Here is a 41728-nt window from a genome sequence, read left to right as displayed (position 1 = left end):
TGAAGGTGCGCATGGAAAAAAGTCACTGTCTGGGTGAACGAAAAGCAGTGGTCATTTTACTGCTTCAGGCCGTATGATTACAGCTCTGCAGGGGTGTGAGAGGGGTTTTAAGTCACGGAATCAGGTATTAATCAATGTAATCGTCAATTTTGTAATCTATTAGCGCATAAACCTTTAAATATATTACTCAGATACTTGAGCGTTTAGCGTATTAAATTGGTCTTGCAATTCAGCGTATTTATCAAGATATACTGCTTCTTTTTGCTTTAGCGTGTTCGCACCATTTAAATCAACACTTGTATCCACTGTTGCGCCCATATTTTCTAATGTATTGGATAATGCACTCACACCCGCCTTTGTGGTTTGAAGCTTTTCAAATGCTGTGTCGTTATCGGCTAAGGCAGAAGTACTGACTGCGGCTGTTGCTAAAATGGCCAGAGTGGTTGCCGTTAATTTTTTCATAATGTGCTCCTAAATTTTTTAAGTAATATTTAATATGTTTGAATTTCAATCTTGCTTTAAAACGTTAAAACGTTAAAGCGTTTTGCGTTTCGATGGAGTTATAATAACGTCTGATAAAAAATAAAAAAGGGCGAAAGCAGTGCTTCCATTTTTGTTCCAAATACGAACCAATAAGGTGTATTTTTGACAAAAATCACACTTATCAGGTACAGAAGCATCAGAATGAGGCATAAAAGATGATAAAAAAGGAATAACCGCATCATTCTCTACACGGACTGATCCAGTCTGGATTTTGGTGAGTAAGCACGGCTTGCAGATAAAAAGCAGTCGTGACAGCATCAAAATTTTGCTAATCTAAGGCCTTCACAAAGATGCAACAGACTATGACACCACTGGCTTTAATCGATAATTTAGACAATCTTCCTAACCCGTTCACGCAATTTGACCTAATTGCGGCAGAGCTTGCTCAGCACACCCCTAAGCTAAAAGACCCCGAGTATCGCCGTGATTTACAACTCGCTTTGTGCTTTATCTATAGCTATAACGGCTCGCAAGCAACGTTCAATTCCTATCGACGTGAAGTGGAGCGCTTATTGCTCTGGTCTTGGAATGTGGCGAAATGCCCTACTCTGCAGTTAAGGCGTGACCAAATTGAAGAATTCATCCATTTCTGCATCACACCACCAGACGATTGGATCGGCGTTAAAAACGTCGCTCGATTTAAATTACATATGGGTAAAAGAGTCGCTAATAAAGAATGGCGACCTTTTGTTGCACACGTCAGCAAGTTAGAGTTCAGGAACGGGGATCAACCCGAAACCAAACAACACTCATTATCACAAGCGGCAATTCGTGCAACCTTTTCAATCCTGTCATCGTATTACGGTTTTTTAATGCAAGAAGACGCGGCGGGACAAAACCCTGTTGCCTTGATACGCCAAAAAAGTAAATTCGTTAAAAAAGAAGTAACGCGCAAACAAGTAAGGCGCATTTCAAATTTGCAATGGGACTATGTGATTGAAACCGCCGAGCACCTTGCCGAAGAAGATCCCGCTGTACACGAACGCACCCTGTTTATTATGAATGCCTTGCTGGGCATGTACTTACGAATTTCTGAGCTGGTGGCGGATGAACGTTCTGCACCGGTAATGGGTGACTTTATTAAAGACGCCGACGGCCATTGGTGGTTTAAAGTCTTATCAAAGGGCAATAAAGAACGTCTCGTGGCGCTGTCCGATGACATGCTCAATGCTCTGATGCGCTACCGTCGTTTTCGTGATTTGCCCTTATTGCCTACCATTGCAGAGAACACCCCCGTCATCCCTAAAACCCGTGGCCAAGGCGCCATGACCAGCTCCCGTCAGGTTCGTAACATTGTACAGTTCTGTTTTGATCAGGCGTACGAGCGAATGTGCGAAGATGGTATGAAAGCCGATGCAGAAGATCTTCGTGTGGCGACGGTGCATTGGCTTCGCCATACCGGCATCTCGGAAGATGTGAAAACACGCCCCAAAGAGCACGTCAGAGAAGATGCGGGGCACGCGAGCATGGCGACCACGGACAAGTATATTGACACCGAATACCGTGAACGTCATGCCAGTGGGCGTAAAAAAACACTGCGCCCTCACTGACACACGCTCGGCTTATTGAGACCAGCGCTCTAAGCTCAATGCATCGCCCTGTTTGGCGTCGACCCACTGGCTGCATTCGCCCTGTGTTTCTTTTTTCCAAAAGGCAGCGCGGCTTTTCAAGTAATCCATGATGAAATCACACGCCTGAAAAGCTTCTGCTCGATGGCTGGCGCTGACACCGACAAACACGATTTGATCATCCACCGACAAACGGCCGACTCTGTGCACAACACACACGTCAAGGAGCGGCCAACGGCGCTGGGCATCGTCAACAATTTCTTGCAAATTGTGCTCTGTCATACCGGGGTAATGTTCAAGCTCAAAAGAACAAGTCTCATTAGGTTGGTCCGCAAATTGTCGGACTAAACCAACAAACATCGCCACCGCGCCCGTGTCATTTTTTTTGAGCAGTTGTTTGTAAAGCGCCTGCACATCAAAGTCATCCTGTTGAACACGTATCATCTAACCCCCTGTCACCGGTGGAAAAAAAGCCACTTCGCGAGTGTTGATGGCAATGATGTCAGTATCTCGGGTAAACTCGAAGTCGACAGAAGATTGCACCCCTGGGCCTAATAAGGCGCCCCCCTTGTCCAGATGATCAACAAGATACTGTCTTAACTCGCCAACGCTGATGGGTAAATCAAGCTCGACAAGGTACTCACTCAAGCCGACGGCTTCTTTCAACGAAGCAAAAAACACCACTTTAACCTTGGACATGTTGACTGCTCCAATCACCGCTTTTACCGCCTTTTTTCCCTAAAAGTGCAAGGTGACGTATGACTATGCCTTTATCAACGGCCTTGCACATATCGTATAAGGTCAACGCGGCCACACTGGCCCCTGTTAACGCCTCCATTTCCACCCCTGTTTTGCCTGTTAAGGCACAGGTGCAAAGCACTTCTAATTCACAATCGTTGATAACATTAATGTCTACCGACACTTTGGTCAGCATTAAAGGATGACATAAAGGAATCAGCTCAGGCGTTTTTTTTGCCCCTTGAATCCCCGCAATACGGGCTGTTGCTAAGACATCGCCCTTGGGTAGACCGCCTTCAATCACTTTTTTTAATGTGGCGGGTTGCATAGTGAGTATGGCCTGAGCCGTTGCGGTGCGCTTGGTGATGTTCTTATCTGACACGTCCACCATGTGGGCATGACCTTGCTGATCTAGGTGAGTGAGTTGCTCGCTCATAAACGTTTACGCCTTTTAAAAATAGAAACCTTCGTTATGTTTTAAGAAACGCAGAATGATTGCAAGTCATTGGAGCCTTGTCACCCTGATTAAATGAGGCATAATGCGTTATTGCTTGTATTTTTTCCTGTCCATCATGGTACCTAATCAACATCGCATGAGCTTACTAGACGATTATCAACTGTTAGAGATTCCTACCAACGCTACGGAACAGGAAGCAAAAGTCGCTTTTAGAAAATTGGCGCGGCGCTATCACCCTGATAAAAACCCCAATCATGACACCACGGAAGTGTTTCAACGCCTTCAGGCCGCCTATGAAAATGTACAGGGCGCCATCCGGTTGGGCGATCAGGTGGTCGATTGGCAACCTTTCACTTTTACACAAGAAAACACCCATAGCTCAGGCGCTAAAAATCGTTACCAACACTTCTCCAGCGCCTCTGACAAGCAGCAAGCCGCCTTTGTGAAAGAGCGCCAGCGTGCCTATGAAGAAATGAAGCGCAACAACGCACAGCATGAAAAAACACGTGAAGAAGCCATTAAGTCAGCACGCAATGCGCTCAATGAGAAACGCGTGAAGGCCTTGTATGAAAAAGCGTTTAAGGCCTCTGCTGGATCTCAACAAGATTCTTCGTTCGACTCTCAAAGACACACCGAGCCCTTTGAGCCTGATCACGCTACGGCAACGACGTCTTCCATTCCACCTTATCAAACGTTTGTTGACCAAAGCGATCAAAACCAACGCACGCCGTTTCGGTTAAACGCCGCAAAAGCCGCTTTTCGTGTCACCACCTACTTGGCGTGCTTCGCTGCTGGTGTCTACGCCACACTGCATTGGCAATCCTCAACGAACAGCGCTCAAACCCAGCCCCTATCATCCATACCCTATATCAGTGGTCTCTACCCTCAATATCGTGTTGGCGCCGCCTACACCTTAAACATTACCAACCTGTATGCCGAACCCGATACTCAAAGTACCTCACTGCAGACCATGCCAGCCTTGTCAGAGCTAGAAAGTATTCAGTTACAAGGAGATTGGCTCACGGTGCGCTATCAAGGCATAAATGGTTGGGTGCAGGCAAAATACATTGGCTATGGCACTGCAAACCAAGCGCAGAAAACAGGCTGCATCGGACAACCAGGACTGGCACCGAAACATGGCGCTTTACTTGGGGATGCACAAGGTAACAGCCGTTTGCGCATTCTTAATCAGCTCCCCCAACACAGCAAGCTAACCTTTGAGTCCTATGATGGCCGAGCCCCCTTTTCTATTTACCTCTATGCCAAACAAGCTTACGCGGCCAATTATATTCCACGAGGCAATTACCGGTTGGTGTTGGAAACAGGTTCCCTGTATCATCAAGCTTGTAATCAATTCCTCTTTAATGACACAACCCAAGTTATCCTAGATCCGGTCGATTTTGCCAGCACAGAGCAAACGCTCACGTTAACGCCTTAATCGCTCATCAGAATCACGGATAACCATTAACTCCGAGTGCTTCACAACCCATGTTAAGTAATATCCGAATCGTTTTAATCAATACCTTCCACCCTGGTAACGTCGGCGCCATTGCCCGCGCCATGAAAAATATGGGGCTCACCAACCTGTATTTAGTTGACCCGAATGACTACCCTTCTGAAGAAGCCACCAGCCGTGCGGCAGGTGCAGTGGATTTGCTGGAAAATGCCACCATAGTGCCGACCTTTGAAGAGGCGATCGCAGACTGCAGTTTAGTTATTGGGACCAGTGCGCGTCACCGAACCTTTCAGTTGCCGATCATGAATGCCCGAGAATGCGCGGAAAGCGTCATCCCTGAGGCCATCAACCATAACGTGGCGATCGTGTTTGGACGTGAAACAACGGGGTTGCTTAATGAAGAAATTGCGCAATGCCATCGCCAAGTCTATATTGATGCAAACGACGAGTATCCTGTGTTGAATATTTCCCAAGCGGTGCAAATCATTGCCTATGAGATCTGGATGGCCAATCAACACAAAGCATTGCCTAAAAAAGACTCGCTGGAATACCCTCATAAAAAAGACATGGACCTCTTCTACGACCATTTAGAAGACACCTTATATGGCATCAATTTTATTGTGCGCAATCATCCGGGTAAGGTTTTAGATAAGTTGCATCGTTTCTTTAATCGTTCTCGACCTGAAAAGCAGGAACTAGGCATTTTGCGCGGCGTGTTAGCGGCAGTACAGCGAGAAGCAGGCCTTACTGAAGCCAACAATCATTCAGAAAAAAAGAAAAAAGACTGAGCGATTCCAACACTCAAACAAAAACGCCGCGGTTTAGCGGCGTTTTACATCACTAGCGCAACGCAGAATTATTTTTCAGCGCGCCCAGCAAATTTACGTTCTTCCACATTGACCTTAATGCGATCCCCCGTAGAAATGTGCTCGGGGACTTGAATCACCGCACCGGTCGACAGTTTGGCCGGTTTGTTACGAGATGTCGCCGACGCACCTTTAATAGAAGGGTCGGTTTCAACGACTTCAAGTTCCACGTTGGTCGGCAGTTCAATGCCAACAGGCGCATCATCAACCAAAATTACCTGAATACCTTGTGTGTCTTCGTTGACAAAAAGAATCTCTTCCTCAATGGCACTCTTGTTTAAGTTGTAAGGGGAATAGTCTTCGTTATCCATGAACACATACTCTTCCCCATCCATATAAGAAAATGTCACCTGACGACGCACTAAATCGGCTAAATCAATCATGTCGGAATCTTTGAATGTTTCATCCAACTTGCGACCGCTCACAACATCGTACATACGCATACGATATAAACTGCCTCCAGCACGACCCTGAGGTACAGAACGTTCAATATCTCTCACTATATACGTTTTGTTATCGTAACTAATTGCGATGTTTCTTTTAATTTCACTGGCCTTCGGCATGTTTACGTCCTAACACTCGGGTCTATACAGGGTTTTAAAATGACTATGACACTTTTTGTCATAGTATAACATCGAGATCCTAATCCAGATTAGGAAATGACACCAGATATCTATGCCATTATTCTCTGACGAACGCGCAAATATCGCGTATTAATCACCCGATTTCATATGTAGGCTCATAATCACTTGGTAAACAGGGTATAAAATGTCTGCCCCTAAGATTTTAGAACGCTCTGGCGACCACCCAACCACGTCATCAGGCAAATTCTGATTGTCTTTAAATGGCATTTCTAAGGTAAAAGATAAGCATTTGTACATCTCCCCGACCCACTTGGTTGCCACGGTCAGATTGGCCTCGCCGAATTGATCAGGGGTGTAACCCATTTCCGTTTGAAAGTCTGGACTAACGGAAACAAACATGTCTTTAAACAAGCTTTCCATGGCTTCCATTCTGGCATCAAAAGAAGGTACGCCCTGACAGCCATCGACAAAATTAACGGGCAACGCCTCATCGCCATGAATGTCTAAAAACATGTCCACGCCGGTTTCCGCCATTTTCTTTTGCACAGCCAATACTTCTGGGCTGAACTCTGGGGTAGGGTTTTTCCATTCCCGATTCAAGTTCACGCCTTTGGAATTAACACGCAAATTGCCATGCACAGCACCATCTGGGTTCATATTGGGGACCACGTAGAAACGGCATTGGTTTAACAAAGCGCGCGCAATCGGATGGGACTCATCAAATAAACGCTCCAATAGACCTTCCACAAACCATTCCGCCATGGTTTCGCCCGGGTGTTGGCGTGCGATGACCCAAATATTTTTTGCCAACCCTTGCGTTTTACTGATTTCCAACAGGGTAATATCACGGCCTTCAGCCGTTTCACCTAAATGATCGGTAATACAATCTTCATGACTTGCCGCCCAAGCAATCATATCGAGATGTCGCTCATAGCTGTAGGGCGCAAAATAGGCATAATAAACACTGTCTTGCTCTGGCTGATGATGAATCACCAGTTTCCCATCAACATATTCTGTCGGCACCCGAAACCAGTCTTCCCGATCGTAGGAGGCAACGGCTTGGTAATCGACCCATCCTTCTGGGTAAGCGGCGTCACTGGCGTTTTCAAACTGAATGACACATTGCTCACCCATACCGCCTTGAAGACGAAAATAAAACCACTGCAAAAATTTAGAGTTTGTATCATTAGGGATCTTTACTCTAATATTGTCCGGCTCCGAGGCATCGATAACGGAAATGTTACCGCCATCAAATGCACTGCTGATTTTGATTCGGCTGGTCATTTACTCTTCCTTAACAATCAAACATGGGTTCTAAAATATGGCAAGTTTACCTATATTCATCACGGCTGTCGCCAATTCTTCCGATGAGCCAGCTTTCCCTCTGCTATTTACTTGGTCTACACACGAAGCGCAAGTCAAAGAAGTGCTCGTTATCCCCGATGACGAATGGTTAGCGTCTCATACGATTGAACCAAATGTGCCCAATCTCGATGAACAGCAACTGTATGAGTTTGGCTACGAGGCCAGTGATATTCTCGCCGAATGGACAAATGAGTTTGACACTGACGTGATCTACGGTCTTGACCCTGAGCTTATTCATCAGTTAGTTGAAGCAACCTATGATATAAAAGGTTTAGAGCCTGCGTTCGAAGTACACAGCATACACAGCTGGTTTGAAGAGCGTGATGTCAACTTGAATGATGCGATTGCAGAACAAGGCCACAGTACGCCGCTTCACTTACTGGCGCCTGATGAACTCATTATCCAACTGCTTCACATTGCCGTAGAGCACGGATTAATTGACCCAAGTGATATTCCAGCGGTCGAAGAGTAATCACATCACTGAATACCGACTATCGAGTGTGACCTATAGCTATTTGTAAGCCCTCAATTTAAAGTCGAAGCCATTCTCATTCACTTTATACTTTCACTTTAAAGAGGCGTTTTATATGAAGGACATCCTTCCAGACTTATGTGACATCTACCCAGAGCAATTACAAATCGCTGAGCCCATTTTTTCATCCTATGGTCAGCGTCAATGCTTTTATGGGGAAGTGGTCACAGTTTCTTGTTTTGAAGACAATAGCCGCGTACGTGAGCTAGTCAGTGAAGACGGCAAAGGCAAAGTCATGGTCGTTGATGGCGGTGGTAGCAAACGTCGGGCATTGCTTGGTGATATGCTGGCGGAAAAAGCCGCTGCGAACGGCTGGGAAGGCTTTGTTATCTACGGTGCGGTACGCGATGTCGCCGCTCAATCTGGTATGAATGTTGGTATCCATGCGTTGTGCGCGCAACCAATGGCCACTGAAAAACGTGGACTGGGTGACGTTGGTAAGACCGTTCACTTTGCGGGTATGACCATTGCACCAGGTGATTATGTATATTGTGACTTAAATGGTATTGCAGTATCCAAACAACCATTAGCCCTTCCATAGACGCTGTCTAAACAATAGCTTGTTTCATAAAAATGCTCATCCCTATCTGTAGAAACAATGGATGAGCATTTTTCGTCTATACTGAATCGCTTTAGGGCCGTCTACTCCGACAACCTCAACCCCATTGGAAGACTTTCACCGACTAACGCATTCAGTTCATCGGTATTAATTTCTACTTTACTCTCTAGACGCTCCAACCATTGCGGCGGGCACTTGTCTTTTTTGAGTTTCTTCGCGACTTTTTTACGGTAGCCACTCAGTGTGTCCGATTCGCCAACACTCATCTGAGTCATTAACACGGCGGCAAGACCAGCTTGCTTACGTTTTTTCCAATCTTCTTTGATGACCTTATCAAGAATTGGAAACAACACCTCCTCGTCAATACGACGGTCTTGTTGCCCGGATAATAAATGACGCGATGCAATACGCCCGATTGTCCACCATGCCGTATCGGGCTCGGAAGTTTTTTGTAAGCGCTTTAATAACCAATCAATGGTAATCACTTTATCGTCGTTTTCCAGTTGCTCTAAGGCGCCCACCAAACGAATGAGATCATCACTGGATTTAGTCGTTAACGCCTTCATTTTATCGCGGGAGCGCTGACCACTCGGTGAATAATATTGACTAAATTGTTTAAAGAAATATTGTTGTTGCTCAACAGACAAACCACCGGCAATACGACGAAACAACGTCCAATACTGCCCCCAGACAGGCGCGGTATCGGATTGCGCCCCCGCCTTGACCGCATTAAAGACTTGCTGAACACGTGCCAGATCATCAGCCGCACCGTACCCTGGGCGTAAACAATAGCCTAGTAGCTGTAACCATTGTCGCTCATGTTGTGGGCTTTTCATCCGCCCCGATTTTACCATCAGCAACTTGTCGACTAAGCGTCGTGATGTGGCAAGATTCCAGTGCTCACGGTTACCTAACAACTGATCAATGTCTTGTTTTAGCGATTTCACCAGATCCGGATACTGTTTCTGACCCGCACTGGAAAAACATTTAGCCAGGTGTTCTTCCGCTTGCCCCATATTGCTATGCAGTAAGCCACCTTGGTCATCGCTCTCTTGTTGGGAAGAGCCTATGTCTGTCTTGGCGTGAGTCGAAAAATCTAACCGCCAAGTATCACGTTGATTTTCTGCTTGCAACGTGACCTGCAACACGCCAACTTCTGTCATTTGCACCGACAATCTGACGGCAACATCCTGAGCATCAACAGAAGCATCCAATTCGGTCATCAAATTAGAAATGTAATGCAAGCCGGCTTCACCTCGCACCTCCGCCACATGACAATCAATATGGTCATCTGAGCGATACAGAGGAAACTGGACCTGTTGCCCTAAGGTAACCGAAAACGTTTGGTCTAGCGTAATCTCATCGCCTTTAAGCGTGCCCTTGGGCAAAACACCAACAAACTGATCGTCGCCCACCTTTAAATACAGACTGTGAGCCACACCACTTTCAATTCGTGCACTTTGGCCAGCCAAGGCATTCAAATACATGACCGCCCCTTTGGCCACTGCATCGTTTGGCTCGTCGGCAACGCACGCGAGAAGTGGCGCAGAAGACCATTGGTTCAATTGCTCTAAGAGCCGCTCTTTCAATACCGGACTGTTAAAAAAGCCACCATTGAACAAAACCGCATCAGGCATAGTTGAGCCTGTCGCCGCGACAATGTCCGCTTGATGCTGGCGCAAAAACGCTGCTAAATGTCGTGTAAAAGCCGGATCGGACTCATAGGGCAACCCCAAGGTATGCATGGCGTAGTCATTTTTCAGCAAGGCCGCATCAAGTGAAACATGAGGACAAAAGCCGCTGTCTATTTGTTCTAACAAGGCCAACCTTGACACAGTAAACTTCTGTGACCCACCAATTAAACGACTGCCGCCGCCTAAAACGGTAATCGTTAATTCCTCTGGTGCCTCTTCGCCCAATAAGGTTTCTTTTGCCTGACGCGTTTGTTGTACTAATGCGGCTAGTCGAGACGCAGACAATGCTGAAATCTGTTTTGGATCAAGCTGAAACGCCAACGCTTGATCTACGTTGTCGCCCCCGAGCAGAAGGTGCTCGCCCACCGCGATACGCTTTAAGGAAACAGCCGATGTGTTGCGAGAGGCAGGCTGTATGGCCACCAAACTGAAGTCACTGGTACCACCACCAATATCGACCACCAACAGCATTTTTTTGTCCGCTAACGCTGTCAACTTGGTATCGTCACTGATGTAGTGATAACAAGCCGCCTGTGGCTCTTCTAGAAGATATAAATGAGCTAGACCGGCTCGCTGCGCCGCTTCCAACGTCAACGCACGCGCTTCTTCGTCAAAAGAGGCCGGTAACGTCAGAGCAATGGCTTGCTGTGCAAGAGGTGACTCAGGAAAACGATGATCCCAACTTTGTTTGATGTGCAATAACAGTAATTGACTGGCATCGAGCGGGCTGATTTTTTGACTAAATTCACTGCCCCAGGGCAAGACAGCTGAACGGCGATCTATTTGACGATGACTCAACCAACTTTTCGCACTTTGTATCAACTGACCAGCACGACGCTGGCCGAGTGCCAACGCCCCCATACCCACCACCTTCTCTTTATCGTGGTGGCGCCAAGGCAAAACAGGGTCTAGCTTACCCTTTTCATCTGATGCTAAAACATAAATGACACTTGGCAAATGGGTAAACTCTTGTACCGAACCATCTGCCATCACTTGTGGAATAGGCAACAGCAAAGGCTCACCGTGTGCCGAGCCATCACGGTTAACAGACACATAAGAGACAACACAATTTGTTGTCCCTAGATCAATACCGACACGAAAAGTCGGAGATGCCATCTTTATGCCTCCCTTACTTGAAACTCAATGGTCCAACTTAGATCAGACTGAGTATCATGCGCTTGCAGCAATAAAAGACCCAATTCCGTAACACGGGAAGTTAGGTACACACGCACCATATCACCCGCATTGTAATGACCCGCGTCTAAGCGAATACTAAGGGGGTTAAGTTCGTTGAGTGTGCCAACGGAGAAGGAAGCCACCACTTTGCCCACCGCTTCAGCATCGCTGGTTTGCGATTGAAAGAAACGGAACGTGACCGTTTCACCCACCACCAAAGAAAATTCATTGGGCAACATCTGTTCTTGCGAGCCCTCTTCCAAACCAAATGGCGCCACACAAATCGCGTCAACAGGCGGAGCCATACCCGGAATCGCAGGCATAGGACTGGCCACACCAATATAATAATTGGCTGACAAACCACTTTTAACTTTTACGCCGCCTTCTGCTTGAACTTGTGCGTAATAAGTGGCTCCTTTAGCAACCGCATGATCCAAATGAGACGGCGTCAACATGGTTAGTGGCTGTTGGTCTAGCATTTCTCTCAGGCGTGATTCCAGCGTGTTGCGAATCACAGTCGCATTGAAAACCCCACCGTTAAGAAGAATTTTTGTGGGCTTCACACCGTGTTGAGCCAAAAATTCACTGATGTGTCGGGTGATAGCAGGATCACCTTCATAGTCCAAATTGATCGCACTAAACCCGCTTCGCGCTGTTTGCTGAGCAGACTCACCAAACTGTACCGCAGGGAAAAAGCCGTCAATCAAAAGGCGTTGTACATCAAGTTGAGTTAGCGTGGTTTTGATGCTGTTGTTAAACAGGCTACGACCACGACTTGGCACGACAACACTGACATCTTGTAGGTCCGCATTCGATAACAATCGCTCTTTTGCTTCTCGACACGCTTGCGTTAACCCACTGATTTGCCACGGCTCAAGTTGCGTCCCTTCTTGTGCTAATTGTGCAGCTAAATGGTAGGTCAATGTTAGATCCATATTGTCACCGCCAAGCAATATATGACGACCTACCGCCACTCGCTCAAGACCCAATGCACCTTCTTTATCAACCGTTTGAATAAGAGACAAGTCCGTTGTACCGCCACCCACATCGACCACTAAGATATGCTCATTGACGTCTAAGTTATCTGTCCACTTATGTTGATCGGCCAACCAAGCATAAAAAGCCGCCAGCGGCTCTTCAATCAGTCGCGCACGCAATCCAACCCGCTCAGCACTTTGCTCAGTAATGGCTCGTGCCGCAGGGTCAAACGACGCCGGTACGGTAATAACAACCTCTTGCTCAGCAATAGGCGCATCAGGGAACGCCTGAGTCCAAGCGCTAACAAGATGGGCCAAAAGGCTTTCAGTCACCTGAGCCGGTGATATTTTCGCCACTTCTTCCAGCGCATCTACTGGTAACACTGCTTCATCGGCTTTGACGCGGCTGTGGCATAACCAGCTTTTTGCACTTTGTATTAAACGTCCAGAGGATTTTGCCCCCAATTCACGCGCCAATTGACCCACAACCGCGGTTGCTTTGCCCCAGGGTAACTGTAAATCACTTTCTAGAAATTCGCTTTGATGAGGGAAATACACAAAAGAAGGCAGCAAGGGTCGTGCATCTACCTGACCTGCGGCAATAAACTGTGGAATCGCCAGCTGTTGGATACGACCCACTTCATCGGCAGGCGTTTGTGGCTCTGCTGACTGCTCAGATAAGGAATAATAGACGGCAGAATGGGTGGTACCCAAATCGATACCAATAAAATACTTGCCCATGATTTATACCTCGATTTCGGCGGGAGCTAATACCGTTAAATTGTCTGTATTGGTGACTTTCGGCAGTCGGGTTTCCGTGACTTTCCAACCTGGATGAACCAGAGTGCCAGAATAAGGCCCTGTTCCTTCCACACGACCTTCTAACTTGAGCTGCTTAGCGTCATAGTCAGAAGGTACCTCTACTCGACTGCTTTCTGACGCAGAATGCACCGTATCAATGGTGAAATGCTGTTTCATCACTTTAGCGCAACCAGAGTGAATTTGGCGAGACGCCGCACCCACATCTGCATCGCTGTAATCGTCAATACTTTCTTGAATAAAGTCGATAAAGCGAGCTTCCTGCTGCAACAGCTGCAGGAGTTGATGAGCCCCATCGGCGTTTACCGTATCCAGTGTTGGCGCAGCCACCTCGACTTCTCGAATGACTTCTACCGTTTCGGTGATGACCTTAGGCTCAGCTTCAAAAGAAAATAACTGACCCTGTCCAGCCGCTTTACAGCGTGCAGCATAATCGCCACTCGCCATAAATTTAAAAAACTGCCCAAACGCGCCAAAAAAGCGCGGTATAAAAGACATTGGTTTGATTTTATCGGTCATAATTTACCCATTTTGCATTTCTTCAAGCTCAAGCCAGCGCTCCATTGTGCTCTCTAGCTCTGCTTCTTTGTGTGTCAGTTTGGCTAATGTTTTTTGCACCTTGTCTGCGTCGCCGGCATAAAAATTCGCATCGCTGGTTGTCACATGAAGCGCGGCGATGTCTTCTTCTAATTTGGCAATCTTAGCGGGCATATCATCAAATTCACGTTGCACTTTATAACTGAGCTTGCTCTTTGGCTTACTAGAAACTTTAGTGTCCTCTGAGGCAGCTTCAATAGCAGGCTTCGCTTTGGCTTTCGGTGTGTCCGTTTGAGACGTCGATTCTGTGGGGAATTTCCCGCCTTGACGTATCCAATCCTTATAGCCACCTACGTACTCTTTGACACGCCCCTCACCTTCAAAGGCAATAACACTGGTCACGACGTTGTCTAGAAAAGCTCGATCATGGCTTACAAGCAACAAGGTGCCGTCGTAGTTCATCAGCAGCTCTTCTAACAGCTCTAATGTTTCAACGTCTAGGTCGTTGGTAGGCTCATCCATGATGAGTAAGTTGGCAGGACGAGTGAACAATTTCGCCAATAAAACGCGGTTACGCTCTCCCCCTGATAATGCCTTGACGGGGGTACGAGCACGCTCTGGTGGGAATAAAAAATCACCAAGATAACCAATAACATGCTTATTCTGACCATTGATTTCAATGACGTCTTTGCCTTCACCCACGTTTTCCGCGACCGTTTGCTCAGGGTCGAGCTGTTCACGGAGTTGGTCGAAATAGGCCACATTAAGCTTTGTGCCTTGGCGAACAGAGCCTGATTCTGGCGTTAAATCACCTAACAAGATTTTTAAGAAGGTACTTTTACCACAGCCATTTGGCCCAATCAGACCGATTCGATCGCCACGATTAACAATAAAGTCCATGGGTTGAAGAATCACTTTATCTTCAAAAGAATGGCCTACTTGCGTAAATTCCGCCACTAATTTACCCGATTTATCTTTGGTTTCGATCGCCATCTTCGCGTTGCCTTGACGGTTGATACGCTCAGAACGCTCTTCCCTCAATGCTTTTAACGCACGCACTCGTCCCTCATTACGGGTACGACGTGCCTTGATCCCTTGACGAATCCAGACCTCTTCTTCGGCCAAACGCTTATCAAATAACGCATTGGCACGCTCTTCTTCTTCCAGCATTTTTTCCTTGAACACAAGGAAGTCATTAATGTTTCCGCTAAATGAAATAAGGTTGCCGCGATCTAACTCGATAATACGGTTTGCCAATTTCTCAAGAAAGCGACGATCGTGGGTAATGAATAAGATTAAACCGCGAAACTGCTGTAACTGTTGCTCCATCCACTCAATGGTGGGTACGTCCAAATGGTTAGTTGGCTCGTCTAGCAGCAAAACATCTGGATTAGAAATCAATGCTTGCGCCAAAATAACACGACGACGCCAACCACCTGACAACTCTGACATCAGCTTATCAGCCGGCAAAGCCAAACGTTGTACCATGTGATTAACACGTTGTTCTAAATCCCAACCTTGAATACGATCCAGTTCCGTTTGAATATCACTCAATTCGTTGGCGTGGTCATTTTCAAAATCTTCAAGCAATTTGAAATAACGTGTCATGAGGTCATGGGCTTCACCCGCTCCCTCACTGACCACTTCTCGGACGGTCTTTTCATTGGCATCGGGCAGCTCCTGTGGAAGCTGACTGATACGCATACCACCTTCCAGTCGCACAACACCTTCGTCTGGCACTTGCTCACCCGAAATGACTTTTAATAACGTGGATTTACCTGCACCATTTCGACCGATAATAGCGACGCGCTCACCGGCTTCAGCCGAGAAACTAATTTTTGACAGCAGTGGATTATGCCCAAAAGCAACACTGATCTGTTCTAACGACAATAGACTCATATCTACCCATTTTTAGTAAAGATTTTGTGACGATATAGTAGCATCCTTCTTTACGAAGGTTCATCAAATAGCCACCAGCAGGCACCAAAAAAATCTAAGCATTTTCATTTTATGACGCTAAAAAGCGATATTTCGTCATAATATGTTGAAATAGATCCGCTTTTCTCAAAAAGGTTGAACTTAAACATCTTTAACCACGTTCTTTACCGATATACTCAGCACCCTACTGAGTCATCAAGATTTTTTTGGAGTAAGCAATGGCGTTAAAAAATAAGGTAGGCCCAATCACAGCAATCGTTGTCACCGTGAGCGCAGTCGCTTGGATAGTTTTAGGTGGCAATGGCATCACGGTCAGCCCAGATATATCTCAACCAAACAACGTAGAGCAAGCCTCGCCTTCTGTCACACCAGAACAAAAAGCCGCTTACCCTGTTCAAGCCAAAACACTGATCGCTCAGTCAATTGAAATACATTTACCACTAAGCGGCACCACGCTCGCAAATGAGGTGTTAGATGTCATTAACACCTACCCGGGGCGCGTGATGAGCCGACCTGTTGAACAGGGTCAATTTGTGACATCCGGCACCGTTCTTACCCAGATTGATACTCGAATCTTAGATCTGGAAATGCAGCAAGCTGAATTATTGATTAAACAAAGACAACTTGAGCTAGATGGTATTAAGCGACTCAATTCAAACAACTTAGCCTCCAAAGTGAACCTTGCGCAGGCAGAAACCGATCTCGCAACAGCAAAAGCTCATAAACAAACACTGCTAGTAGACCGTGAAAACGCCACCGTCACTGCCCCCTTTTCTGGCATTGTTAACGCATTGCACATTCAAAAAGGAGAGGTACTTAGCGCCGGCAGCCTTGTAGGCACACTTATTTCACTAGACCCATTAAAAATCAGCGTCCATGTTCCCCAGAATAAAATCCACCACATATCATTGGGCACGCAGAGCACAATCAGACTCGAGTCAGGGGATGAGATTGAGAGTTTTGTCTCGTTTATCAGCGCCACAGCGAATGAGACTAGTCGGACAATTCGTGTTGAAATGGAAATACCCAACCCCAACAACGCGATACCTGCTGGCCTGACCGCCTCGGTCGACTTCCTGCTCGATCACCAACGGGCGCACGCCGTGTCTCCGGCTCTACTCACTCTTAACGATGCCGGTAACACGTCCATAAAAACCATTAACATGGACAATCGAGTGGTCGTCACCCCTGTTGAGATCGTGAAATCGGAGCGATCACAAGTGTGGGTACGAGGACTACCAGACAATGTCGATATTATTACGGTTGGACAAGGTTTCGTCTCCGCCGGCGATACCGTTCAAGCACGCTACCAAGATTAAGGAGATAGAGCATGCAAACTCTTATTGAAGCCGCTCTCGCTCGCTCACGCACTGTGATGATGTTTTTTGTGCTGATCTTGATTATGGGCACCGTGTCTTATATTGAAATAGCCAAGGAAAACGATCCTGACATTACCATCCCAATGGCGTATGTCTCTGTTTCTTTAGAAGGAATCTCTCCTGAAGACGCAGACAGCTTATTGGTGCACCCCCTTGAAAAAGAACTCCAAGGACTTGATGGCTTAAAGGAACTTAAATCAACCGCCTCAGAAGGCCACGCCTCGATCATATTGGAATTTTTGTCGAGCGTTGACATTGACCAAGCGATTAGCGACACCAAGGACAAGGTTGACCGTGCAAAAAGTGAATTACCCGATGATGCTGACGAGCCGACTGTCACGGAAATAAATCTGTCTACCTTCCCTGTTCTGCGTGTCAACTTATCAGGCAATGTTGACTTTGCCACGCTCAGTCGCACCGCTAAAAATCTTCAAGACGCGATTGAAGCGGTTGATGGTGTACTGGAAGCCAAAATCAGCGGCGATCGTGACCAACAAGCACAGATCGTTATTCGTCCTGAAAAACTCGAAACCTACAATCTGTCCCTCGCCGACGTATCAAATTTTGTCTCAGGCAATAATCGCCTTGTGGCCGCTGGTAATTTGGACACCGGGGCGGGACGCTTTTCGTTAAAAGTTCCAGGACTCTTAAAAACAAAAGAAGACATTCTTAACCTTCCAATCAAAGCCGATGGTGATCAGGTGGTCTTGCTAAAAGACATTGCTACGGGTGAACTTACTTTTGAGGACCCAGACAGTTATGCCCGCGTTGCGGGAAAACGCAGCATCACATTGGCGGTTTCAAAACGTGTCGGCTCGAACATCATCAACACCATCAATGCTGTAAAAATGGTCGTTGAAGAGGAAAGTCAACAATGGCAAAACGGCGTTAGCTACAACTTAACGGGCGACAAATCGACCAACATAGAAACCTCTTTAAACGATCTTTTTAACAATGTCTTGACCGCTACCTTGCTGGTTATGATCGTCATTGTGTGGGCATTAGGAATACGCAGCGCCTTTTTGGTTGGCTTGGCAATACCTGGGGCATTTCTTGCTGGCATCCTTATTCTAAACCTGCAGGGTTATACCATTAATATGGTGGTGTTGTTTGCGCTCATACTCAGCGTTGGCATGCTGGTGGACGGTGCCATCGTGGTCACCGAATACGCCGATCGAAAACTGGCTGAAGGCGCTCCTAAAAAGCAAGCCTACCGTGAAGCGGCTCAACGCATGGCATGGCCAATCATAGCGTCTACAGCCACCACGCTTGCTGTTTTCATGCCCCTACTGTTCTGGCCAGACATTGTGGGGGAATTTATGCAATACATGCCGATTACAATTATTGCAACATTGTCCTCTTCTTTGGTGATGGCGTTAATCGTCTTACCCACTATTGGCTCTATTATTGGTAAAAGAGGCGCTTACAGCACTAAAACGATGCAAGCACTGAAGCTCACAGAAAGCGGTGACCTTCAACAACTTACAGGTATAACCGGCGCCTATGGTCGAATGCTAACACGGCTGGTAGAACGACCTGTATGGGTACTGCTGTTTACTATTGGCTTGCTTGTTGCGGTTTTTGTCAGCTATGGCCAATTTGGTAAAGGGGTTGAGTTTTTCCCTAATATCGAGCCTGAATCCGCCAATCTAGACATTCGTGCTCGTGGCGACTTATCTTTAGAAGAGAAAGATGCCCTCGTTCGTCAAGTCGAACAACAAGTCATTGGTTTACGTGAGTTAAAGAGTGTCGTAACAACGTCCTATGCCACACCAGGAGACAGTGAAGCGCCTGACAGCATCGGCTCAATCAGTATGGAATTTATTGACTGGTATAAAAGAGACTCAGCCAGTGTAATTCTAGATAGAATTCGAGCGCATACTCAGGACATTCCCGGCATAGAAGTCAGTGCGGAAAAAGAGCAAGGCGGACCACAATCCGGCGCTGACATTCAACTTCAACTTAGCTCGAACTATTCACAAGCCTTAAATCTAGCAGCGGATGACATAATCAAACAACTCTCTTTGAGAGAGGAAATTATTACGGTTAGTGATGATCGCTCGCTTGCCGGTATTGAATGGCGTATTGATATTAATCGCGAAGAAGCCAGTCGCTATGGTGTTGATGTCAACAGTTTGGGTAATGTCATTAAATTGGTCACGACAGGGATTCAACTTAGTGACTTTTTACCGGAAGGCGCTGACGATAAAATAGACATCATGTTGCGATACCCTGTTAACCAGCGCACGTTAGATCAGCTGGATCAGCTTCAAATCCCAACCAATCAAGGAAGCATTCCTGCTAGTAACTTTATTCATCGTTATGCCGCGCCTAAACAAGGCACCGTCAACCGGACGGATGGCAAGAAGACCGTCAAAATTGAAGCCGATGTTCAAGACGGACTGGTTGTTGATGAAGTGATTAAAGCCATCAGAGTAAAACTGGATGCAGCCAATCTTGATAAAAGTGTTCGCTATGAATTTAGAGGCAATACAGAAGAGCAACAAAAATCCATGCTCTTTTTGGTGAAAGCTTTTGGTGTCGCTTTCTTTATTATGGCGATCATCCTGGTGACGCAATTTAATAACTTTTTCCAGTGCGTGTTGATCTTAAGCGCGGTCATTTTCTCCACCATGGGCGTATTAATCGGCTTAATGGCCAAAGGTCAGCCTTTTGGCATCGTGATGAGTGGTGTGGGGGTGATTGCCCTGGCCGGAATTGTCGTAAACAACAATATTGTCTTAATCGATACCTTTAATGGCCTACGCAAGCAAGGCATGCTGGTAAAGGAAGCAGCGATACGAACCGGCGTTCAACGTTTGCGCCCAGTTATGTTGACGACCATCACGACCATATTAGGGCTTATTCCTATGGTGTTTCAGCTCAATATCGATTTAATCCATCAAACCTTCAATATCGGCGCGCCATCCGCTCAATGGTGGACGCAATTGTCAACAGCGATTGCAGGGGGATTAACGTTTGCCACACCGCTTACTCTAATCCTGACACCTTGCCTGCTAGTGTTAGGCTACCGTAAAAAGGAACGCATCACACTCAGCCAATCGGAGCAAAAATAAACTCCGCCACCTTGTCTGATTAACATTAAAAAATGCCGCTCAAAAAAAACCCTAGCTCAATCAAGCTAGGGTTTTTTAGTTGCTATTCTTGCCTACCGAATATTACAAAGATAAGCGTCGAACGTCACTCAACAGAGCATTCAAGTACGTCATGAAACGACCCGCATCGCCACCATTAACCGCTCTGTGATCATAGGATAAACACAAAGGCAACATGGTGCGAGGCTCAAACTCTTTTCCATTCCAACGTGGCTCGACGTCAGCTTTAGACACACCGAGAATGCCCACTTCAGGACAGTTAACAATGGGAGTAAAGCCTGTTCCACCAATGGCACCTAAGCTTGAAATCGTGAAACAACCACCCTGCATGTCTGCAGGTTTAAGCTGTTTGTCCATCGCCTTCTTGATCAAGACATTAATTTCTTGAGCAATTTGAACAATCGATTTCTGATCGGCATCACGTAACACCGGAACAACAAGACCTACAGGAGAATCCACCGCCACGCCAATGTGTACATAGCCTTTTTGCACATAGCTTTCGCCATCCGCCATTAGGGAGACATTAAAGCTAGGATTGGCTCGCATTGCCTGAGCAACCGCTTTGATGAGGAATGGCAATGGTGTCAATTTAACCCCCTGCTTCTCCATCTCACCTTTAAGGCCTTTGCGGAAATCTTCCAAATCGGTAATATCCGCTTTATCAAATTGTGTCACATGAGGAACAACCAAAGCATTACGCGCCATATTCTGAGCGGTCATGCGTTGGATTTTACTCATTTTCACAACTTCAATATCACCAAACTTACTGAAGTCTTGATCAGGTACGGTCGGCAACCCTGCGCCAGACGACACAGCCGGACTTGCTGAAGACGTCGTGGCTTTTTGCACTGCCGCCTTAACGTAAGCATGCAAATCTTCTTTGAGGATACGACCACGAGGGCCCGTTGCACGCACCAAAGAAAGATCGACACCCAATTCACGTGCCAACATACGAACTGCAGGGCCCGCATGTACCTTTTTAGAAGGCTCAGACAACACTGCCGACTGATCAGCAACCGGCGCTGTCACAGGGGCTGAAACAGCTTTTTCTGGTACAGGGTCTTGTTTTGCTTCAGGCGCTTTCTGTTCTACTGGTTTTGTGACGTCAGCCGCCCCTTCAACCTCAAGCTCTAAAACAGGGTGACCTTCTGAAACCTTATCGCCCACACTGATGGAAACCGATTTTACTGTTCCAGATTTCGGTGCAGGAATTTCCATTGATGCCTTGTCCGTTTCAAGTACGATGATTGAATCACCTTCTTGTACGGTATCACCAGCTGCCACAGCAACTTCAATCACTTCAACGCCTTCAGCGCCGCCAATGTCTGGCACGTTCACTGTTTCAACACCAACGGAAGCACTTTCTGTCTCAGAATCAGCGCGTTCAGTCACAGCAGAAGTCTCTGCCTTCGCACTATCAACTGACGCAGGCTCTGCCGTCGTCACCTCTGAAGAGAGAGCGTCAAGCGATAAGATATCAGCCCCTTCAGAGACAGTATCACCGACACTGATGGCAATTTTGCCAATTTTGCCTGTAAAGGGAGAAGGAATATCCATGGACGCCTTGTCTGTTTCCAAGACAATCAGGGAATCACCCTCTTCGACCATGTCACCCTCTGCGACACAGACCTCGATAACTTCAACGTCTGTCGCACCACCGATATCTGGCACTGATACTTGTTCAACCTTTGTCGCGGCTTCCGCAGCAGGCTTGGAATCGGCCACCTTTGGCGCAGCCTCTGCTTTTGTGTCCGCTGGAGCAGCAGAAGATGTTTGTTCGCCTTCTACTTCTACAATCAGAACTTCATCACCTTCAGAAACCTTGTCACCTTCTTTTACAGAAATGCTGGTTACTTTGCCGGCCATCGAAGAAGGCACATCCATGGAGGCTTTATCCGTTTCTAATACAATAATCGATTGGTCAACTTCTACCATGTCACCAACCTGAATGCTGATCTCGATAACTTCGACATCAGTCGCACCACCAATATCCGGTACTCGAATGATTTCAGTACTCACAGAAATCTCCTTTGTCGTATAGACGCATCAAACTTAAAAACGTGTTTGATCTAGGATCTTCTAAATCAAACACCTAGCCTATTCATTGATTAGCAAGTAACAGGATTCGGTTTTTCTGGGTCTAAACCAAACTTAGCAATCGCTCCACTAACAACAGATGCATCAATCACACCGTCTTTTACCAGCGCGGTTAAAGCAGAAACAACAACCCAGTAACGGTTTATTTCAAAGAAATGACGCAACTGAGCACGCGTATCACTGCGGCCAAAACCATCTGTACCCAATACATGGTAAGTCGTATTGATAAATGGGCGAATTTGATCTGCAAACAACTTGATATGGTCTGTTGACGCAATAACAGGCCCTTTACCGTCTAAGCAAGTTTCAACATATGGCTTGCGCGCTTCTTCTTCTGGGTGCAACATGCTCCAACGAGTGGCATCCAAACCTTCACGACGCAATTCATTGAAAGACGTGACACTCCAAATATCAGAGTTCACACCGTAGTCGTTGAACAGAATTTCGGCAGCCGCTTCCACTTCGCGCAGAATAACGCCAGAACCAAGCAGTTGAACATTTTTGCTGTTGGCTTTGTCTTCGTGAGACTTCAACTTATACATACCCTTGATGATGCCGTCTTCGACACCTTCAGGCATGTCTTCATGCGCGTAGTTTTCATTCATTACTGTTAAGTAGTAGAAAACACTTTCTTTTTCATGATACATACGACGAAGACCGTCTTGAACGATAACAGCCACTTCGTATGAATAAGTTGGGTCATAAGACACACAGTTCGGAATCGTACCCGCTAATATGTGCGAGTGACCGTCTTCATGCTGAAGACCTTCACCGTTTAGAGTCGTACGACCAGCGGTCGCGCCAATCAAGAACCCACGCGCTTGAGAGTCACCTGCTGCCCATGCCAAATCACCAACACGTTGGAAACCAAACATAGAGTAGTAGATGTACACAGGAATCATCGGCAGATTACTGTTGCTGTACGATGTCGCCAGCGCCAGCCAAGAAGAAAAAGCACCCGCTTCGTTAATACCTTCTTGTAGAATTTGCCCGTCTGCAGACTCTTTGTAATACATCACTTGACTGTGGTCATGTGGCGTATAACGCTGACCTTCACTGCTGTATATACCCAATTGGCGGAACATACCTTCCATACCAAATGTACGGGCTTCATCCGCCAGAATCGGCACAACACGTTTACCGATATTCTTATCTTTCACCATGACATTAAGTGCACGTACAAACGCCATAGTCGTCGATATTTCTCGACCTTTTGTTCCGGCAATTTGCGCTTTAAAAGCTTCTAAAGAAGGCACTTCAAGTGCTTCACAGTCACGACGACGAACAGGGAAATCACCATGCAATTCTTTACGACGAGCGCGCAAATATTGCATTTCAGGGCTGTCTTCTGCTGGACGGTAATAAGGTAGATCTTTCAGCTCTTCGTCACTGATTGGAATACCAAACTTGTCACGGAACTGACCTAATGATTCTTCATCCAGTTTTTTCGTCTGGTGCGCGGTATTTTGTGCTTCTGCCGCCTTGAACATACCGTAACCTTTTACGGTTTGCGCCAAGATAACCGTCGGCTGACCTTTGTGCGCGACCGCTTCGGCGTACGCTGCGTAGACTTTATATGGATCGTGACCACCACGATTAAGATTCATAATCTCATCGTCGGTCATGTCTTTGACCATTTCTAGCAACTCAGGGTATTTACCGAAAAAGTGTTCACGAGTGTAAGCACCACCATTCGCTTTGTAGTTCTGAAGTTCACCATCGCAGACTTCGTTCATACGTTTAATCAGCAAACCCTTGTCGTCTTTTTCGAAAAGAGGATCCCAATGACGACCCCATAGACACTTAACGACATTCCAACCAGCACCGCGGAACACACCTTCAAGTTCTTGAACAATTTTACTGTTACCACGCACAGGACCATCAAGGCGCTGTAAGTTACAGTTGATGACAAAAATAAGGTTGTCTAGGTTCTCACGACCCGCTAAAGCAATTGCACCCAAGGATTCTGGCTCATCACACTCACCATCACCAAGGAAAGCCCAGACTTTACGATCGCCTTGATCGATAAGACCACGGCTATGCTGATACTTCATAACATGTGCTTGGTAAATCGCTTGCAGTGGCCCAAGCCCCATAGAGACTGTTGGGAACTGCCAGTAATCCGGCATCAACCAAGGGTGAGGATAAGAAGAGATACCTTTGCCGTCGACTTCACGGCGGAAGTTATCCAACTGCTCTTCCGTTAAACGCCCTTCTATATAAGAGCGTGCATAAATACCGGGTGAAATATGACCTTGGAAGAAAACCATATCGGCTTCTTGCTTACCGTCGTTCCCACGGAAAAAGTGGTTAAAACCAATATCATAAAGCGTCGCCGCAGAAGAGAAGCTTGTAATGTGGCCACCCAGTGTTGAATCAACTCGGTTGGCCTTCATTACCATCGCCAATGCGTTCCAACGAATAATAGAACGAATGCGTCGCTCCATAAATACGTCACCGGGCAATTGCTTCTGATTCTCAGGAAGAATCGTATTCCGGTAAGGCGTTGTAATGGATGATGGTAGTGAAGTACCCGATTTTGAGGCTTCACTTGTCAAACGATTTAAAATGAATTGCGCGCGATCAGAACCTTCTTCACGAAGGACAGACTCAAGCGCATCGATCCACTCTTTAGTTTCAATTGGATCGATGTCTTCGAGAATATGCTGCTCAGTCATCGTGTTAATAACTCCCGCTATTAGAACAGATACTTAACCATCCAAGGACATTATGAGTGTTTATGTCTTGGTGGCGGCTTAAACGAACCTTAGGAATCAATGTCAGTACACATCAGAATTCCAGCCGAATACGACAAGCGTGTCATGATTTAGTTAGACACTAACTTGCCGATTAATTAGCAATTATTATTATCTGGTATTTTATCCATTGCCTCGACCACTATTAGAGAACTAGTCGGTTCGCTTCCAATTTGGGCTTGGTTCATCAAGCCCAAGATTCAGTTTTTACATACGCTTAGTGTCGCTAATTGTAGGCAAAAATTAAAAAACTATGTTATTCACACACTGTAGAGCATGCCATTTATCGTCTTGGCTTCTAGTAAAAAGACACAGCAACTTGCTGGATCTTTCACTCTATCGCCTAGATTCGACATTAGACTAACACCTTAACTCAGTGCCGCCTAGCCATATACGTTAAGATTACAATGCACAAGACTGATTCAAAAATAGTCATTATGCACTGAAAGTAATCTGATATTCGTATTGAACTATTCTAACCTTATCAAACACAATAAAAATAGAGTGTAATTCATAAAATTTATGAATTACATAGCCTGCATGAATACTATCGTTTTTTGACAAGGTGGCTTTTTTATCGTTAAAAAACTTGTGTACAAGTGCAACTTGCTGGGAAAAAGATCATGCAAAACAAGAATTATCCCAAAAAACAGCACTGACTCATTTAAAATATGGCGTTACAATAGATGATTATTTTTGCGCATCATTAGGACAATACATGACTTCTCTAGACGCTCTTCTCAAGCAGCACATCGAATCACAAGTGCATTTCGCGTTAGAAGAAGATATTGGTTCAGGCGATATCACCGCACAACTCATACCGGAAGAACAGCGTATTAAAGCAACCGTTATCAGTCGCGAAAAAGCCATTCTGTGCGGTCAAGCTTGGGTGGACAGTGTTTTTGCTCAACTCAAAGGGGACGTCACTCTCACTTGGCATTGTCAAGACGGAGACGTGCTTACCGCAAACCAACCTTTTCTAACGATTACTGGGCATGCTCGCACTATTTTGACCGGTGAACGTACAGCGTTAAACTTCTTACAAACCTTGTCTTACACAGCAACGATTACGCAGGAGTACTGCCGTATTGTTGATGGCACCTCACTACGCATTTTAGACACACGAAAAACGCTGCCGGGCATGCGTCAGGCACAAAAATATGCCGTCACCGTTGGCGGTGGTCAAAACCATCGCATGGGGCTTTATGATGCTTTTTTGATCAAAGAGAACCACATCATGGCCGCAGGCTCTATCAGCAATGCCGTCGCGATGGCGCAAAAAATTGCGCCTGGCAAAACAATCGAAGTCGAAACAGAAAACCTCGATGAAGTTGCCATGGCGGTTTCTGCCGGTGCCGATATCATCATGCTTGATAACTTCTCTTACGACAATATGAGAACCGCCGTTGATCGTTTCAAAGGGCAAGTGAAATTTGAAGCGTCAGGCAATATGAGCCAAGAACAATTGCTTAACGTTGCCTCAACTGGGGTCGATTTTGTTTCTATCGGTGCGCTCACTAAGCACGTTCACGCCATCGACTTGTCTATGAGAGTATTAATAGACCAATAAAAATTGATAAAACTTGGTAACGCCTGTTACGATTCGTTTACTCCAACAGCAACTAATGCCATGCTCTTAATAATGGACTCACTCAGGACACAGAAGATATGCCAATAAATGTACTTATGACGGTTCCTACCGGCCCAGGTGTCGGCTTAACGTCTGTCTCAGTTGGTCTTGTTCGCGCACTGGAGCAACAAGGACTAAAAGCCAGCTTTTTCAAGCCGATTGCACAGCCACAGCCGGGTGACAAAGGCCCAGACAAATCAACGGCAATGGTTGCTCAAGGTTCCACTCTTCGTCCTGCTGAGCCAATTCCTTTACATGAAGCAGAGCGTTACCTCTATAACGATAACATCGATGAACTTATGGAAGAAATCGTTGGTCGATTTCAGGCGAGTGTTGAGCCGGGTTCGACGGTTATTGTTGAAGGTCTTGCTCAGATTGCTGGTCACCCTTATGCAACAAGACTGAACAAAGCCATTGCTCGTACATTAGACGCAGGTTTAGTACTTGTTACCGCACCTAATAAAATGAAAGTGAATGAACTAGAACATCATGTTGAAATTGCCGCCGGTTCATACGGTGGTATTAAAGCGGATGATGTGATTGGTTGCATTCTCAATAAAACAACACCAGGCTCCTTGGGTATGAAGTCATACGGTGACTTGTTTGCACAAAAAAGTATCTTTAAGCGTAATTTCAGCTTGCTCGGCCAGATCCCAAGCGCGGAGGAACTTACCTACCCACGAGTAAAAGACGTAGCAGAGTTTTTAGGCGCTAGTATTGTTAACGCAGGTGAAATGGATACACGCCGAGTGCAATCTTACACACTGTGCGCTCGTGGTGTCGAAAACATGCTTGAAGCATTGAGACCAGGCGTTTTAGTTTTTACCCCTGGTGACAGAACTGACATTATCATGGCAACGGCCATCGCAGCACTGAACGATATCAAAATCGCGGCACTCGTTGTTACAGGGGGCTACCAACCTAGCGAAGCCTTGATGTCTTTATGCGGAAAAGCCATGGCAAAAGGATTACCTGTTCTGTCTGTTGGATCAAACAGTTGGGAAACCGTGATTAATATGCAGTCGTTTAATCAAGAAATTCCGACGGATGATAAAGAACGTGTGTTAATGGTGAAAGAACACATTGCTCGCTGTATAGATCATGATTGGGTAAATTCTTTTGCTCTTAATCAAGATGAAAGAAAGCTCTCCCCACCTGCTTTTCGTTTTCGTCTTATTGAGTTGGCTAAATCACTCGATAAGCATATCTTACTCCCTGAAGGTGAAGAAGTACGCGTTATCCAAGCCGCTTCTATTTGTGCAGAGCGCGGCATTGCTCGATGCACTCTTCTAGGTGATAAGACTGAAATTCTCCGCATTGCCCAAAACAATGGCATTGAATTGAATGATGCTGTGAACATTCTTGATCCAAATAAAGTACGTGAACGCTACATTGCACCAATGGTTGAACTGAGAAAAAGCCGTAGTCTTACGGATATCGTAGCAAGAGAGCAACTTGCCGATGACGTTGTACTGGGCACCATGATGCTACAAGTTGGCGATGTAGATGGATTGGTTTCTGGCGCGGCACACCCTACTGCGAATACCATTCGCCCTGCATTACAGCTCATTAAGACCACTCCCGACTCTAGTTTAGTTTCTTCTGTATTTTTCATGTGCTTACCCGACCAAGTATTAGTTTATGGTGATTGTGTCATTAACCCTGACCCTACCGCTGAACAGCTGGCAGAAATTGCCATTCAAAGCGCAGACTCAGCGGCCGCCTTTGGGATTACACCAAAAGTTGCCATGATCAGCTACAGCACGGGCGGTCGTGGAGCAGGCAACGATGTCGATAAAGTCAGAAAAGCGACAAGCATTGCCCAGAAATTGCGACCTGACCTACTCATTGACGGCCCGTTACAATACGATGCCGCCATTATGGAAAGTGTCGCAAAACGTAAAGCACCGAATAGTAAGGTAGCTGGTAAGGCGACCGTATTTGTTTTCCCTGATCTGAATACAGGCAATACAACCTACAAAGCCGTACAACGTAGTGCCGATGTTGTGAGTATTGGCCCTATGCTTCAAGGCATCAAGAAGCCCGTGAACGATTTGTCGCGAAATGCATCTGTTGATGACATCGTCCATACAATTGCCGTAACAGCCATTCAAGCCGACAGCAACGACCGCAAAAGATAATAGGTATAGACGTCCACTTTTTAGGCAAAAGACTGAAAGTCACTTTCCTTACTGCTTAAAAAGTGGACAAACCAAGATTCCTTGACTAATATTTTCTTATACTCTGTAAGTAGGTATTCATTATGTCAGGTAGCATTCCTCATACTATTGCACTATCCAACCTGAGCTCGGCTAACGTCACGACGCCAGGTTATACTACCTATGACTTACGTTCAGATGAAGATACACGATCAGCAGCGAATAATGCGCTTAATGCAAGAGCCACCAGCGATTTGATTGTTACTTTGTCAGAAGAAGCACAGGCTCTTCTGAAGCAAGATAAGAAAAATATTGAACGTCAACAGGCAGAGGAGAACAATCCATCCAGAGATATTGATTCAGATGGCGAAAGCATATTAAAAAAAGACTTTTAAAGTAAAACCCTATAATCTTATGTGACTCAAATAATTTGAGTGTGTAGCAGGATGCTATTCAATATAAATCTTCAAGGAGTGAAGAATGAAATTATCCCCTCTATCCATGCGTGGATTTACCTTATTAGAATTAATGGTTGTTATTGCCATCATTTCTATTCTTGCCAGCCTAACCGCACCAACGTTTACCCGTCAGATTGCCAAAGCCAATCTTCTCGAAGCTCAAAACCTTGCCACACAACACCAATCCCTAATTGAAGAGTTCATTCTACTAAACGGGGATTTTCCTTCCGTAGACGACTTTAATGCCGTTAAACAAACCCTTTCTGATGATTCAATAGCCAAAACGATCGCCATTACAGAGAGCAATGGTCTTAAAGTCACCCTGAATAAAAGCACTGGTATCGCTGAAAACGCTTATCTTACCTATACCCGTGACACCAACAGAAACTGGCAATGCACGTCCGATCTTGATGCAAATATTTTACCCGCAAAATGTACTGCATTAGCAGAATAGGAGAGACGACATGACATTAGAAGAAATCATGTCGGCGGCAATTAGCCAGTCTGCAAGTGATATCCATATAGAGCACACCCCTACTGCAATACATATTTCTCAACGCTGTTTTGGAAAAATTCAATATGTTGCCGAGGTGTCAAAAGAAACCCATCTCATCAACCGTATTAAAATGCGTGCTAACTTGGATCTGTCTGAAACACGTCGTACTCAAGAAGGCCAGTTTTTATTTTCGGAGACAGGAAGACGGACTTTTGTTCGTGTCAGCATCATTGCAACAGTGAAAGGTGAAAAGATCGCCTTACGGTTACTTCCAGATAAAAGCCGCTTAGCTCTGTCTCAGATTGGTATACAGCCACCACTTCTTAACGCTCTTTACGGCTCACTCGATCAACCTAGTGGACTGATCTTGGTCTGTGGGGCAACAGGGGCCGGTAAAAGTACTACCCTCTATTCTTGCTTAGAAAAGTTAAATACGGGAAGAAAAACCATCTTCACCATAGAAGACCCCGTGGAATACGAAATATCAGGACTGTTTCAGTGTGAGCCTAACCTATCCATCGGACTGGATTCAGCGGCTTTGCTAAAGTCTTTTCTAAGACAAGATCCCGATGTCATTATGGTCGGCGAGATTCGTGACGCAATTACGGCCAACCTAGCGGTGAATGCCTCACTTACGGGACACCTAGTGTTGGCCACACTCCACACTAACTCGGCCTTAGATGCCATTCATCGATGCTACGGCTGGCAAGTTGACTTCTTTTCTTTAGCCAGTTCACTAAAATTAATCATTCATCAGTCTATGCTGTATAAGACGACTTCTCAACGACCCGCCTTTCATGGCTTGCGCCCGCTCTGGGAAGATACCCTACCAAAGGACTATGAAACACTGATTGCTTCTCCCTCACTGTGGCAAGCTTTTCACCATCAAAACGACGTAGCGGAGGAAAAGAATGCCTTGGTATCATATTAAACTTCAGGGTAAGACGAGCGATTACCGATACGCAGATGAAGTCAATACTCTCTTTTACGAATACGCAAAACAAGGCTTGTGGCACCTATCAGCCACTCGATGGCACCCGAAAAAATTTGATTACAAATCACTGAATGTCTTTTATAAAGAATTACAAAGCGCTTTAGGCTCGGGGCTGCAACTTAACGAGGCGTTAGAACATTTCTCGTCCTCTAACTCCCATAAAAACATGGGTAAAATTAGTCAAGCCCTGCTGAGCGAACTGGAATATGGCGTTAGTTTCAATAACGCACTGAGTAAACTGACACTCCCTTTGGCACAACCTTATTGCTACCTCTTAAATGCAAACGGCACTCGTGAAGACTGTGATAAGAGCCTCAGCTTGTCCATTTCACAGCTTGATTCCTTGTTGAATTGGTCACAGCGTTTGCTTAAAGCCCTCATTTACCCCTTTAGTATTATGCAAATCGCGTTACTTATCCTGATTGCGAATCGTGCATTACAAAGCACTTCCGATGTACCACTTTTCATACAGCTTATTGGCGATAGCGTGCTGTATACCCTATTTAGCTTTGCTCAATTACTGACCATAAACAGTCTCAATAAAGGTGGAGCCTGCTATTGGCTTGAGCGGTTTAGTCAGAACTTTCGTTTAACAAAGCTTTTTTCACTCTTGAGCACGACAAGAGCAACGGGCATCACGCTTCAGCAAGCAGTAAAGACAATGTCAAGCTACTTTCAGCATGAACCGACTAAGCGGGAAATTCTCGGTGTTTATTACACGCTTAAACTGGGCAAACACTACTCTGAAAGCTTTCCGCCACATTGGTTTCCACGAGAATCAGCCATTGCCCTTCATTCTGCAGAGCAGGATGGTGATATCGAAAGAGCACTGACCCTCGCAGAAAGTCAGCACGAAAGACAATGGCAGTCAAACATCGCCCTATTAGAAAAGTTAATACCAGCTCTGTGCCTCATCATCGCCGGTGGCGTGGTGGCATCAGCCCTCGTTACTCTTTACGCCCCTCTCATGGAGGTGCCTTAGTATGTCGATCTCTATATTGTCTATTGGCTTCTTCATCTTGCTTATTCTTTCCCTAGGCAGTTTCACTGCAGCGTTTAGTGCTCGATGGCCGATTAAAACTCATTACTTATGGCGAAAAGAGGCACACCAATGTCTTGATCTCCCCTTTACAGAAGAAAAGCCAAATAGCCTTTCCAAGACTCGCTCTCACTGCATGCATTGTCATCATCCATTAAGCTGGAAGGAACTGATTCCTATTTTTAGCTTTATTGCACTGATGGGCCGATGTCGGCATTGCAAAAAACGCATTTCTTTTCAGTACGTTTTTATTGAGGGGGCACATTTTTTGTGTTGTATGCCTCTTATCTGGCTCATTGACGACATTAGTCAACGAATTGCACACATAATTATTCTGAGCGCTCTTATCAGTGCCGCTACGATTGATATAAAATACAAACTGTTACCTGATGAATGCAGCTTAATAACGGCATCTGTAGCATTGTTAGTATCTATTGATACCAATACAACATCAGAGCATATCATTGCTATGATAATAGGCTTTTTTCTCATCACCTCACTGCGTTGGTTTTTTCTGGTAACAAGAAATATTGAAGCTATTGGGCTAGGAGATGCAAAACTTGTTGCTGCACTAGGGGCTTGGTTAGGTATTACTGCGCTCCCCACTTTGTTACTCTATGCAAGTGTAAGCGGTCTTTTTTATTCTTTAGCGCACAAAAAAACGGTTCAGAGGAAAGTGGCATTCGGCCCGTTTTTAATTTTTTCAGCCATATTGGTATTTTATTCATCCCTATGGAAAGAACATCCCCTCCTATAATCGGTCTGGCTGGTGGCATCGGATCAGGCAAAAGCACCATTGCTCGCTGCTTCAATAAATTGGGCATTCAAAGTGTTGATGTTGACGATATTGCAAGGTTGGTCGTTAAACCAGGAACACCTTGTTTGTCTGCTATCCGTGAACACTTTGGCGAAAAAGTGATACAAGAAGATGGATCGCTGAATCGTTCAGTATTAAGAAAGATTATCTTTGATGTCCCAGAGGAAAGAGTCTGGCTTGAGTCATTGACTCACCCTGCCATTCGTGAAGAAACGTTCAAGCAACTTAGTAACGCTTCCTCTGAATATGTTTTATTAGTCCACCCACTCTTGTTTGAGACGCAACAAAACAAGCAGTGTTATCGCGTGATCGCAATCGATACAACGGAACAGGTTCAACTCGAACGAGTGACATTGAGAGATAATGTTAGCGTTGAATCGGCAAAGAAAATCCTTGCAGCACAACTCAGCAATGAAGAAAGACTGAAAAGAGCAGACTATCAACTTGAAAATTCTGGCACTCTCGACAACATGAATGATAAAGTCCTAAAGATACACCAAAAAGTATTAGAGTCAATTCATGTTAAATAGCCAGTCAACTACCTTAATTGCGTGCCCCACTTGCCAAAAAAAATCGCCTTGGTCTTCAGAGAACCCGGATAGGCCGTTTTGTAGCCATCGGTGTAAATTGATAGACCTAGGAGCGTGGGCAAACGAAACGTATGCCATTCCACAACAAGATTCTGAAGAAGATGAAGTTTTCTCAGAAGATCTAAAAATTGACCCTAACAAACGCTTTTTATAATTATTTAACATGGAATGTGACTCTCTATGGCACCACACGATTTATCAAAGAAAAAAGCTCTGATCATCGAAGATATGGCCGAAGCACGAATCATGCAGAGGAAAATGCTGACGGATTTTGGCTTTAACTCTATAGAGATAGCAATGAAGGCAGAAACAGCCGTTGAGCTTCTGCAAAACCAAACGTTTGATCTTATTCTCTCTGACTACAATTTAGGCAAGGGCAAAGACGGCCAACAGCTACTTGAGGAAGTCAGGCACTCTAAACTGATATCCAATACTGCCACTTATCTTATGGTCACAGCAGAAACTTCCATAGAAATGGTCATGGGGGCGATTGAATATCAACCGGATGGCTATATTACAAAGCCCTTTTCACAAGCTTTACTTCAAAGACGATTAAATAAACTCTTAGAGACTAAACAAAAGCTCTATGCTGTTAATATTGCCCTTGATAATGAAGACTATGAAGCCGCCATCGAAGCCGCCAAAGTAGTGATGGAAAATAACCCAGCGCTAAAAGGCAAATGTGAGCGCATCATAGGTGAGTCTCTTATTGAGCTTAAATCTTATTCAAAAGCCCTCTCTTTGTTTAATCACATATTGAAAAACCGTAAGATGCCTTGGGCTCTATTTGGTAAAGCAAAAGCGTATTTCTTTATGAATGAGCTTGAAAAATCAGAACAGAGCTTTCGTCAGCTCATGCTAGATAACAGATTTTTTGTTAGTGCTTACGATTGGTTAGCGAAAATTCTTGTTTTACAAGGCAGACCGGAGGACGCCCAAAAAGCACTCATCGAGGCGGTGGGAAAGTCACCAAAAAACATTCTTCGTCAAATTGAACTTGGTCATGTAAGTACCAGTATTAAAGATTATACCGCGGCAGAAATGGCGTATCGTCGTTCTGTTTTCTTAGCGAGACATTCATGCTATAACACTGTTGAGGTTTATTTAAATCACTTACAGTCTCTTGTATTCTTGTCATCCTCTGATCCTCTGTCTTCTCGCCAACGAGAGCTGTTTAATAATACGCTCAAAAAAATACATGACGGCTTCTTTGATGACCCGGACACAAGAGCAAAAACATACGGATATGATATCGACGTTCACCTTGCTGACCATGACTTGCTCGGAGCACAAGACATTTTCGAACATTGGCTAAAAGAGGTTGATTCCGGACTGTCAAATGCACCGACAAAACGACAAACACTCATGTATAAATCAGCTTTTGAGGGTTAAAGTGAAAAAACTAGACATCAGTACCATCCTAGCCAGCGCAATACACGAAAGTAAAAACCAAGTAGGCACTTTGCTTTATCAGCTACAAGGACTTAAAGAGACCATTGGCTCAAATGACACTAATCGGAAAAAAGTCATTACCATTGAAGAGTCATTAAAAAAACTCAACGATGAGTGGGTTGAGTATCTTTACTTGTATCGCTTGGCTTCAGACGGCTACGATCTTCATGTTGATACCTTATTGTTGGAAGAATTCCTTGATGACCAAGTTTTCGCTTTACAGCCCTCTGCAAATGCAAAAAATTTGGCGCTGGAATATCAATGTGATGAAGGACTCACAGGCGCTTTTGATGAAAGATTAATGACCGCTGTGGTCAGTACAGCCGTTTACAACGCTCTACGCTTTGCAAAATCAAAGATTATAATCAGTGCCAAAAAGCAAGATGATTTCATCGTCCTTTCCATAGAAGATGACGGACAAGGATTTTCATCCACTAAAGAGTCAGAGGAAGCATTCCTTGAGAATAATACTGGCTTAGGGTTATATTTTGCTGAACTTTCTGCATCAGCTCATGTTGTGGCCGATAATATAGGCTCTCTTAAAAAACAAAAATCGGATTTACTAGGCGGTGCTAGTTTGCAGATTTACCTACCTCAAGCCCAAGATGACTTCATACATGACCTGTGAGTAAACAGCGTTACATTGCTTTTAGATAATTTGATAGTAGAGTTCCCGCGTGCAATATATGTTGCCTTAAGCAGTCAATTGCATCGGTTTTGTTGCCGGACTCAATAAAATTGAGTAAAACTTCATGTTGGTTTTGGCTTTTCTGTCGATAACCTAGCGGCCCATATTGAAAGCCTAAATAGCGTATTGCCTGCTTATTAAGACCCTCAACAACGCGATGTAAAGCGGGTCTGTTAGCGGGAGAATATAGTGTGTGGTGAAAAAGCCAATTAAGCTCACCTCGCCCAATAAGACTTAGCTGAGGCTCGTTTAGCCTATTTGTTAAGCATCTCGCCTTAGCGATATCTTCCGGCAGAATGCAACCAAATGCCATATCCAATAACAGACACTCAAGCTCAGCACGCATTAAAGAGAGATCTTCTGCTTCTTTCCAGTTTAAATCAGGTATCATTACGCCTGCTTTACCGTGTGGAACAAGCCACCCTTCTACTTTTAAAGACAGAAGCGCATCTCTTATAGGAATCCGACTTACTCCATACTGTTCTGACAGTACAACTTGCCGCAACGGGACACCTCTCGGCAACTTACTGTTTAAAATATCCTCTTTAATTCGCTGACTTATATCCATTATCTACTCATTTGCTACCTTTTAATTTTTGAGATTAATAGACAAATAGCACCAAATAAAATTCCCCAGAAAGCCGACGCTATTTCTAAAAACGACACTCCCGAAACTGTGACTAAAAAAGTAATTAAGGCAGCTTCTCGGTTTTCATCATCAGCTATGGCGCTTTTCAGATTCATCCCAATTGTTCCCAACAAAGCAATTCCAGCTAAAGCAGAAATCATTGTCGAAGGAAAAATTGAAAACAAAGCGACAACAGATGTACCTGCCAGACCGGCCAACCAATAAAAAATACCTGCAGACAACCCAGCAATGTAGCGGCGCTTAGGGTCTTTGTGGCACTCATTTCCAGAACAAATGGCCGCCGTAATCGCCGCTAAATTAAACGCAAAACCACCCAAAGGAGCCAAAAGCACAGAAGTAACACCCGTCCAACTAATAAGTGGCGAAACCGGTGTGTTATAACCACTACTGCGCATAACAGCAACACCGGGGATATTTTGAGACGTCATGGTAACAATGTATAAAGGCACACCAATACCGACCAATGCTCCCAAATTCCATTCTGGCCATACCCATAAGAACCGACCAAGTTCAAAAGGGATTCCACTCATCAAACTCTCATCAGAACGCCCTAACACCATCACGACCCCCACCACTAAAACAAGTAATATTGAATAACGAGGAATGACTTGTTTACTAACTAGGTAGGTCAATAACATAGTGCTAACCAATAAAACATCGCTCATCATAGAATCGAAAATTGATAAACCAAACTTAAACAACACCCCCGCGAGCATTGCACAAGCAAGCTGTAATGGAACAAGTCGCATCACCTTATCAAACAGTCCCGAAATCCCCGTTATCACTGTTAGCAAGCCTGCAAAAACAAATACTCCAATTGCTTCTGCATAACTAATATTGTCCAAACTCGTTGCCAATAACGCCGCTCCTGGTGTTGACCATGCTGTTATTACAGGAGACTTGTACCACAAGGAAAGAAAAAAACACGTTGCTCCCATACCAAGACCAAGCGCCATAATCCAAGAAACAATTAAAGACGAATCCGCGCCAGCAGCCCGTGCCGCTTGGAACACGATAGCCACCGAACTGGAAAAACCAATGAGCACAGCCACAAACCCCGCTACAAATGCACTCAAACTCATATCTTTAATAACAGTACCCATTATTAACTCTACTAATACAGAAAAATCAGATAACTATAATTCAACCAAACAATAAATGTATACATTTTTAAGCATTTAAACACTTTACACGATCATGTAACCAGCCAAGCCTAATGCAAAGCCCATAACAGCCCCCATTGGTGGTGCCCAGTGCTTCTCTAAAACAGCTTGTGGCGCGATATCCTGGAAAACAGCGTATAAAATACCACCAGACGCAAACAACATTATTCCAGAAATAACCGAGGGCCATTCTGATAACCACAAGTGAGCAATAACACCTGCGAGTGGTCCAGATAATGCCAATATGACGAAACTTAAAATGATACAAAATGGCCGATAGTGAGAGGAAGACCGCAATTCCCTGTAGGCGTTAAAGCCTTCAGGTAGATTCTGCATTGCAATCAATGAGGCTAGAAGCACACCATTTTTTGAACCTAGAGCAAAAGCGGCGCCTAATGCGATCGACTCAGGAATAAAGTCAGATAACATAGCAATCAACTGGCTCATAGACGCCTTGCTTTTAGACAATTGAATATCGATCACCATAAAAACAAAACCACCCGCTAAGAATAGCAATACAGCTGAGATTGGTGAAAAATGCTTAACGCCATCCGGGACCAATACTAAAGCAATGGCCGACAATAACGCTCCTCCACCGAATGCTGTAACACCGTGCATCAATTCAGCTTCCAGCCATTGTGGCTTAATACGCTCAAAATGAGCAATAAGTGCGCCTAAGGGCATTGCCAGGCCAGCAAACAACGTCAAAAATATAACACTGTACAAAGGGGTCATTTAATATGCTCTTTATTAATTACATCAACACTATCGATATGAAATATTATAATTGCCATGCAATAAAAAAGCGCCCAAATATGGACGCTTTACTGTTTAAAAAACATACTTTTAAACGATTAAGACTGACCAATATAGGCATTCAAAAAAGCTTTTGTACGCTCTTCTTTTGGCGCAGTAAATATAATCTCTGGCTCACCCTCTTCAACAATCGCCCCTTTATCAAAGAAGCACACTCTGTCACTGATTTCACGAGCAAAATACATCTCGTGAGTAACGAGCAACATGGTAAAGCTTTCTTCTTTAACTAAGTTTCTAATGACATCCAGTACCTCATCTACAAGTTCAGGATCTAAAGCTGAGGTAATCTCATCCAGCAGTAAAATAGAGGGCTTCATAGCCAAAGCCCTTGCGATACCGACACGTTGTTTTTGCCCACCTGATAAGTCGTTTGGATAACTGTCCGCTTTATCCGCCAGCCCTACTAAAGCAAGAAGCTTTTCGGCTAACTCTTCAGCATCTTGACGAGAAACACCTTTGACACGCATTGGCGCTTCAGTAATATTTCGTTTCACTGTCATATGAGGAAAAAGGTTAAAGTGCTGAAATACCATCCCTAAGTGATTGCGCATTTTATGAAGATGCTTGCTATTGGCAGGAACGTATTGCCCTTGCCAAGGCATATGCCATAGTGATTCACCAGCAACATTTATATAACCACCATCGATTCCTTCCAACGTCATTAAAATACGCAACAAGGTACTCTTGCCTGAGCCGCTTGGTCCAATGATCGATACAATTTCGTTTTCCTCTACCTTAAAATTAAAGTCACTGAAGATAACTGTATCGCCAAAGCATTTTTTTACATTTTTAAATTCAATAATAGGCGCACTCATTTCAGGCTAAATCCTTCTTTTGGAAAACGTTTCTCTATTTGATAAATGCCATAAGCAGCGACAATACTGAACACTAGATACAATAGACCAACCAGCGTAAATGGCTCCAAATATCTGAAATTTTCTGAACCAATAATCTTGGCCATTTGCAACATTTCTAACAGTGTAATTGCAGACAGTTGTGGAGTTTCTTTAAACATCGCAATAATATAATTCCCTGTCGCAGGAATCATGGGGCGGATCGCCTGAGGCAGAACAATATCGCGGTAGGTATCAATTATCGATAGATTTAATGCTCTAGACGCTTCCCACTGGCCCTTTTCAATGCCATCAATACCACTTCGGAAGACCTCTGATAAATAAGCACCATAATGAAGTCCCAGGGCAAATACCCCCGTCGCCAAAGGAGACATACTGATGCCAAACTCAGGCATGACGTAGTACAAAAAGAAAATCTGTACTAATAAAGGCGTACTACGAATGAATTCAACAATCCAATAGACACTCGTTCGTGTTAGTCTACTTTTGCTTCGTCTCAACAAAGCAAAGACTAATCCCATAATGATTGCAAAAATACTACCTAACAATGTCGCCAATAGCGTTACCTTAGCCGCTGACAATATCATTGGTAATACATCCCATGTGAATGCCCAATCCCAATCAAATCCGTTCATGAGCTAAAGCCTCCTCGACCTAAACCCTTACTTAGGTACTTTTCAAGCCGCTTAATAAACAGCATCAACACCTGCGCCATCACAAAATAAAACACAAGGACAACGCCAAATATTTCGCCGACTTGTAATGTCGTGTCAGCAAGTGACTTCGCTTTGAACGTCAAATCACCAATTGTGATCAAAGAAACCAAAGACGTCGCTTTCACCAGTTCAATAGCTAAATTACCAAAGGGGGGGATCATATTAACAAGCGCCTGCGGCATGATCACTCGCCATAAACGTTGTGATGCAGTGAAATTCAACGCAACGGACGCTTCATACTGACCTTTCGGTACCGCCTGAATGGCCCCACGGACAACTTCAGTACCGTACGAGCCAATATTTAACCCGAGGGCAACGACTGCTGCTGTCATGGCATCAATAGTGATACCAAAGAAAGGCAAAACAAAATATATCCAGTACAACTGAATTAAAGCTGACGTCCCACGAAAAAATTCAATGTAAACGATAGCGACTTGTTTAAAAGGAGCGGGGGCATACAGTCGAACTAAACCAAATACAAAGGCCATGATGGTAGCGAGAGGCAGTGCCATTGCTACTATCTTAATAGTAACAATGGCACCCTGTAGCAACACGGAGACAATTTCTCCAAATTCCATTCATTAAATCCTCAAGCTTATTCACACAGTGTTTTAGCTGTCATGTCACCGGGTGACGTATGTTTACCAAAACCATAAGGTGTCACCAATGCAATATGCTCTTCTGTGTCAATAAAACCTTCTAACTGCTCATTAAAAGCATTTCGTAACGCGGTATCAGATGGACGAAAACCGAAGCCACCGTATCCTTTAACCGACTGACCATCGATCATAAGAGGAGTAAAAGGTTGAGCTAACTCTACTCGATCGTCTTTTTGAGCAAGAGAAGCCATTGTCAAACTAGTACCACCAAGTGCATCAATACGACCGGACTTTAGAGCAGCAACGCCAGATGGATAATCTGGTAATGTGACGATTTTGTTCATCGCAATACCAAAATCTCGTGCATAGCCGTATTCTACAGAACCTGACATCACACCAAACTTCACAGACTTGGCTTTAATATCGTCGTAGCCATTAAGCGCTTTAGGATTACCATTCTGTACTAAAAAGCCTTCGCCTATGCTGTAAGTCGGATTTGAGAAAGCAATCTGCATACAGCGCTTAGGGGTAATGTACATGCCTGCAGCGATGACATCAAAACGGCCAGCTCGTAGACCTGGTATCAAAGAACCAAACTCTGTGACTACAACGTTCACATCATCTACACCTAAATCATTTAATACTTTTACAGCAATGCTTGGGGCTTCACCCGCTGGTTCACCGTCAGGTGTGGTGTAGCCATAAGGCACTTCATTAGCGACCCCTATGGTTATTTTTCCTTCATCTTGGATCTTATCGAGTGTGCTTGCTGATGCTGTTACAGAGAACAGCGCCACGCAAAAACTCATTAGAGATATAACATATTTGCTGAAAATACTTTTCACAATAAACCTCATATTTGTTAGAAAAATGAATAAATAATTACAAAATTCGCCTTTACCCTAAACAAATTGGTAAAAATGATCAAGCATTAATTAGATCTGTAATATTTAGTACACATACAAAAATAAAAATATTCAAAGAAGGTTTATTATAATGGCACAGAATAAGTTAACGTAAATCTATAGGGGTCGGAGGGGATTTATAATAAATGACTAAGAATGAAAGGCAGCGAAACATGACAATATGGCATAAAAAAACCCTGTACAGTTTTCACTGTACAGGGTTTATATTTAAATCTTGATAACGACCTACTCTCACATGGGATCCCCCACACTACCATCGGCGATGGCGCTTTTCACTTCTGAGTTCGGGATGGGATCAGGTGGTTCAACGCCTCTGTGATCATCAAGAAAATCGTTAAATTTAACATGCAATCGACACATTAAATTAATTCTCTTACCAGCTTAGCTAGTATAATCTTAAGCTTGACGACGACCTACTCTCACATGGGATCCCCCACACTACCATCGGCGATGGCGCTTTTCACTTCTGAGTTCGGGATGGGATCAGGTGGTTCAACGCCTCTATGATCGTCAAGCAATTCTGTT

General features: G+C 44.8%; 37 protein-coding genes and 2 rRNA genes. 18 read left to right on the top strand and 21 right to left on the bottom strand.

Features of this window, described 5'->3' with window-relative positions; genetic code table 11:
- Window positions 1-183: 183 nt before the first annotated feature.
- The gene (locus LG368_RS12910) at window positions 184-462 is read right to left on the bottom strand and encodes a hypothetical protein (RefSeq protein ID WP_226755140.1); all 279 of its coding nucleotides are present in this window, start codon (window positions 460-462) and stop codon (window positions 184-186) included.
- Between the two features lie 383 nt (window positions 463-845).
- On the opposite strand from LG368_RS12910, the gene LG368_RS12905 reads away from it, so the two are divergent.
- Window positions 846-2093 (top strand): tyrosine-type recombinase/integrase, encoded by a 1248-nt coding sequence (locus tag LG368_RS12905; RefSeq protein ID WP_226755144.1) that lies wholly within the window; start codon window positions 846-848, stop codon window positions 2091-2093.
- Between the two features lie 12 nt (window positions 2094-2105).
- Here LG368_RS12905 and LG368_RS12900 read toward each other — a convergent pair whose 3' ends face one another.
- The 3 genes from LG368_RS12900 to moaC are packed head-to-tail and all read right to left on the bottom strand — an operon-like array spanning window position 2106 to window position 3285.
- On the bottom strand, window positions 2106-2555 hold the full coding sequence (locus LG368_RS12900; RefSeq protein ID WP_226755139.1) for a molybdenum cofactor biosynthesis protein MoaE: 450 nt from the start codon (window positions 2553-2555) through the stop codon (window positions 2106-2108).
- Window positions 2556-2810: a MoaD/ThiS family protein gene (locus LG368_RS12895; protein WP_226755138.1), complete on the bottom strand. Its 255-nt coding sequence runs from the start codon at window positions 2808-2810 to the stop codon at window positions 2556-2558. It abuts the gene before it with no gap.
- Window positions 2797-3285 (bottom strand): cyclic pyranopterin monophosphate synthase MoaC, encoded by a 489-nt coding sequence (gene moaC, locus LG368_RS12890; protein WP_226755137.1) that lies wholly within the window; start codon window positions 3283-3285, stop codon window positions 2797-2799. The genes LG368_RS12895 and moaC overlap by 14 nt, the downstream gene beginning before the upstream one ends.
- A gap of 103 nt (window positions 3286-3388) precedes the next feature.
- Here moaC and LG368_RS12885 point away from each other — a divergent pair, with 103 nt between their 5' ends.
- Together LG368_RS12885 and trmJ are read left to right on the top strand one after the other, a co-directional pair.
- A complete protein-coding gene (locus LG368_RS12885; RefSeq protein WP_226755136.1) occupies window positions 3389-4744 on the top strand; it encodes a DnaJ domain-containing protein in 1356 nt (451 codons plus the stop codon).
- Between the two features lie 50 nt (window positions 4745-4794).
- Window positions 4795-5550: a tRNA (cytosine(32)/uridine(32)-2'-O)-methyltransferase TrmJ gene (gene trmJ / locus LG368_RS12880; RefSeq protein ID WP_226755135.1), complete on the top strand. Its 756-nt coding sequence runs from the start codon at window positions 4795-4797 to the stop codon at window positions 5548-5550.
- A gap of 68 nt (window positions 5551-5618) precedes the next feature.
- On the opposite strand, the gene efpL is transcribed toward trmJ, so the two are convergent.
- Both efpL and LG368_RS12870 read right to left on the bottom strand, forming a co-directional pair.
- Window positions 5619-6191 (bottom strand): elongation factor P-like protein EfpL, encoded by a 573-nt coding sequence (gene efpL, locus LG368_RS12875; protein ID WP_226755134.1) that lies wholly within the window; start codon window positions 6189-6191, stop codon window positions 5619-5621.
- 150 nt (window positions 6192-6341) lie between these two features.
- Window positions 6342-7496, bottom strand: coding sequence for a M14 family metallopeptidase (locus tag LG368_RS12870; protein WP_226755133.1), 1155 nt, complete (start codon window positions 7494-7496; stop codon window positions 6342-6344).
- Between the two features lie 37 nt (window positions 7497-7533).
- Between LG368_RS12870 and LG368_RS12865 the strand changes: the two genes are divergently transcribed.
- The gene (locus LG368_RS12865; RefSeq protein ID WP_226755132.1) at window positions 7534-8049 is read left to right on the top strand and encodes a hypothetical protein; all 516 of its coding nucleotides are present in this window, start codon (window positions 7534-7536) and stop codon (window positions 8047-8049) included.
- A gap of 115 nt (window positions 8050-8164) precedes the next feature.
- The gene (locus LG368_RS12860; protein WP_226755131.1) at window positions 8165-8650 is read left to right on the top strand and encodes a putative 4-hydroxy-4-methyl-2-oxoglutarate aldolase; all 486 of its coding nucleotides are present in this window, start codon (window positions 8165-8167) and stop codon (window positions 8648-8650) included.
- A gap of 101 nt (window positions 8651-8751) precedes the next feature.
- Here LG368_RS12860 and LG368_RS12855 read toward each other — a convergent pair whose 3' ends face one another.
- The 4 genes from LG368_RS12855 to LG368_RS12840 are packed head-to-tail and all read right to left on the bottom strand — an operon-like array spanning window position 8752 to window position 15770.
- A complete protein-coding gene (locus LG368_RS12855; RefSeq protein ID WP_226755130.1) occupies window positions 8752-11478 on the bottom strand; it encodes a hsp70 family protein in 2727 nt (908 codons plus the stop codon).
- A 2-nt stretch (window positions 11479-11480) separates the two neighbouring features.
- On the bottom strand, window positions 11481-13256 hold the full coding sequence (locus tag LG368_RS12850; RefSeq protein ID WP_226755129.1) for an Hsp70 family protein: 1776 nt from the start codon (window positions 13254-13256) through the stop codon (window positions 11481-11483).
- 3 nt (window positions 13257-13259) lie between these two features.
- Window positions 13260-13853, bottom strand: coding sequence for a DUF2760 domain-containing protein (locus LG368_RS12845; RefSeq protein WP_226755128.1), 594 nt, complete (start codon window positions 13851-13853; stop codon window positions 13260-13262).
- A gap of 3 nt (window positions 13854-13856) precedes the next feature.
- Entirely contained in the window at window positions 13857-15770 is a 1914-nt protein-coding gene (locus LG368_RS12840; RefSeq protein ID WP_226755127.1) for an ATP-binding cassette domain-containing protein, read from the bottom strand.
- A gap of 257 nt (window positions 15771-16027) precedes the next feature.
- On the opposite strand from LG368_RS12840, the gene LG368_RS12835 reads away from it, so the two are divergent.
- Both LG368_RS12835 and LG368_RS12830 read left to right on the top strand, forming a co-directional pair.
- Window positions 16028-17128, top strand: coding sequence for an efflux RND transporter periplasmic adaptor subunit (locus LG368_RS12835; protein WP_226755126.1), 1101 nt, complete (start codon window positions 16028-16030; stop codon window positions 17126-17128).
- Window positions 17129-17139: 11 nt separating this feature from the next.
- On the top strand, window positions 17140-20265 hold the full coding sequence (locus tag LG368_RS12830) for an efflux RND transporter permease subunit (protein ID WP_226755125.1): 3126 nt from the start codon (window positions 17140-17142) through the stop codon (window positions 20263-20265).
- Window positions 20266-20367: 102 nt separating this feature from the next.
- Here LG368_RS12830 and aceF read toward each other — a convergent pair whose 3' ends face one another.
- Complete coding sequence (aceF, locus tag LG368_RS12825; protein WP_338086330.1) at window positions 20368-22323, bottom strand: dihydrolipoyllysine-residue acetyltransferase; 1956 nt, start codon at window positions 22321-22323, stop codon at window positions 20368-20370.
- 89 nt (window positions 22324-22412) lie between these two features.
- Complete coding sequence (aceE, locus tag LG368_RS12815) at window positions 22413-25079, bottom strand: pyruvate dehydrogenase (acetyl-transferring), homodimeric type (RefSeq protein ID WP_226755124.1); 2667 nt, start codon at window positions 25077-25079, stop codon at window positions 22413-22415.
- A gap of 796 nt (window positions 25080-25875) precedes the next feature.
- Between aceE and nadC the strand changes: the two genes are divergently transcribed.
- The 11 genes from nadC (at window position 25876) to LG368_RS12760 (ending at window position 35420) form a co-directional block, all read left to right on the top strand.
- Window positions 25876-26727 carry a carboxylating nicotinate-nucleotide diphosphorylase gene (gene nadC, locus LG368_RS12810; protein WP_226755123.1) on the top strand — a complete coding sequence of 284 codons (852 nt, stop codon included), beginning with the start codon at window positions 25876-25878 and terminating at the stop codon, window positions 26725-26727.
- 98 nt (window positions 26728-26825) lie between these two features.
- On the top strand, window positions 26826-28928 hold the full coding sequence (gene pta, locus LG368_RS12805) for a phosphate acetyltransferase (RefSeq protein WP_226755122.1): 2103 nt from the start codon (window positions 26826-26828) through the stop codon (window positions 28926-28928).
- A 122-nt stretch (window positions 28929-29050) separates the two neighbouring features.
- Complete coding sequence (locus LG368_RS12800) at window positions 29051-29341, top strand: hypothetical protein (protein WP_226755121.1); 291 nt, start codon at window positions 29051-29053, stop codon at window positions 29339-29341.
- A gap of 85 nt (window positions 29342-29426) precedes the next feature.
- Window positions 29427-29858 (top strand): pilin, encoded by a 432-nt coding sequence (locus LG368_RS12795; RefSeq protein ID WP_226755120.1) that lies wholly within the window; start codon window positions 29427-29429, stop codon window positions 29856-29858.
- Between the two features lie 10 nt (window positions 29859-29868).
- A complete protein-coding gene (locus LG368_RS12790; protein WP_226755119.1) occupies window positions 29869-30831 on the top strand; it encodes a GspE/PulE family protein in 963 nt (320 codons plus the stop codon).
- Window positions 30812-31876, top strand: coding sequence for a type II secretion system F family protein (locus LG368_RS12785; RefSeq protein ID WP_226755118.1), 1065 nt, complete (start codon window positions 30812-30814; stop codon window positions 31874-31876). The genes LG368_RS12790 and LG368_RS12785 overlap by 20 nt, the downstream gene beginning before the upstream one ends.
- Before the next feature lies 1 nt (window position 31877).
- Window positions 31878-32690 (top strand): prepilin peptidase, encoded by an 813-nt coding sequence (locus tag LG368_RS12780; protein WP_226755117.1) that lies wholly within the window; start codon window positions 31878-31880, stop codon window positions 32688-32690.
- Window positions 32666-33280 carry a dephospho-CoA kinase gene (coaE, locus tag LG368_RS12775; protein WP_226755116.1) on the top strand — a complete coding sequence of 205 codons (615 nt, stop codon included), beginning with the start codon at window positions 32666-32668 and terminating at the stop codon, window positions 33278-33280. The genes LG368_RS12780 and coaE overlap by 25 nt, the downstream gene beginning before the upstream one ends.
- Complete coding sequence (yacG, locus tag LG368_RS12770; RefSeq protein ID WP_226755115.1) at window positions 33270-33494, top strand: DNA gyrase inhibitor YacG; 225 nt, start codon at window positions 33270-33272, stop codon at window positions 33492-33494. The genes coaE and yacG overlap by 11 nt, the downstream gene beginning before the upstream one ends.
- A gap of 26 nt (window positions 33495-33520) precedes the next feature.
- A complete protein-coding gene (locus tag LG368_RS12765) occupies window positions 33521-34732 on the top strand; it encodes a response regulator (RefSeq protein WP_226755114.1) in 1212 nt (403 codons plus the stop codon).
- 1 nt (window position 34733) lies between these two features.
- The gene (locus LG368_RS12760) at window positions 34734-35420 is read left to right on the top strand and encodes a sensor histidine kinase (RefSeq protein ID WP_226755113.1); all 687 of its coding nucleotides are present in this window, start codon (window positions 34734-34736) and stop codon (window positions 35418-35420) included.
- Between the two features lie 10 nt (window positions 35421-35430).
- On the opposite strand, the gene LG368_RS12755 is transcribed toward LG368_RS12760, so the two are convergent.
- The 9 genes from LG368_RS12755 to rrf (LG368_RS12715) form a co-directional block, all read right to left on the bottom strand.
- Window positions 35431-36048, bottom strand: a complete 618-nt coding sequence (locus LG368_RS12755; RefSeq protein WP_226755112.1) for a GntR family transcriptional regulator — start codon at window positions 36046-36048, stop codon at window positions 35431-35433.
- Window positions 36049-36062: 14 nt separating this feature from the next.
- Window positions 36063-37232 carry a benzoate/H(+) symporter BenE family transporter gene (locus tag LG368_RS12750; protein WP_226755111.1) on the bottom strand — a complete coding sequence of 390 codons (1170 nt, stop codon included), beginning with the start codon at window positions 37230-37232 and terminating at the stop codon, window positions 36063-36065.
- An 84-nt stretch (window positions 37233-37316) separates the two neighbouring features.
- Window positions 37317-38027: a ZIP family metal transporter gene (locus LG368_RS12745; RefSeq protein ID WP_226755110.1), complete on the bottom strand. Its 711-nt coding sequence runs from the start codon at window positions 38025-38027 to the stop codon at window positions 37317-37319.
- 119 nt (window positions 38028-38146) lie between these two features.
- The gene (gene ehuA / locus LG368_RS12740; protein ID WP_264194058.1) at window positions 38147-38923 is read right to left on the bottom strand and encodes an ectoine/hydroxyectoine ABC transporter ATP-binding protein EhuA; all 777 of its coding nucleotides are present in this window, start codon (window positions 38921-38923) and stop codon (window positions 38147-38149) included.
- Window positions 38920-39597, bottom strand: a complete 678-nt coding sequence (gene ehuD / locus LG368_RS12735; RefSeq protein WP_226755109.1) for an ectoine/hydroxyectoine ABC transporter permease subunit EhuD — start codon at window positions 39595-39597, stop codon at window positions 38920-38922. The genes ehuA and ehuD overlap by 4 nt, the downstream gene beginning before the upstream one ends.
- The gene (gene ehuC, locus LG368_RS12730) at window positions 39594-40256 is read right to left on the bottom strand and encodes an ectoine/hydroxyectoine ABC transporter permease subunit EhuC (RefSeq protein ID WP_226755108.1); all 663 of its coding nucleotides are present in this window, start codon (window positions 40254-40256) and stop codon (window positions 39594-39596) included. Before ehuC ends, ehuD begins: the two co-directional genes overlap by 4 nt.
- Before the next feature lie 17 nt (window positions 40257-40273).
- Window positions 40274-41074 carry an ectoine/hydroxyectoine ABC transporter substrate-binding protein EhuB gene (ehuB, locus tag LG368_RS12725; RefSeq protein WP_338086328.1) on the bottom strand — a complete coding sequence of 267 codons (801 nt, stop codon included), beginning with the start codon at window positions 41072-41074 and terminating at the stop codon, window positions 40274-40276.
- Between the two features lie 341 nt (window positions 41075-41415).
- Window positions 41416-41530: ribosomal RNA gene (gene rrf, locus LG368_RS12720) — 5S ribosomal RNA — on the bottom strand.
- Window positions 41531-41603: 73 nt separating this feature from the next.
- A 5S ribosomal RNA gene (rrf, locus tag LG368_RS12715) occupies window positions 41604-41718 on the bottom strand.
- Window positions 41719-41728 lie beyond the last annotated feature (10 nt).

The organism is Marinomonas algarum, from assembly GCF_020532605.1.
Lineage (GTDB): Bacteria > Pseudomonadota > Gammaproteobacteria > Pseudomonadales > Marinomonadaceae > Marinomonas > Marinomonas algarum.
The sequence above is the reverse complement of the archived record's forward strand: the minus strand, read 5'-3'. Positions and strand labels throughout refer to the sequence as shown.

Coding starts and splice junctions, on each gene's coding strand:
- LG368_RS12910 (WP_226755140.1), bottom strand. CDS start 462: ATGAAAAAATTAACGGCAACCACTCTGGCCATTTTAGCAACAGCCGCA.
- LG368_RS12905 (WP_226755144.1), top strand. CDS start 846: ATGACACCACTGGCTTTAATCGATAATTTAGACAATCTTCCTAACCCG.
- LG368_RS12900 (WP_226755139.1), bottom strand. CDS start 2,555: ATGATACGTGTTCAACAGGATGACTTTGATGTGCAGGCGCTTTACAAA.
- LG368_RS12895 (WP_226755138.1), bottom strand. CDS start 2,810: ATGTCCAAGGTTAAAGTGGTGTTTTTTGCTTCGTTGAAAGAAGCCGTC.
- moaC (WP_226755137.1), bottom strand. CDS start 3,285: ATGAGCGAGCAACTCACTCACCTAGATCAGCAAGGTCATGCCCACATG.
- LG368_RS12885 (WP_226755136.1), top strand. CDS start 3,389: ATGCGTTATTGCTTGTATTTTTTCCTGTCCATCATGGTACCTAATCAA.
- trmJ (WP_226755135.1), top strand. CDS start 4,795: ATGTTAAGTAATATCCGAATCGTTTTAATCAATACCTTCCACCCTGGT.
- efpL (WP_226755134.1), bottom strand. CDS start 6,191: ATGCCGAAGGCCAGTGAAATTAAAAGAAACATCGCAATTAGTTACGAT.
- LG368_RS12870 (WP_226755133.1), bottom strand. CDS start 7,496: ATGACCAGCCGAATCAAAATCAGCAGTGCATTTGATGGCGGTAACATT.
- LG368_RS12865 (WP_226755132.1), top strand. CDS start 7,534: ATGGCAAGTTTACCTATATTCATCACGGCTGTCGCCAATTCTTCCGAT.
- LG368_RS12860 (WP_226755131.1), top strand. CDS start 8,165: ATGAAGGACATCCTTCCAGACTTATGTGACATCTACCCAGAGCAATTA.
- LG368_RS12855 (WP_226755130.1), bottom strand. CDS start 11,478: ATGGCATCTCCGACTTTTCGTGTCGGTATTGATCTAGGGACAACAAAT.
- LG368_RS12850 (WP_226755129.1), bottom strand. CDS start 13,256: ATGGGCAAGTATTTTATTGGTATCGATTTGGGTACCACCCATTCTGCC.
- LG368_RS12845 (WP_226755128.1), bottom strand. CDS start 13,853: ATGACCGATAAAATCAAACCAATGTCTTTTATACCGCGCTTTTTTGGC.
- LG368_RS12840 (WP_226755127.1), bottom strand. CDS start 15,770: ATGAGTCTATTGTCGTTAGAACAGATCAGTGTTGCTTTTGGGCATAAT.
- LG368_RS12835 (WP_226755126.1), top strand. CDS start 16,028: ATGGCGTTAAAAAATAAGGTAGGCCCAATCACAGCAATCGTTGTCACC.
- LG368_RS12830 (WP_226755125.1), top strand. CDS start 17,140: ATGCAAACTCTTATTGAAGCCGCTCTCGCTCGCTCACGCACTGTGATG.
- aceE (WP_226755124.1), bottom strand. CDS start 25,079: ATGACTGAGCAGCATATTCTCGAAGACATCGATCCAATTGAAACTAAA.
- nadC (WP_226755123.1), top strand. CDS start 25,876: ATGACTTCTCTAGACGCTCTTCTCAAGCAGCACATCGAATCACAAGTG.
- pta (WP_226755122.1), top strand. CDS start 26,826: ATGCCAATAAATGTACTTATGACGGTTCCTACCGGCCCAGGTGTCGGC.
- LG368_RS12800 (WP_226755121.1), top strand. CDS start 29,051: ATGTCAGGTAGCATTCCTCATACTATTGCACTATCCAACCTGAGCTCG.
- LG368_RS12795 (WP_226755120.1), top strand. CDS start 29,427: ATGAAATTATCCCCTCTATCCATGCGTGGATTTACCTTATTAGAATTA.
- LG368_RS12790 (WP_226755119.1), top strand. CDS start 29,869: ATGACATTAGAAGAAATCATGTCGGCGGCAATTAGCCAGTCTGCAAGT.
- LG368_RS12785 (WP_226755118.1), top strand. CDS start 30,812: ATGCCTTGGTATCATATTAAACTTCAGGGTAAGACGAGCGATTACCGA.
- LG368_RS12780 (WP_226755117.1), top strand. CDS start 31,878: ATGTCGATCTCTATATTGTCTATTGGCTTCTTCATCTTGCTTATTCTT.
- coaE (WP_226755116.1), top strand. CDS start 32,666: ATGGAAAGAACATCCCCTCCTATAATCGGTCTGGCTGGTGGCATCGGA.
- yacG (WP_226755115.1), top strand. CDS start 33,270: ATGTTAAATAGCCAGTCAACTACCTTAATTGCGTGCCCCACTTGCCAA.
- LG368_RS12765 (WP_226755114.1), top strand. CDS start 33,521: ATGGCACCACACGATTTATCAAAGAAAAAAGCTCTGATCATCGAAGAT.
- LG368_RS12755 (WP_226755112.1), bottom strand. CDS start 36,048: ATGGATATAAGTCAGCGAATTAAAGAGGATATTTTAAACAGTAAGTTG.
- LG368_RS12750 (WP_226755111.1), bottom strand. CDS start 37,232: ATGGGTACTGTTATTAAAGATATGAGTTTGAGTGCATTTGTAGCGGGG.
- LG368_RS12745 (WP_226755110.1), bottom strand. CDS start 38,027: ATGACCCCTTTGTACAGTGTTATATTTTTGACGTTGTTTGCTGGCCTG.
- ehuA (WP_264194058.1), bottom strand. CDS start 38,923: ATGAGTGCGCCTATTATTGAATTTAAAAATGTAAAAAAATGCTTTGGC.
- ehuD (WP_226755109.1), bottom strand. CDS start 39,597: ATGAACGGATTTGATTGGGATTGGGCATTCACATGGGATGTATTACCA.
- ehuC (WP_226755108.1), bottom strand. CDS start 40,256: ATGGAATTTGGAGAAATTGTCTCCGTGTTGCTACAGGGTGCCATTGTT.